31 protein-coding genes, 3 pseudogenes and 2 riboswitches (1 of these 36 running past the window's edge) are annotated in these 40,591 nt (G+C 49.3%); of the genes and pseudogenes, 8 read left to right on the top strand and 26 right to left on the bottom strand.

The features are described from left to right. Positions 1 to 672: 672 nt before the first annotated feature. From ACQSGY_RS24810 to gcvH, 5 genes are all read right to left on the bottom strand, one after another. Complete coding sequence (locus tag ACQSGY_RS24810; protein WP_427181343.1) at positions 673 to 1,818, bottom strand: mannitol-1-phosphate 5-dehydrogenase; 1,146 nt, start codon at positions 1,816 to 1,818, stop codon at positions 673 to 675. Beyond that, complete coding sequence (locus ACQSGY_RS24805; protein ID WP_145406106.1) at positions 1,815 to 2,249, bottom strand: PTS sugar transporter subunit IIA; 435 nt, start codon at positions 2,247 to 2,249, stop codon at positions 1,815 to 1,817. Before ACQSGY_RS24805 ends, ACQSGY_RS24810 begins: the two co-directional genes overlap by 4 nt. Position 2,250: 1 nt before the next feature. After that, positions 2,251 to 4,362, bottom strand: a complete 2,112-nt coding sequence (locus tag ACQSGY_RS24800; RefSeq protein WP_427181342.1) for a BglG family transcription antiterminator — start codon at positions 4,360 to 4,362, stop codon at positions 2,251 to 2,253. A gap of 65 nt (positions 4,363 to 4,427) precedes the next feature. Beyond that, positions 4,428 to 5,891, bottom strand: a complete 1,464-nt coding sequence (locus ACQSGY_RS24795) for a PTS mannitol transporter subunit IICB (protein ID WP_427181341.1) — start codon at positions 5,889 to 5,891, stop codon at positions 4,428 to 4,430. 441 nt (positions 5,892 to 6,332) lie between these two features. Further along, positions 6,333 to 6,722 carry a glycine cleavage system protein GcvH gene (gene gcvH / locus ACQSGY_RS24790; RefSeq protein ID WP_427181340.1) on the bottom strand — a complete coding sequence of 130 codons (390 nt, stop codon included), beginning with the start codon at positions 6,720 to 6,722 and terminating at the stop codon, positions 6,333 to 6,335. 345 nt (positions 6,723 to 7,067) lie between these two features. Continuing rightward, positions 7,068 to 7,191, top strand: a riboswitch (glycine riboswitch). Positions 7,192 to 7,194: 3 nt separating this feature from the next. After that, positions 7,195 to 7,295, top strand: a riboswitch (glycine riboswitch). A 239-nt stretch (positions 7,296 to 7,534) separates the two neighbouring features. Here gcvH and gcvT point away from each other — a divergent pair. From gcvT to gcvPB, 3 genes are read left to right on the top strand one after another with little or no spacing between them, the layout of a single operon-like run. After that, positions 7,535 to 8,677 carry a glycine cleavage system aminomethyltransferase GcvT gene (gcvT, locus tag ACQSGY_RS24785; RefSeq protein ID WP_427181339.1) on the top strand — a complete coding sequence of 381 codons (1,143 nt, stop codon included), beginning with the start codon at positions 7,535 to 7,537 and terminating at the stop codon, positions 8,675 to 8,677. Beyond that, positions 8,674 to 10,032 (top strand): aminomethyl-transferring glycine dehydrogenase subunit GcvPA, encoded by a 1,359-nt coding sequence (gene gcvPA / locus ACQSGY_RS24780; RefSeq protein WP_427181338.1) that lies wholly within the window; start codon positions 8,674 to 8,676, stop codon positions 10,030 to 10,032. The genes gcvT and gcvPA overlap by 4 nt, the downstream gene beginning before the upstream one ends. After that, positions 10,029 to 11,639, top strand: coding sequence for an aminomethyl-transferring glycine dehydrogenase subunit GcvPB (gene gcvPB / locus ACQSGY_RS24775; RefSeq protein WP_427181337.1), 1,611 nt, complete (start codon positions 10,029 to 10,031; stop codon positions 11,637 to 11,639). Before gcvPA ends, gcvPB begins: the two co-directional genes overlap by 4 nt. 258 nt (positions 11,640 to 11,897) lie before the next feature. Here gcvPB and ptsP read toward each other — a convergent pair whose 3' ends face one another. The 11 genes from ptsP to ACQSGY_RS24720 form a co-directional block, all read right to left on the bottom strand. Next, positions 11,898 to 13,610, bottom strand: a complete 1,713-nt coding sequence (gene ptsP, locus ACQSGY_RS24770; RefSeq protein ID WP_188591581.1) for a phosphoenolpyruvate--protein phosphotransferase — start codon at positions 13,608 to 13,610, stop codon at positions 11,898 to 11,900. After that, positions 13,603 to 13,878, bottom strand: a complete 276-nt coding sequence (locus tag ACQSGY_RS24765) for an HPr family phosphocarrier protein (protein WP_036617010.1) — start codon at positions 13,876 to 13,878, stop codon at positions 13,603 to 13,605. The genes ptsP and ACQSGY_RS24765 overlap by 8 nt, the downstream gene beginning before the upstream one ends. A gap of 77 nt (positions 13,879 to 13,955) precedes the next feature. Continuing rightward, a complete protein-coding gene (ptsG, locus tag ACQSGY_RS24760; protein ID WP_216519198.1) occupies positions 13,956 to 16,013 on the bottom strand; it encodes a glucose-specific PTS transporter subunit IIBC in 2,058 nt (685 codons plus the stop codon). Positions 16,014 to 16,300: 287 nt separating this feature from the next. Further along, the gene (gene glcT / locus ACQSGY_RS24755; protein WP_111270117.1) at positions 16,301 to 17,155 is read right to left on the bottom strand and encodes a glucose PTS transporter transcription antiterminator GlcT; all 855 of its coding nucleotides are present in this window, start codon (positions 17,153 to 17,155) and stop codon (positions 16,301 to 16,303) included. A 163-nt stretch (positions 17,156 to 17,318) separates the two neighbouring features. After that, positions 17,319 to 18,875 carry a flotillin family protein gene (locus tag ACQSGY_RS24750; protein ID WP_188591584.1) on the bottom strand — a complete coding sequence of 519 codons (1,557 nt, stop codon included), beginning with the start codon at positions 18,873 to 18,875 and terminating at the stop codon, positions 17,319 to 17,321. Between the two features lie 82 nt (positions 18,876 to 18,957). Further along, the gene (locus tag ACQSGY_RS24745) at positions 18,958 to 19,494 is read right to left on the bottom strand and encodes a protease (RefSeq protein ID WP_111270119.1); all 537 of its coding nucleotides are present in this window, start codon (positions 19,492 to 19,494) and stop codon (positions 18,958 to 18,960) included. Between the two features lie 288 nt (positions 19,495 to 19,782). Next, positions 19,783 to 20,946 carry an iron-containing alcohol dehydrogenase gene (locus ACQSGY_RS24740; protein ID WP_427181336.1) on the bottom strand — a complete coding sequence of 388 codons (1,164 nt, stop codon included), beginning with the start codon at positions 20,944 to 20,946 and terminating at the stop codon, positions 19,783 to 19,785. 92 nt (positions 20,947 to 21,038) lie between these two features. Next, entirely contained in the window at positions 21,039 to 21,626 is a 588-nt protein-coding gene (locus tag ACQSGY_RS24735) for an MSMEG_1061 family FMN-dependent PPOX-type flavoprotein (protein ID WP_427181335.1), read from the bottom strand. A 182-nt stretch (positions 21,627 to 21,808) separates the two neighbouring features. After that, the gene (locus tag ACQSGY_RS24730) at positions 21,809 to 23,407 is read right to left on the bottom strand and encodes a UDP-glucose--hexose-1-phosphate uridylyltransferase (RefSeq protein WP_427181334.1); all 1,599 of its coding nucleotides are present in this window, start codon (positions 23,405 to 23,407) and stop codon (positions 21,809 to 21,811) included. A gap of 14 nt (positions 23,408 to 23,421) precedes the next feature. Next, complete coding sequence (gene galE / locus ACQSGY_RS24725) at positions 23,422 to 24,411, bottom strand: UDP-glucose 4-epimerase GalE (protein WP_110896284.1); 990 nt, start codon at positions 24,409 to 24,411, stop codon at positions 23,422 to 23,424. A gap of 1 nt (position 24,412) precedes the next feature. Next, positions 24,413 to 25,594 carry a galactokinase gene (locus tag ACQSGY_RS24720; RefSeq protein ID WP_427181333.1) on the bottom strand — a complete coding sequence of 394 codons (1,182 nt, stop codon included), beginning with the start codon at positions 25,592 to 25,594 and terminating at the stop codon, positions 24,413 to 24,415. Between the two features lie 166 nt (positions 25,595 to 25,760). Between ACQSGY_RS24720 and ACQSGY_RS24715 the strand changes: the two genes are divergently transcribed. Beyond that, positions 25,761 to 26,741 (top strand): AraC family transcriptional regulator, encoded by a 981-nt coding sequence (locus ACQSGY_RS24715; protein WP_427181332.1) that lies wholly within the window; start codon positions 25,761 to 25,763, stop codon positions 26,739 to 26,741. A gap of 170 nt (positions 26,742 to 26,911) precedes the next feature. Here ACQSGY_RS24715 and mgrA read toward each other — a convergent pair whose 3' ends face one another. The 6 genes from mgrA to ACQSGY_RS24685 all read right to left on the bottom strand — a co-directional run bounded on the left by mgrA (position 26,912) and on the right by ACQSGY_RS24685 (position 32,084). Beyond that, the gene (gene mgrA, locus ACQSGY_RS24710; protein WP_216519326.1) at positions 26,912 to 27,928 is read right to left on the bottom strand and encodes an L-glyceraldehyde 3-phosphate reductase; all 1,017 of its coding nucleotides are present in this window, start codon (positions 27,926 to 27,928) and stop codon (positions 26,912 to 26,914) included. A gap of 35 nt (positions 27,929 to 27,963) precedes the next feature. Further along, entirely contained in the window at positions 27,964 to 28,704 is a 741-nt protein-coding gene (locus ACQSGY_RS24705; RefSeq protein WP_427181331.1) for an NAD-dependent protein deacylase, read from the bottom strand. Then, on the bottom strand, positions 28,701 to 29,483 hold the full coding sequence (locus ACQSGY_RS24700) for an HAD family hydrolase (protein WP_427181330.1): 783 nt from the start codon (positions 29,481 to 29,483) through the stop codon (positions 28,701 to 28,703). Before ACQSGY_RS24700 ends, ACQSGY_RS24705 begins: the two co-directional genes overlap by 4 nt. Before the next feature lie 27 nt (positions 29,484 to 29,510). After that, positions 29,511 to 30,275, bottom strand: coding sequence for an alpha/beta fold hydrolase (locus tag ACQSGY_RS24695; protein ID WP_184185780.1), 765 nt, complete (start codon positions 30,273 to 30,275; stop codon positions 29,511 to 29,513). Between the two features lie 88 nt (positions 30,276 to 30,363). Next, the gene (locus ACQSGY_RS24690; protein WP_111270128.1) at positions 30,364 to 31,029 is read right to left on the bottom strand and encodes a bifunctional 2-keto-4-hydroxyglutarate aldolase/2-keto-3-deoxy-6-phosphogluconate aldolase; all 666 of its coding nucleotides are present in this window, start codon (positions 31,027 to 31,029) and stop codon (positions 30,364 to 30,366) included. A gap of 89 nt (positions 31,030 to 31,118) precedes the next feature. Further along, a complete protein-coding gene (locus ACQSGY_RS24685) occupies positions 31,119 to 32,084 on the bottom strand; it encodes a sugar kinase (protein ID WP_427181329.1) in 966 nt (321 codons plus the stop codon). A 218-nt stretch (positions 32,085 to 32,302) separates the two neighbouring features. Between ACQSGY_RS24685 and ACQSGY_RS24680 the strand changes: the two genes are divergently transcribed. From ACQSGY_RS24680 to ilvD, 3 genes and pseudogenes are all read left to right on the top strand, one after another. Continuing rightward, on the top strand, positions 32,303 to 33,343 hold the full coding sequence (locus ACQSGY_RS24680) for an acyltransferase family protein (protein WP_427181328.1): 1,041 nt from the start codon (positions 32,303 to 32,305) through the stop codon (positions 33,341 to 33,343). Between the two features lie 145 nt (positions 33,344 to 33,488). After that, positions 33,489 to 33,737: pseudogene (locus tag ACQSGY_RS24675) on the top strand (KGG domain-containing protein); the annotation flags it as partial. Positions 33,738 to 34,056: 319 nt separating this feature from the next. After that, on the top strand, positions 34,057 to 35,742 hold the full coding sequence (gene ilvD / locus ACQSGY_RS24670; RefSeq protein WP_111270131.1) for a dihydroxy-acid dehydratase: 1,686 nt from the start codon (positions 34,057 to 34,059) through the stop codon (positions 35,740 to 35,742). Between the two features lie 157 nt (positions 35,743 to 35,899). On the opposite strand, the pseudogene ACQSGY_RS24665 reads toward ilvD, so the two are convergent. Together ACQSGY_RS24665 and ACQSGY_RS24660 are read right to left on the bottom strand one after the other, a co-directional pair. Then, a pseudogene (locus ACQSGY_RS24665) lies at positions 35,900 to 36,526 on the bottom strand (YkoP family protein); the annotation flags it as partial. Positions 36,527 to 36,880: 354 nt separating this feature from the next. Continuing rightward, positions 36,881 to 37,294, bottom strand: a pseudogene (locus tag ACQSGY_RS24660) (polysaccharide deacetylase family protein); the annotation flags it as partial. 181 nt (positions 37,295 to 37,475) lie between these two features. On the opposite strand from ACQSGY_RS24660, the gene ACQSGY_RS24655 reads away from it, so the two are divergent. Continuing rightward, a complete protein-coding gene (locus ACQSGY_RS24655) occupies positions 37,476 to 38,624 on the top strand; it encodes an AI-2E family transporter (RefSeq protein WP_427181327.1) in 1,149 nt (382 codons plus the stop codon). Between the two features lie 23 nt (positions 38,625 to 38,647). Here the strand turns inward: ACQSGY_RS24655 and ACQSGY_RS24650 are convergent, their stop codons facing one another. Continuing rightward, on the bottom strand, positions 38,648 to 40,420 hold the full coding sequence (locus ACQSGY_RS24650) for a peptidoglycan D,D-transpeptidase FtsI family protein (RefSeq protein ID WP_427181326.1): 1,773 nt from the start codon (positions 40,418 to 40,420) through the stop codon (positions 38,648 to 38,650). Between the two features lie 161 nt (positions 40,421 to 40,581). After that, positions 40,582 to 40,591 carry the 3' portion of a methyl-accepting chemotaxis protein gene (locus tag ACQSGY_RS24645; protein ID WP_427181325.1) on the bottom strand. 2,279 nt of this gene lie beyond the right edge of the window, so the window shows 10 of its 2,289 coding nt (coding positions 2,280–2,289); its start codon lies off the right edge, out of view — the gene reads right to left on this strand; it ends in the stop codon at positions 40,582 to 40,584.

Genomic DNA, 40,591 nt, shown 5'->3' with positions numbered 1-40,591 from the left:
AACCGCAAGCGAATGCATGGTGCGCTAGGTTATCTTTCCCCTGCTCGTTTTGCGAAGAAATTTACGGACAAATCCGTCGCGTAAGTGTCTACTTTCTTGACATAGGTCCATGAGAAACTCTATTTGCCGATTTGAGGCTGCAAATCACCACTTTTTGCTCATTTTGAGGCAAATAGCGTCATTAGGATTCGTTAGATGTGCAAATTCATTAAAATCACCCAAATAGCGTTCGTACGATTCGTTAGAACTCGATTTACCCAATAACGAAAGAAACCCCTCCCGTAGCAATGATGTGCACTTCAGTGCAACAACCATTACAGAGGAGGGTTTCTTTATTTCTATATAATGAAGATGATCGGCTGTACGAAAAACCTTTCAGTACACTCTCTAACTTTCTTATCATATCTATAATTCCGTATAAATAGATGATAAGTGTTTAGCACTAGCTAAACTTATAGCGTTATCCCCATTTTTCTACCTTAACCGTTTTTCTACCTTAGAATGAATTGAACTATCTTGTTCCTTCTCCTTTTTCGCCCACCATATGCTCAATACACCAGCTACCGACCTGCAGACTGTGACACTGGCATTGCCATTGACCAGGGCAGCTCCCAGCACGCAGTGCCCTGCTTCATGACGAGGGTGGTCAGCCACAAGCAAGAGCATCCCCCATCACATCTGATGGAACTGTTTCACCGCTTCCACCAGCACCGGATGTCCTTCTTCCATACCGGTATAGTGTGACAAAGCAGTCGCCACACCCTTTTCGCGAATCAGGCTTTGCAACTCAACTGCTTCGGGGTCATCGGATACATCGAACTTGCAGGCCGCTGCCATGCCCGTAGCCAGATGAGCCACAGAAATTCCTTCAGCATAAGCCAGCAGCGCCGGGCGAACGAGACGATCATTCGGGGAAAGCTTGCGCAGCGGCGAGCGTCCCACACGGGTCACCTCATCGGTCAGATAAGGATTAACGAACCGGCCCAATATTTTTACTATATACTGTTCATGCTCCTCCGGGTTGAATCCAAAGCGTTTCACCAGCACCTGCCCCGTTTCCTGCAAAGCCCCGTATACAACAGATTTTACTTTTTCGTCGGCAATGGCCTGCTGAATCGTATCATATCCGTGCACATAGCCGATATATGCGGCAACGCAGTGCCCGGTATTGACAGTAAACAATTTGCGCTCAATGTACGGCTCCAGATCATGCACATAAACGACACCATCCATTGGTTTGAAGGCAGGCGCCATCTGGGAGCGATCCACCACCCATTCGTAAAAAGGTTCTACCTGAACATGCAGCGGGTCTGCATGATTCTGAATCGGTACAATCCGGTCAACCGCCGAATTCGGAAAGTAAACATATTCATCAGCAAACGCGCGAGCCTGCTCATCCAGCAAAGCATATACATGCTCTTTCAGCTGGGTGCTTCCACCGATCGCATTTTCACATGCGATAATATGCAGCGGCTTGTGCACAGTACCGGCTTGCCTTCTTTGCTCCAAACCTTTCGCAATGCCTGGCGCAATATGCTTCAGTACCCCCACACCAACTGCGGTTGTCACCAGGTCCGTTTCAGCCACGGCCTCTGCGACCCTCTGCAGATCGCGACCGTCAATAGCTGTTACTCCGCTCACCGTCTCCTCATCCTTGCTCTCGTTGGCAAGCTCGACAGTGTATTCCCTCCGCTCCTGAAGAGCATGCACCAGCTCCTGATTCACATCCGAGAACGTTACCTCGTATCCCGCCCGAGAGAGAAGCAAGCCGATAAATCCACGTCCAATGTTGCCTGCGCCAAAGTGGAGAGCCTTCATAGCTCCATTTCACTTTCGAGAATAGTGATAACTTCCTCTGCTGTTTTCGCCTGACGCAGTGCTTCCATATTTTCTTCCTCGGCACAGATGACCGCAATGCTGGTTAGAATCTCCATATGCTCTCCGCCTTGTGCAGCGATGCCGATGACCATGTAGGCTTTTTCCTCTCCAAAATCAACCCCCTGCGGGAATTGAATAACCGAAATGCCTGTAGACAGGATGGCCGATTTGGACTCCTTCGTACCGTGCGGAATGGCAAGCCCGTTGCCGACATACGTGGAGACGATCTCTTCACGCTCCAGCATTTTGTCAATATAATCCGCCGTAATATGCCCTGCGTCCTTCAAGATCTGTCCTGCCATACGAATGGCCTCATATTTATCCTGAGCCGTTGCGTTCATGATGACTTTGTCTGTTGTTAACATACTCATGTTAATGCCCTCCAATTTCGTTTTTGCTGCGATAAAATCCAACCAGCTCCCGGGACAGATAATGAATAATTTCATCTCTGCTCCCTTTACCCAGCAACATAATCATCTCTTCCTGTAACAGTAATGCACTAATTTCACTGAGAACCTCCAGGCTTTCCTTGGACAATTCCTTCGGACCCAGCATCAATAACACATGACTGACGCCCTCGGGATCATCCATCGTCTGAAGCAGCGGTTCCTCAAGCTGGAACAGACTAATGGAAGGCCTGTAGATGCTCTCACTTCTTGTATGGAACAGAGCCAGCCTGGTGCCGGGAATCTTCTGACTTCCCATCGACTCACGAACCTCCAGCAGCTTCGCAACCTCTCCCGGGTCCTTCAGTACACCTGCTCGATGAGCAACCTTACACATGGCAAGCACACTTTGAGCAAAATCAAGATGAGCATTATCCAGGGCATGCACCTGAAACTTGCCAATGATACGTACAATCTCAAGCAGTGTTGCCTCCATCGCATCCGGGTCGGAATAACGATTCCGGGTCTCGTTCCCCATTTCGCGAGGTTTGCGGTGCTGCCGCTGTAACGTTGTTGTTTTGATAAAATGGCGCAGCCGCTCACTTTCTTCTGCGGTTAACAGCGGGCTGACTTTGTAATACTGATCTTCCTCCATCGGCAGATCAACGGTGGATAACACAAGATCATATTCCTCAGCCGGAACTCGGGTGGCCTCGTACCAGGATACGCTGTCTATAATCTGTATTTCCGGGAACTCCTTGGACAGCCGACTGGACAGCATGCGGGACGAGCCTATGCCGCTGTTACATACCACAATTGCGCGAATCTCCTGCTTTAACGCACGCAGCCGCTCAATGGATGCCCCAAAATGCATAACCAGAAAACCGATCTCCTCATCGGGTACCTCTGCTCCCGGCCATGCTTGTAACACCGACGTTCTTACCTGCTCAAAAAGGATGTCATAATCCTTGCGAATCTGCTGTAATAGCGGATTGCGTATGACCTGATGCCCTTCAAGACGTTCCATCACCGGAATCATGTGAGCAATCAGGCCTTCCCGAAGCAAACGATCCTCATGAAAGGCATACCCTGTTCTTTCCTGCATCTGATCCGTAAGCGAATGCACCCGATCCATCAGAATCAGATCATCGATCGGGAGCAGACCGGAGGAGTGAAGCTGCTGCTCGGTCTCGATTAGCAATTGGTGAAAATAGTGCTGCTCCTCCTCAGAAAAGCTCATGTCAAGCTGTGAGGATAATACACTGCATAGACGGGAGGCCATAAATGCGGGTACTCGTGCTTCATGCGCCTCTGCCATAGCCCTGGCAGCTACAGCCGATTCTGCCCCTGATCGTGCACGTTCTATATGGAAACCTTTGCGTATACGAACAACTGCCGCTGATAATTGAATAAGCAGCTTCATATACTGCCGTTCAGGAATTTTTTCGAGCCATTCGATATCCGGCTGCCATAATGCATTTTCAATCGTAAGCACATCGCTATGCCCGATCATACGAAGCAGCTTTTGATTTACGATAGAACCGCCCTGCTCTGGCTGTCTGCCGAAAAGGTCCGACTCATCCAGCACTTCCAGAGCCAGCGCGGCAATCGATCTGCGGTGAACCGCCTCACTGCCGGTAATTTTGACCCCGTATCCTCGCCTTCGTACCAGCTTCAGCCCCGCCTGACGAATGCGGGATTCCAGATCATCCAGGTCGGTCGTGACGGTAGACACCGTCACCTTCAGATCAGAAGCAAGAGCAAGCAGCTTGACTGGTTCTGCCTCATCGAGCAGGATGCAAAGCATGAAGAGCTTACGCTCTTCCGGCGTAAACTCTACATATTCATGACCTTCCAGCTTCTGGCGTAATGCACTGAGGTCATCTGAACCGGAACCGGAATCAATCCGAATGCCGGTCCCCGATTTTTTTTCCAATCGCATCCCGAGCGGCTCAAGCCATTGTTCGATCATCAGCAGCTCACGATGCACAGTACGGGTACTCACTTTTACTTCAACGGCGATTTCGCCGGCCGTGACTTCATGAGGATGATCCAGCAGGAACTCCACAATTTCACGTTGTCTTTTGGTAATACTCATATCTCAGCCTCCGGCTCTTGGAAAACGGCCGCCTAGTTTGAAGCTGTATCGCAGTGATTCACTGCTTACTTCAAACGTTCAACAAGCGCATCGTATTCCGGGCTTTTTAGGAAGTTGTCAATGGATATATGCTCCGCGTTCGGTGCGACTGCACGCGCTCGATCCGTTAATGTTTTTTGCGTAATTACAACGTCAGCATCCTGCGGAATTTCACTAATCGCCGTGTTGGTTACGGCAACATCAATTCCCTCGGATTTCATCTTCTTGCGAAGAATGGAAGCACCCATGGCACTTGAACCCATACCTGCATCACAGGAGAATACAATCTTTTTCACATCTGCTTTTGCTTTGGCAGCTGCAGCAATGCCGATATTTGCTGCTCTGTCTGCATCACGGTGATCTGCCGTAATGGCTGCATTTCCCGTATTGCCTTGACTCTTCATGTCCTTCATTCGGCTGGAGGCCGATTCCAGATCTTCATCCTTCTGTTTACCCGTTTTGAGCAGCAGAGAGGCCACCAGGAAGGAAACAACCGCAGCAACGATAACCCCTGCAAGCATCGGGATGTATCCACCTTTCGGCGTCAGCAGGAAATAAGCAATGATACTGCCCGGTGACGGTGCCGACACCAGTCCTGCTCCTGTCAGCATGAACGTCAATGTCCCTGTTACACCACCAGCGATAGCGGCCAGAATCAGAATAGGTCTCATCAGAATGTAAGGGAAATAAATTTCGTGAATCCCGCCGAAGAAATGAATAATGACTGCACCCGGTGCAGATGATCTCGCCGTTCCCCGTCCAAAGAAGCAGTATGCCAGCAAAATCCCCAGACCCGGCCCGGGGTTGGATTCCAGCATATAAAGCACGGACTGACCCAGTTCTCTTGCCTGATCTGTAGCAATCGGTGTTAATATCCCGTGGTTAATTGCATTATTCAGGAATAATACTTTACCTGGTTCAATGATCAGGTTGACCAGCGGCAGCAAGCCCAGGTTCATCAAACCCTGTACGCCTGCAGACAGCACCTTGCTGATGGCCTCTACGGCAGGTCCGATCCCCAATAAGGCAATGATGCCCAAAATACCGCCGATAATTCCGGCCGAGAAATTGTTGACCAGCATTTCAAAACCGGCTCTGATCTTGCCCTCTACCGATTTATCAAACTTTTTGATCACCCATGCCCCGAACGGTCCCGCAATCATGGCTCCAAGGAACATCGGAATGTCACTGCCTACAATGACACCTATCGTCATAATCGCCCCGACGACCCCGCCGCGTGTTCCATGCACCATCGTACCCCCGGTATAACCGATCAGCAGCGGCAGTAAATATTTAATCATCGGATCAACGAGCTGTGACAGCGTTTCATTCGGGAACCAGCCTGTTTTGATAAACATCGCGGTGATTAATCCCCAAGCAATAAACGCGCCCATATTAGGCATAACCATACCGCTCAGGAATCGTCCAAAGCGCTGCACACCGACACGTAACCCACCCTTGGAATTGGACGTTTGGTCCAAATTACTCATTGGTTTATCCTCCTTGAATCAAGTCATTATAAATTTGAAAGGGGTGTCATGCATCCCTGCTGTAATCCTAAGCGAGAAACCGCTGCTGTTCAATCAAATGAAAGCGTACTTTCGTCATGAACAATGATGACAACATTAGATTATGTAATCGCTTTTTTGTAGTCATATTCATTAAAACCCTTGATACACAAGGACTTTTCAGGCTATGATTCAGATCATATACAGTACAGGAAGCAGTATCATAGCTTGGTCCGCACTCCCCATTTTTATCCTGAATTCATATGGTTATAGCTCAAAAACCGTTCAACTACTCCTGCAAAAACATCAAAAAACCTGCATGAGCTGGCAGCCCACACAGGTTCAAAGAACATCTTTTTTGAATGTTATATGATAATATATATGTCAGTAAGTACAAATCAATCCGATCATGCAGTGCATCATCTACTCGATATGCTTCCGATAAGCGTCCGCATTCAGAAGTGCGGATAGAGCCGCCTGTAAATCTCCCTCAACACGGATTTCAATCATCCAGCCTTGTTCATAAGGAGAGCTGTTCACCAGCTCCGGCGAGTCCTGCAGCGCTTCATTGACTGCAACAATCGTACCGCTAACAGGCGAAAATAAGTCCGACACCGTTTTCACCGATTCAATGGTTCCGATGCTCTCGGCCGCAGCGACACTTGCTTCAAGGTCAGGCAGTTCTACAAACACAATGTCACCCAGCTGATGCTGTGCGAACTCGGTAATGCCGATCCGAACGGTATCCTCTCCAACGGTTTGCACCCACTCATGCTCTTCACTGTACAGGAAATCACTTCTCAATTCGCTCATCCATATCCGCCTCGCTTCTTCAATAATGAGTGCATGCGTTCTTTGACCTTTACCTCTTCCCCAAACAACAGCGTAAATATTTCGCATTCAAATGTCAAGATAGCTTACAATTTATTCGAAATTCATGCCGGTGGTCCCATCACCAAAAAGCACTCTTTCTACATATACTGGATAATAATAGAATAGTAAACGCACTCATTTTAAATATACGAACGTTATATTCAATAAATAGTATAATATTCGTCTTTTATACAAGTTTAATGATATTGTTCTTGACATCATGATTGGATTCACGTTTTAATGAGAGTAGCAACTGAATTGAATTGCATTACGTATGAACCGCGGATGAATGTAAAGGGAGAGACTGCCCGTGACACCCGTTCTGGGGATGTACTTAAGGCGGCGCCGAAGGAGTAAACCACCGACAAGCGGAGGTGAATCTCTCAGGCAAAAGGACTTTTACAGGACGCAACTCTGGAGAGCATCTAATCGTCCTTAACGGACGTTATGATCACCCAAGGGGAAACCTGTCTGCACTAGCGGCGGGGTAACTCTCAGGTACAAGGGACAGAGCCTAAGAATACAGCGTGCTATATGGCATGCCGGTTCTTTGGCCTGTCCTTTTCCTTTTCCTTTTCCTTTTCCCCAAAAAAGAATGCAGGATATCGAATCGTCGGCCTTTGGCAGCGTGTCTTTCATAAACGACTTCATCCAATACTTATGAATGTGCTTGTTGTTTAGCATCTTTACCTGATTCACAGATTTCGCGTTTCTATACTTGGCCCGATAACGGCCCTTGACGAGGTGATTGGATGTCCGACTTATTAAGAACACCACTCTTCCCCCTATATGCTCAATATGAAGGTGTACGCTGCATCGATTTTGGAGGCTGGGAGCTTCCGGTGCAGTTCAGCGGTATTCAAAAGGAGCATGAAGCGGTGCGTGAGCGTGCCGGGCTGTTTGATGTGTCCCATATGGGTGAATTCACCGTAACGGGAGAGCAGGCGGAAGCCTTTTTACAACGCATGACCACCAATGATGTAACCACAATCGTACCGGGCCAGGCCCAATATACCCTGATGTGTTATCCTGATGGCGGCGTGGTGGATGATCTGCTGATCTACAAGTTGGCGGAGCAGCACTATATGCTCGTTGTGAATGCCTCCAATATCGACAAGGATTGGGCTTGGCTGCAAGAACACATGACTCCTGGCGTGAACATGACCAATGTTTCGGAGCAGACGGCTTTGCTTGCACTGCAGGGTCCTCTGGCAGTCGAAATTCTCGGCAAAGTTACAGGCACGGGCACGGATGCAGCTTCGATCGAACCTTTCCGCTTTGTACAGGATGCCAGCGTATGCGGGGTCAGCCTGCTGTTATCGCGTACCGGATATACGGGAGAGGATGGCTTTGAACTGTACGTTTCAGCAGAACAGGCTGCTCTGGTATGGAACGGATTGATGGAAGCCGGTGCTGATCTGGGTCTGGTTCCGGCAGGACTTGGCGCTCGTGATACACTTCGATTTGAAGCGAAGCTGCCTTTGTATGGCCAGGAGCTGTCTCCTACCATCTCTCCACTGGAGGCAGGTCTTGGCATGTTTGTGAAGCTGAATGCCGGACCTTTTATCGGACACGAAGCTCTGCTGAAGCAGAAAAATGACGGTCCTGCCCGCAAGCTCGTTGGCATTGAAGTGCTGGAGCGCGGCATTCCGCGTCCGCATTATCCGATCTATACAGGTGACGTGCAGATTGGAGAAGTGACAACAGGTACCCAATCACCAACCTTGAAGCGTAATCTGGGCCTTGCCCTGATTGATGCCAGACATGCCGCACTGGGCACACCGCTGGAGATTGAGATTCGCGGCAAAAAGCTGAAAGCCGAGGTCGTCAGAACCCCTTTTCATAAACGGACACGTACGTCAAACACCCCTACCCAAGGAGCTGAGCAAGCATGACGAGCAAGCACCGCTATATCCCCATGACTGAACAGGACCAGAGCTCTATGCTCGCCACGATTGGTGTGGATACGATCGAAGATCTGTTCAAAGACATCCCGCAGGAGATTCGTTATCAGGGCGAGCTGCCCGTATCCTCCAAACTGGATGAATATGCCTTAACCCGTCACATGTCCAAACAAGCCGGTAAAAATGCCAACTTCGAGACACACGCCAGTTTTCTCGGCGCAGGCATCTACGATCATCACATCCCTTCTGTCATTAACCATGTTATTTCCCGTTCGGAGTTCTATACCGCCTACACCCCTTATCAGCCTGAGATCAGCCAAGGGGAGCTGCAAGCGATCTTCGAATTTCAATCCTATATCTGTGAACTGACGGGCATGGCGGTAGCCAACGCGAGCATGTATGATGGTGCAACCGCATTTGCCGAAGCAGGTAATCTCGCCGCAGCTGCCACACGCCGCAAACAGCTTATCGTATCCCGTACCGTTCACCCGGAAGCCCGCCAAGTGTTACAGGCTTATGCACATGGCTTGAGTCTGGAGATCGTGGAGATTGGTTACAAGGATGGTGTGACGGACTGGGATGCCCTGCAAGCAGCCATTTCGGACGACACTGCAGCAGTTATGATTCAAAGCCCCAACTTCTTCGGTGCTGTGGAAAATGTAAAACAGGCTGCCGACCTTGTGCATGCACACAAAGGCCTGCTCGTTGTGAGCGCCAACCCGCTGTCGCTCGGTCTGCTGGAAGCCCCAGGCAAGCTGGGTGCCGACATCGTAGTAGGCGATGCGCAGCCCCTTGGAATCGCCGCTTCGCTTGGCGGACCCACTTGCGGATACTTCGCCGTGTCCCAGGCTCACATGCGCCGGATTCCCGGTCGCATCGTCGGTCAGACCACCGACCGCAACGGCAAACGTGGCTTTGTGCTGACGCTGCAAGCGCGCGAGCAGCACATCCGCCGCGAAAAAGCGACGTCCAACATCTGCTCGAATCAGGCCTTGCTCGCGTTAAGTGCTTCCGTTTACATGTCCACTATGGGAAGACAGGGTATGATCGATGTCGCTGACCTGAATTTACAGAAAAGCCACTATGCGCTCCAGAAGTTCAAAGCGATGCCGGGGGTAAGCCTGACTTTCTCAGCTCCTACCTTTAACGAGTTTGTGATCCAGCTTCCGGAAGGAACCGATGTGGATGCCCTCCAGCTGAAGCTGCTGGATGCAGGCTTCATCGGTGGTTATGAGCTTGGGAAGAACTATCCAGAGCTTGCAGGACATATGCTCATCGCGGTTACCGAACGTCGCAGCAAAGAAGAGATTGACGAATTCGCACGTGTATTGGAGGGATCACTGTGACTCAGGAAATGACAACAAAAGCGGCCGGAGCCTCATCGGAAGGCCAAACAAATTCACATGCTGATACAACCAGTGCAGTTCAACCTACGAATCAGCAGCCCGAGACTGGTCTGCAATCCGCAGCTGTCAACCTGCAAACTGCCTCATCGGCTGCTCCCGAGCAAACATTGATCTTTGAATTGAGCAGTCCGGGCCGCGTAGCTTATTCCCTGCCGGAGTGTGATGTGCCCCGTCTGGACGCCGACACGTTGATTCCCCGGGAAATGCTACGCTCAGAAGCTGCAGCCTTGCCGGAAGTATTTGAAGTGGATGTCATTCGCCACTACACTGCATTATCCCGCCGCAACTTCGGGGTAGATAACGGATTTTACCCGCTTGGCTCCTGTACGATGAAATACAACCCGAAGATTAACGAGGATGTTGCCCGGTATAACGGCTTTGCCAAAATCCATCCTTACCAGCATGAATCGAGCCTTCAAGGTGCGCTGGAACTGCTGTATACGTTACAGCAGGATCTGGCCGGGCTGACTGGCATGGATGCCGTGACCCTGCAGCCGGCTGCAGGTGCACATGGCGAATGGACCGGACTGATGATGATTCGCGCTTATCACGAAAGTCGCGGTGAGCTTCGTACCAAAGTTATCGTGCCCGACTCCTCTCACGGCACGAACCCGGCCAGCGCAACGGTGGCGGGATTCGAAACCGTCACGATTCCTTCCCGTACAGACGGTCTTGTTGATCTGGAGGCGCTGCGTGCGGCGGTTGGAACGGATACCGCTGCCTTGATGCTGACAAATCCGAATACACTCGGCTTGTTTGAGAAGGACATTCAAGAGATTGCGGCGATCGTACACGAGGCTGGTGGCCTCCTTTATTACGACGGAGCCAATTCCAATGCCATCATGGGTATTACACGGCCAGGGGATATGGGCTTTGATGTGGTGCATCTGAACTTGCACAAAACGATGAGCACCCCGCATGGCGGCGGCGGCCCGGGTGCAGGTCCGGTCGGTGTGAAAAGCCGTCTGATCCCGTTCCTGCCCAAACCGATGGTTGTTCAGAATGATCAGGGTGTTTATTCACTGGATTATGAAGGAGATCAATCCATCGGCCGGGTAAAAGCCTACTATGGCAACTTTGGCATCCTAGTTCGTGCCTATGCTTACATTCGTACCTATGGCCCGGAAGGCCTGCGCCGTGTATCCGAATGTGCCGTGCTGAACGCCAACTATATGATGGCTCGTCTCGCACCTCACTATGAGATTCCTTATCCGGGTGTATGCAAGCATGAATTTGTGATGTCAGGACGCGGACTGAAGCAGTACGGTGTACGCACACTGGATGTGGCGAAGCGTCTGCTGGACTTTGGCTATCATCCGCCAACGATCTACTTCCCGCTTAATGTTGAGGAATGTATCATGATTGAGCCAACCGAGACCGAAAGCAAAGAAACGCTCGACGGATTTATTGATACGATGATTCGCATCGCCAAGGAAGCGGAAGAAACACCTGAAGTGGTGCTGAACGCACCCTATGGCACACCCGTCACACGATTGGATGAAACGACCGCGGCACGTAAACCTGTATTGAATTGTGCCTGCAGCTGAGCATCGATTTATAACCGTTAATTTACTTGCTGCTGATTGACTGCATGTCATCCCCTTGTGCGGGTGGAGGTATTCCCTCGACTGTGCAAGGGGATTTTTTGGATTTATTTGTAGCGTGCATTGCGACTAATATTTCCAACGTGAAAACAAAAAAAGCCGGCACCCACTTGATTCGTGGACACCGGCGATATTGCTGCCCAGGGCAGCCCTTTAATTCGGAAAAAGAAAACCTCAAATCCGGAGGAAACTCCGGCAAAATTACGCTTGAATGCTTTGAACGAGTTCAACCACTTGTTCAGCGGTTTGCATTTCCAACGCTTTGGCTGCCAGTTCCTGCATATCCGCACGGGACAGCTTGGTGATCTGGCTGCGAGCTGGCAGAATGGAAGTTGCGCTCATGCTGAACTCATCCAGTCCGAGACCCAGCAGCAATGGAATTGCTGTTTCGTCTCCTGCCATCTCACCGCACATGCCAGCCCATTTGCCTTCACGATGCGCTGCATCGATAACCATTTTAACCAAACGCAAAATGGCCGGGTTGTAAGGCTGGTACAGATAAGATACACGCTCGTTCATCCGGTCAGCAGCCATCGTGTACTGAATCAGATCGTTTGTACCGATACTGAAGAAGTCCACTTCTTTGGCGAATTGATCCGCCATTACAGCTGTTGATGGAATTTCGACCATGATACCGAGTTGAATGCTGTCGGAAACAGCAATCCCTTCAGCGACCAGCTTTTCCTTCTCTTCGAGCAGAACAGCTTTTGCTTCACGGAATTCACCCAGTGTTGCGATCATCGGGAACATGATACGCAGGTTTCCGTGTACACTTGCACGCAGCAACGCACGCAATTGTGTACGGAAGATATCCAGACGGTCCAGACACAGACGAACTGCGCGGAAGCCGAGGAATGGATTCATTTCTTTTGGCAGATCCAGATAAGGAAGCTCTTTGTCCCCACCGATGTCGAGTGTACGCACAACGACCGGTTTACCTTCCATTTTTTCAAGTACCGCTTTGTAAGCATTGTACTGAATGTCTTCAGAAGGAAGCTTGTCTCTGCCCATGTACAAGAACTCGGTACGGTACAAACCTACGGCTTCGCCACCGTTCTCCAATACACCTGTTACATCATTCGGTGTACCGATGTTTGCAGCAAGCTCCACATGAACGTTGTCCACGGTAACTGTCGGTTCGTCACGCAGTTTTCTCCACTCCGCACGCTGTGCATCATACTGTTCCTGTTTGGCACGGTATTCAGCAACTACGTCGTCTGTAGGGTTAACCAGAACGTGGCCGTCCAGACCGTCAACAATGATCAGGTCGCCTTGTTTCGCTTGAGACAAAATGTCCTTCGTTCCGACTACAGCCGGAATTTCGAGCGAACGAGCCATGATTGCAGAGTGAGAAGTCCGTCCACCGATGTTCGTCGCAAAACCTTTAACATACTGGCGGTTCAATTGAGCTGTATCGGAAGGGGTCAAGTCCTCCGCTAGCACAATCACTTCTTCACTGATCTCAGCCGGGCTCATGAAGTCGATGCCAAGCAAGTGATTTAGCACACGCTTTGTCACGTCACGCATATCTGCTGCACGTTCCTGCAGGTATGCACTCTTCATATTTTCAAACATGGAGATGAACTGGGAAGCTGTTTCATTCAGTGCAAATTCAGCATTCACCATTTCATCCGCAATTTTGGCTTTTACCGGATCAATCAGTTCCGGGTCATCCAGAATGAGCAAATGCGATGCGAAAATTTCAGCTTTTTTCTCGCCAAGCTCTTGTAAAGTACGCTCTTTGATCGCTTCGAGCTCAGCCCGGGACTTGCCCAGAGCCGAGTCGAGTTTAGCGATCTCTGCGTCAACGTCGTTAATTTGGCGTTTTTCTACAGAGTAGTCAGGATGCTCCAAGATAAACGCCTTGGCGATAGCGATACCCGCCGAAGCCGCGATCCCGGAAACATTAAGCATTAATTTCGCCCAACCCTTCGTTAACCATAACGTCAGTCAAAGCTTGCAGAGCTTCTGCTTCGCCTTCACCTTCAACGATAATGCTGATGGTGTCCCCTTGCTCCAGACCGAGAGAAAGAACGCCCAGAATGGATTTCAATGTTACTTTTTTGCCGTTAGCTTCTGCAAAAGATTCTGCACCTTTGAATTTGTTTGCTGTATTAACCAGGGCAGTTGCCGGACGTGCGTGGATACCATCTTCGTCTGTAATTCTGAATGTTTGTTGCATTACAATCATCTCGCTTTCGGTAGTTTAGTTTAGGCATTGCGTATATTTACACTTGCTTGCCATCGTTGGAACAGTTCTTATTTTATCTCAATGATCGGCTGATCGCCAACTTTGAGCACGCCACTCTTCTTCAGTGTGACGGTGGAGCCTTCTGGCAGGTTGGTGAAAATCACCGGAGAGATGATGGACGGAGCATTTGCTTTTACATACTCCAGATCCACTTCCATAATCGGCTGACCCGCAGATACCAGGTCACCTTCCTGAACCAGTACGTTGAAACCTTGACCTTTCAGTTTCACCGTATTGACACCTATGTGAACAAGCACTTCCTTGCCGCCATCGGACATAATACCTACGGCATGTTTGCTTGGAAATACATTAAATACTTTACCATACACAGGGGAGGTAATCGTGCCATCATGTGGCAAAATAGCGAACCCGTCACCTGTCATCTTTTCAGCAAAGACCGGATCAGGTACGTTGGTTATATCAAGCAGCTCACCATTAACCGGCATAACGATATCCTCTGGTACAATGCGTTCGCCCTGCTCTCCTTGCGCCTTCTCCTCTTCAGGAGTTGGTTTAACCTCTGCAGCGGGAGCTGGTGCAGGCGTACGTCCTGCAATGATATCCTGCATTTGGGATTTAATCGTATCGGAACGTGTTCCGAAGATGGCTTGAACATTATTACCCACTTCAAGCACACCAGATGCACCCAACTGCTTCAAACGATCTTTTTGCACATTCGATTTCTCATTAACTTCAATCCGCAAACGAGTGATACATGCATCCAGATGTTTGATATTTTCCTTACCGCCAAACGCTTCGAGAATATTATGCGGCAGATCATCAGCAGAGCCTGAAGCACCACTGCTCGATGCAGCCTCAGCAGAAGCTTCCTCGCGTCCCGGCGTTTTGAGGTTGAACTTGCGAATAATGAATCGGAAACCGAAATAATAGATTACCGCAAGAATCAGACCAACGATAATAACGTCCCACCATGGCGTACGGTTTGGAATGATACCAAAGATCAGGAAGTCAATGAAACCACCTGAGAAGGTCATCCCGATTTTGACGTTAAGCAGTTGCATCGTCATGAAGGACAAACCTGCAAAGATACAGTGTACAGCAAACAGAATCGGTGCTACAAACAGGAACGAGAACTCAAGCGGCTCTGTAATACCTGTCAGGAACGATGTCAGTGCAGCAGAACCCATGATACCTGCAACATATTTTTTATGCTCAGGTCTTGCTTCATGGTACATCGCAAGTGCGGCAGCTGGCAAACCGAACATCATGAACGGGAATTTACCAACCTGGAACGTTCCCGCTGTCAGCGCAACACCATCACGCAGCTGGCTGAAGAAAATCTTCTGGTCTCCGCGAATGACATCGCCGGCTTTGTTCACATACTCACCGAACTCAAACCAGAATGGAGAGTAGAAAATATGATGCAGACCGAACGGAATCAGTGAGCGCTCCACAACACCGAAGATGAAAGCCGACAAGGTCGGACTGGTATCCACCATGAAGTGAGAAATCGCATTTAATCCGTTCTGAATCGGAGGCCAGATTACTACGAGCAGCAACCCGAGAATCAGGGAAACGACTGAAGTAACGATAGGAACAAAACGTTTACCTGCGAAGAATCCCAGGTAAGACGGCAGCTCTATTTTAAAGAACCGATTATAACACAGTGCTGCGGCGATACCGATAATGATACCTCCAAATACCCCTGTGCTTAATGTAGGAATCCCCAGGATACTTGCATAACCCGGCACCTTGCCAATCATGGCAGGGGTAACCCCTACAGCAGAACCTAAAGTTACATTCATGACCAGATAACCGATGATGGCTGCAAGTCCTGCAACACCTTCACCGCCAGCCAGTCCGACCGCTACACCGACCGCAAATAGCAATGCCAGATTATCAAATACGATCTGACCTGCGTTCATCATGATCGTTGCAATCGAGTTTACCCAAGGGGTATCGAGCGCAGTAACGTACTGCAAGAAATCAGGATTGACCAGCATGTTACCAATTCCGAGCAGCAAACCGGCCGCTGGCAGAATCGCTACTGGCAGCATGAGCGCCTTACCTACTCTTTGCAATACTCCAAAAAGCTTTTTAAACATCGCGTCGTATTCTTCCTTTCATGTGAGTGTATATGTCGTGATGCAAGCAAGGGAACACAAAAAAGGCATGAACTAATAAAAGTGAACTGTGCCTACCTTGGGGTATAGCATACCCTTAAAAAGGTAGAACAATCACACTCAAATTAACTCATGCCTGATCGAGTCAGTAACACGTCGCTTATGTTTATTCAGTTGCTTGATTACGGTCACCATTGTAGCATCACTCTGCACGTATTGCAAGCCTTTACAGAAAAAAACGTTATTCCTGTTTTATTTCGGAGCACACTTTACTGATTTTCTTCCTCTTTCCGCTGATTCAGTCGCTGCAGATGTATGGTTAAGTATCCAACTTCTGCCGGATAAACGGGCAGCTTGAGTCGTTTTTCCATCACCTTGGTCAGCTTCCATGCAAGCGAGTACATTTCGGGATACTCCAATTTTAACAACGAATCCAGCTTGTGAAGCTCCTCCACCTTATCTCCGCGGCGTATACGCTCAAGAGCAAACCGCAGATGTGTTAACAGACGGGAATAATCCAATGATTGCGTTTCAAACGAATAATCCAGCTGATCGGCAACCAGATTCACCAGATCCGTAATTAACTGCGAATGCTCCCGCACCTGGGAGATATTCTGGTTTGTCATCGCACTATAAATATGCAAAGCAACAAACCCGATCTCATCCTGGCCCAAGTCCACACCCATTTTTTCCTTGATCAAACGAATCGCATACTCTCCCATTCGATATTCATCGGGATATATCTCCCGTGTTTCGTATAAGAAAGGGTTCTGAATGACGATGCCCTGCTCTTTGCGCTTCAAGGCAAAAGAAATATGATCCGTTAAGGCAATATGAATATGTTCATTGAGCGGAACGTCCGTACGCTCTGCAATATACGTAATGACTTCATTAATAATCTCGATCAACGCTTCATCTACCTGTGGGAGAAGCTGCTTGTACTGCTCCTGCTCCTGCTGGTTTTTCAAAATAAACATTTTCTCCACAGCCGTCAGTGGAATGTCATCACTCGGCTTCCGATTAAAGCCGATGCCTTTGCCGATGACCACGACTTCACCATGCTCTGGATGCTGTGCAATAATTACATTATTATTTAGCGCTTTATTTACATGCAGGCTGCTCATTTTTGCACCTCTTTTTTCACACCATCTTGGATGTGCCGCACACATCTTGTTACAGACAAAAAAACGACCGGAGCGGGCAAACCGCGCCGGACGTCTCGCTTAAAAAGTAACAAAAATTCGCCTTAAGGTCAATAGACAAGCCTTGTAATGCCGCTGCCAGTTCTTACTCCTTGCTCTCGCTTCTTTCCACAAGGCTCTCGATCACTGGTGAGGTCGCCTTCACAGGCTCACTCGATTGCACAGCGGTGGGTACAGCTGCTTTTGTTTTCGTCAAACCTTTAATCAGCTGCTCTACGTCGATGCCAGACACACTTTTCAACATTTCGGGTGCTGTAGCCATCAGTTCGGTTACATAATTGCTGACACGCGCAGCCCCTTCACCTTTGCCTGTATCTACGACTGTCAGCTTATCAATGGATGAGATCGGCTCAGCAATTTTACCAGCTAGCTCAGGCAGCATTTTGACAATGATATCGAGTACCGCTGCTTCGCCAAACTTCTGGAACGCCTCCGCCAGCTTCTCTTTCGCTTCCGCTTCGGCAAGACCGCGAAGACGAATAACCTCTGCATCCGCTGTACCTTTAGCGCGCTCTGCATCCGCAATCGCCTGACCTTCAAGCCGCTTTTGCTCGGCTGTTGCTTTGGCCTGCGTTTCGATCGAGTATTGTACCGCATCGGCTTCGCGCATGCGTTTTGCTTTGTCCGCTTCCGCAGCCTGCTCTACCGCGTAACGATCCGCTTCGGCTTTCTTTTTCACTTCGGCATCATACTGCTTCTCACGAACGGTAATTTCTTTTTCTTGCAAGTCAATCTCACGCTCTTTACGTACGAGTTCAACCTTCATCTGCTCTTCAACAACCGTCTGTCTGGCACGGGCTTCCTGAATGTGATACGCCTGATCAGCTTCCGCTTTGGCGGTATCCTGATCGCGTTTAAATGCCGCTACTTTCAGTTCCTTCTCCTTGGCTGCCTCTGCAATGTTGGTATCACGAAGCAACTCGGCTTTTTGTCCCTGCTCTTCCGCATTTGCCTTCTGAATCCGTGCATCACGCATCGCTTCTGCTTCGGCAATCTCGGCATCACGCTTCACGGCTGCGATTCTTGGTTTACCAAGCGCATCAAGATATCCTTGTTTGTCACGAACATCCTTGATTGTAAAGGAAACGATCTGCAGACCCATCTTTTTCAAATCCCGAGCTGCCACGCCCTGTACCTCTTGAGCGAAACGGTCCCGGTTCCGATACACTTCTTCTACCGTCATCGTACCGAGAATGGCCCGTAAATGGCCCTCCAGCACTTCCTGTGCTTCGCCTCTAAGAGAGTCCACCGGTTTGCCGATAAACTGCTCTGCCGCCGTTGCAACGTCCTCTACAGCGCTTCCAACCTTGATGATCGCCACCCCGTCAGCAATAACCGGAACACCCTGTTCTGTGTACACTTCAGGTGTGGAGACGTCGAGCTTGTGTGAAAGCAATGAGATAAATTCAGACTGCTGGAATACAGGAAGAATAAACGCACCGCCGCCGCGAACAATTTTAATTTTGCGCCCGGAATCATCCTCGGATATATTTTTGCTGCCCAGGAATGAACCTGTCACAATCATCGCTTCATCCGGCCCGACCGTCTTGTATCTTGCCCAGAAGGCCAGACCCAGAATCAAAATAACCCCTATAACCACAACAGGAATCAATAACACATCCCAATCCAGATTAGCTGTCATTCACATCTCTCCCCTTATCTCGTAAGTAATTAAAATGACTTCGTGCTTGTGAGCGCTACCCTTATTCGGATCACTCACTACCTCACATTTCTTTAAGTACATCCTCATCCCACTCGGATACCCTCAGCACGCCATCCACCACATCAATAACAACTACTCGCGCTCCCGCCGCAATGGGAAGCTGCTCGAAGCTGGATGCCGTCTGAATCGTACTTCCGGATGCAAAACGAATCATGACTTCACCGAATCCGTTTGCCGGTATCGGAATTGTAATCTCCCCGATTTTGCCCGCCAATTCTTTCATCGAAAAAGCAATTGAAACGTCACTGTTGCGCATCGGCTTGATATATGCGAAGAATACCAGCATGGCTGCAGCAATACCGATCAGCAGGGATAAGATCAGACTTGACATCACACTGAGCGAGCTGTACCTTGTCAGCAGGATGCCCGCTCCACCAAAAGCAGTAATGGACCCTGCCAGTACAACAGGTTTAAAAAAATCAACACCAGGCATTTCGAAGGCCCCATCCAGCAAGCCGTCAATCAAGTCACCCAGCACCAGGCTCACTATAGCAAAAACAGCGCCTCCGATAAGACATCCCCAATAAAGTGCTTCCATCCCCTCTTCCTCCTCTCTCTGCTGCAAATTCTCCCAACTGTGCATTCCACATGTAAATAAATACGTACATCCAGGCAAAATGTTTCAAAATCTTTCCTGAGATGTATTCAGGAGCCGCTAATGGGGATTACCATCACAATCTTCACGAATGCTCCAGTTCACTCGGATATTGCGGTTCCAAAGCAGCACAGCAAAGAACGCAAGCCTGTTGAGGCTTGCGTTCCGGGTTATTTATCTTTCATATATATGTCGTTATGTCTATATTCGGTTTGTATTCGTATGGCTTAATTACAAGGAAGCCTTGTAAATGGATACTACATCTTCACGCTGCAGTTTTTTGAAGTTACCAAACGGTCCAAACAGCATCGCTTTATCCGCCATAACTTCGATCTGACTGTCATCAATATCATAATCCGCCAGACGGTTTGGAGCTCCAATCGACGTCCAGAATTGGCTGAGTGCATCAATGCCTTCTTCAGCAATCTGTCTATCCGATTTGCCCTCAGGATTCACATCAAATACATTGATCGCGAGACGTTTGAAACGCTCCACCTTTACATCGATATTATGTCTCATCCAGTGCGGGAACAAGATAGCGAGTCCCCCACCATGCGGAATATCATAAACGGCAGATACCGCGTGTTCAATGTTATGGGTTGCCCAGTCTCCTGCAAGTCCCATGTTCAGTACACCATTCAGTGCCATCGTGCCGCAATACAGAATCGTTTCACGCAGCTCGTAGTTCTCCAGATCTTCGACCAGACGAGGGGCCGCTTCCATTACGGTACGCAGAATCGTTTCGCAGAAGCCAAGTTGAACCGGTGTGTTCGGGTCCAGATGGAAGTAATGCTCCAGGACGTGAGACATCATATCCACCATACCGTATACCGTTTGATCCTTCGGTACCGTGTATGTATTCACTGGATCGAGAATGGAGAATGCAGGGAAAGTATAGGCACTGCCCCAGCCCAGCTTCTCTTGTGTTTCCTGATTCGTAATAACAGAGCCGGAGTTCATCTCTGAACCGGTAGCTGCCATCGTCAGCACTGTGCCGAGTGGGAGAGCGTCCTGTGCAACAGCTTTACGCTGCGCGAAGTCCCACATGTCTCCATCGTACTTCGCACCAACAGCAATGGCTTTGGCACAGTCAAGCACGCTGCCGCCGCCAACCGCCAAAATCAACTCAATATCGTTCGTTTTGCAAAGGTCTACACCTTTGTGCACAGTCGATAGACGCGGGTTAGGCTCTACGCCTGCAAGTTCAGTGACTTCTGCTCCGATTTCCTTGAGCAAGCCAAGCACCTGATCATACAGCCCCCTGCGTTTAATGCTTCCACCGCCATATACAAGCAGAACCCGTTTGCCGTATTTCGGCACTTCAGTTTTCAGCGCTTCAAGCTGTCCTTTACCGAAGATCAGACGAGTCGGGTTATAAAATTGAAAAGATCTCATGATCTATAATCGCCTCCAATGGAGTTAAGTTTTTAGTGCAACCTCAATTATAGTACCCTGTTTATAGAAAAACAAATCCATAGTCACTCACTTTAGTTCAATCCGTTGATCTGCAGATGGGCACGAATCATTTCACTCATGGACGGCAGATGTTCTGACTTTGCCCATGTCGCTGTATCCCATAGCCCCGCCTGATCAAAGGCCCTAGGACAATGCATAAAGCATTCCTCAACCTCCACAATGACGGCTGCTCCAATCGTTTTACCGCTCCAGTTCATGCCTGTAATGAACTCTTCATCCTTTGTGATTTTTGCTGTTCCATTGATGCGAAGCACCTCATTTAATCCCGGTATCACAAACAGCATTCCCACACCCGGGTCTGATAAAATGTTTAACAAAGAATCAATCCGGCGATTGCCGGGTCGTTCCGGGTAAACCAGTCTATGAGGGTCCAGGACATGAACAAAGCCAGGGCTGTCTCCACGCGGAGATACATCACTTTTTCCATCACGATTCGAGGTTGACAAAAAAAACAAAGGTGACATCGCTATAAACTGCTTCACATGGGCATCTACATACGGAATCACTTTGTGGCGCGCGCGCTCACTTGATTCGCCTACCATGCTTTTAAGTTCCTTCTCATCAGAAATGAACGGAATATGAAGCGGCGTTTTTTCCATGAACTCGTCCCCATTTCGATATATTTTTTGTTGATTACTGGGCTCTGCCTGGATGCTCCCTCCATTATACATAATCATGAACCATTCATACTTTGATTCATGCCAAAAAAGCACCCGTTCACGGTTGAACGGATGCCTCTTGATATCTTTAAGCTTTTAACACAATTGCTATCGCGGCCTTCTTACTCCGTATACCCCATGCTGCTTACGAAGCGGCGGAAGGCCTGCCGCCCAGCCTCATCATGTTTGTACACACCTGCGTGCTCCAGAATTTCAGAGAATTTCAGGCCCACCTGCTGCTGCACAAGGGAAATTGCCTCTTCCTTCGTCAAACTGGAGCCATGGTTCTGTTTCAATTCTTCTGTCCACGGTAAATGTTTGTTCAGCTCGTGATCTGCTGCCTGGGCAGCTGCTTCAAGCTCGGTATTGCCTGCCAGAATATCGGCAATGCCGTCCAGCTCTTGCTTCAGACGTCCCGGTAGAATAGCCAGTCCCATGACTTCAATCAGACCGATGTTTTCTTTTTTCAGATGATGCATCTCGCGGTGCGGGTGGAAAATGCCTTCCGGATGCTCATCATTTGTACGGTTGTTACGCAGAACGAGATCCATCTCATAACCACCATCCGCACTGCGGCGAACGATTGGTGTTACCGTATTATGAGGCACTTTCTCCTCGTCTACTTCACTGAATGCTTCGATCTCTACTGCGGAGTCGCTGTACACTTTCCATGCTTCGTAAACGGCATTACCCGCTTCCAGCAGTTCCGCAGGATCATGTGAATGCAGACGCATCACGGACATCGGCCATTTGACAAGGCTAAGTGTCAGCCCTGGTGCATCCGCGTGACGGAAGACTGCATCTGGCTGTGCGTTTTGAATCGCAAATGTATGACGTCCACCCTGGAAATGGTCATGTGTCAGAATGGAACCGCCCACGATCGGCAGATCCGCGTTAGACCCGATAAAGTAATGTGGATATTCCTGAACAAAGGCAAGCAGTCTGCGCAGGGTATCCTTCGTCAGCTTCATCGGCACATGATCATGATGGAAAATAATACAGTGCTCATTGTAATACACGTACGGCGAGTATTGGAACAACCACTTCTCATTGTTCAGCTGCAATGGAATGACGCGCAGATTCTGGCGAGCCGGATGGTTGACCCGACCCGCATAACCTACATTTTCACGGCACAGCTGGCACTTTGGATATACCGGCGGTGGCAGGAGCTTTGCCATGGCAATTTCTTTCGGACTTTTCTCCGGCTTGGACAGATTGATCGTGATCTCCATCTCGCCATAAGCGGTATCCTGCGTCCAATACACATTTTTTGAAACGCGGTCCATCCGAATATAGTTGGAGTTAATAGACAAGTCGTAAAATTGCGATGTTGCCGCCTCAATGCCTTCAGTCTGTTCCGTATGGCGGAAAGCACGTACAACTTCTGATGGGCGCGCCATCAGATGACCCATAATTTTCGCATCCAACAGGTCACGGAATGTGTCGCTGTTCTCGGGAATGAGCCCAATGGTATACCCGTAATCAATCAATGTATCCAGCATGGATTGTGGCCCGTCAGGTATCGTTGTATCCAGTTCACCGGCATACGGCTCTGAGAATCCGAACTGCTCCATCAGCAGATTGCGACTGTAATCATAGTCTGCTTCCTCAATCAGTTTTTTTTGTAAGGCAAATGCGACCAGACGCTCAATGGCATGCAGTGCTTCCTGCTGCTCGGATGTACGCTCTGTGGCTTCTGCTCCAGGTTGAGTCTGTGACATAAGATGTTCGCCTCCTAGTTTTTTCCGTAGCCTTCTGGACGTGATTGATGCCAGTTCCAGGCACTTTGAATGACATCTTCAAGGTTAGTCCATTTCGGATTCCAGCCCAGAACCGATCTGGCTTTGGCAGAAGAAGCCACCAATACAGCCGGGTCACCCGCACGACGTGGTTCCTGAACAACCGGGATGTCGAGACCTGTTACCTTTTTCGCTGTTTCAATCACTTGTTTTACCGAGAAGCCTGTTCCGTTACCCAGATTAAACACGTTGCTGCTCTCACCCTTGCGCAAGTAATCTACAGCACGCAGATGGGCATCAGCCAGATCGCTGACATGGATGTAGTCACGAATACATGTGCCATCTTCTGTTGCGTAGTCATCACCGAATACGGCGATATGTGAACGCTGCTTCAGCGCTGTTTGCAATACGAGTGGAATCAGGTGGCTTTCCGGCTGGTGGTCTTCACCGATTTTGCCGCTTTCATGTGCTCCGGCTGCATTGAAGTAACGCAGAGACACGTATTTGATATCCTGTACTTTATCGAACCAGGACATCATGCGCTCCATCATCAGTTTGGTTTCACCATATACGTTGGTTGGTTCAGTACGGTCGCTTTCTTCGATTGGCACCTTCTCAGGCTCACCGTAGGTTGCTGCTGTAGAAGAGAAGACGATGCGGCGTACGTTCGCTGCATTCATCGCTTCCAGCAGGCACAATGTACCGAATACGTTGTTGTCGTAGTACTTCGCTGGCTCCTTCATGCTCTCGCCGACCAGTGAGTTCGCAGCAAAGTGAATGACGGCATCAATTGAATTTTCCGCAAACAGCTTTGTCAAAATCTCCTTGTCACGCAGGTCCCCTTCATACAGCTTGCCACCAAGCAGCGCCTCGCGATGTCCTGTTTGCAAGTTATCCAGTACAACAACCTCTTCGCCGCGCTCAAGCAACGCTGCCACCGTATGAGAACCAATATATCCTGCTCCACCTGTCACCAAAATTGCCATTTTACTTCGCCTCCTTGAGTTCGTTAACGCCTTCGCCTACACCACATACGTAGAAATCACCTTGGAGACCGGTGCGCGCCTCATACGCTGCACCCACTTCACTCACAAAGCGTTCAACATCATTTTCATGCACCAGAGATACTGTACATCCACCAAAGCCTGCACCTGTCATGCGCGCACCTAATGTGCCCGGTATACGCCGTGCTTCTTCTACTATAACATCCAGCTCAGTGCAGCTGACTTCATACAGATCACGCAGCGAATCATGAGAAGCATTCATCAACTGGCCAAACGCTTCCAGATCATTGTTTCGCAGCGCTTCTACAGAAGCAAGCACCCGTGCGTTCTCTTCTACAACGTGCTCGGCACGCTGTCTGACTTTCTCGTCCTTGATCTGATCCTGTAAAGTTACGAATTGCTCCGGCTTAATTTGAGCCAGGTAATTCAGTGCAGGCAGCTGTTCCTTTAAAATGGCAAGTGCCTGCTCGCATTGAGAGCGCCGCTCATTATAAGCCGAATCGACCAGACCGCGGCGTTTGTTTGTGTTACCAATGATCAGCTTGTACGCACCGGTACGGAAGGGAACCTTCTCGTATTCCAGCGTATCACACATCAGCAAGATGGCATGATCCTTAGCACCATTCGCTACGGCAAATTGATCCATGATACCGCAGTTGACACCAACAAACTCATTTTCTGCTTTCTGGGACAAAAGCGCAAGCTCAACTGTATCAATCTCTGATACTCCTTCCATCGCCTGAACCGCATAACCGGTGAGTACCTCCAGAGATGCAGACGAGGAAAGTCCTGCCCCGTTCGGAATCTCCCCGTGGTACAGAAAATCATATCCTTTGGTCACCTTCACGCCTTTGCCTTCCAGCTCTACCATGACGCCAACCGGATAATCTGTCCATTCTCCTGTTTTCTCCTGACCGATGGAGGCAGTGTCCAGTGTTTCCTCGTAAGTCATGTTCGTAGAAGCCAGATTCAGCTTGTGATCTGTACGTTCGCGAATGAGCAAGGTCGTTCCGAATTCAAGTGCGGCCGGAAGTACGTAACCACCGTTATAGTCGATATGCTCACCGATCAGATTCACACGTCCAGGGGCATGAAAAACACGGATGTCCGCTCCACTTTCTCCGTACCTCTCAATAAACTTTTGTTGCAATTCAGTTGCCTTCAAAGCTGATGCACCTCGCCTCTGTGTTGTGGTTTTCTTAATGTTATTATACAAGGCAGCGATCTCACTTGAAATGAAACCATGTGTGATTCATATGGATAAATGTGACCTTTCGTCTTATAATGATGGTAACAAGCGAACACGGAAACATAGGAAAGAAGGAACAGCTATGAAGGATTCAAACACAAATTCGACAGAAACATCTCCTAACACTGCAGAGGTACCCACTCCCCGGTCCATACAGGAATCCACCTCCGGCAAAAGTGGCGCGCTCAGTTATTCGGTTGCATCCAATCCGGTCTATTATGACGAGGGGGCTCTGCATGTCCTCTTTGCCGGAGCCAGTCAGACGCTGCCCGGACATGCGCTGGGGCCGAAGCTGTATGATTATTATCTGTTGCATTATGTAGAAAAGGGCGCGGGTACGTTTCGTACCGAGCTGCACACCTACGATCTCTACGCAGGTGACTGTTTTCTGATACATCCGGGCCAGCTGGTCAGCTATCAATCGCATCCCCGCAATCCATGGCAGTATCGCTGGATCGCCTTTACTGGCAGTCAGGCAGCCCAGCATGCGGAAGAAGCTGGCTTCCGCCCGGAAAAGTCTGTTTTTCATGCCGGAACCTCCTGTGACATCTCGAACTGGCTGGCGGTCATGCAGGATGCTTTTGCCGAGCGTAAAGAGAGCGCCCACTTCACTTCCCTTGGCACGTTATACATGATTTTGGCCGAAGCCCAGAATCACCTGTCCGAGGGACCCACGTTGACTGCAGGGGAATCCTCCATCCGGCGAACGGTCAAACAGATGATTCAATATATGTCTACCCAGTACGCTTACCCTGTGTCCATCGAGCAAATGTCTGCAAGTTTAGGATATAACCGGGCTTATCTTTCCCGTATTTTCAAGCAAGAGACTGGCCTCACCCCGGTTACCTATTTGCTGAAGCTGCGGATTGACAAGTCGCGTCAGCTGCTGCGCGAGCGTCCTGATCTCTCCATTGAGCAGGTATCAGCCTCGGTGGGCATGCCGGACGCATTATATTTCTCGAAACAGTTCAAACGCTTCCACGGAGAGGCCCCCAGTCTTTATCGGGAGAAACTTCTCACGCGTCCGTTAAAAGCAAAAGGCAAGGCCGATCCACTCCGCTAAAAAAGATGAATAACATCGGCTAATTAGAACGATTCGGCATCAGTTCAAGCATATCCGGACATAGATCAAAATGCCAAACCCAAAAAAAGTGCACCTCGGCCTTTATGGCTAAGATGCACTTTTTGGGCATGATTTATTTGTGATGCTTGCTCTCGGCAAAGGGTCCGATGTTACTCCTTGTTTTTGTTCGCAGGCTCGGGATGTAGAATGGATTCAATGCGCTCCAGTTCCTCGGAGGAGAACTCAAGCTGGCTCAGCGCAGCTACATTCTCTTCTATCTGGGAAGGGCGACTTGCGCCAATCAGTGCAGACGTCACTCGTCCATTGCGCAGTACCCATGCCAGTGCAAACTGGGCCAGACTTTGACCGCGTGCTGCAGCCATCTGATTCAGTGCACGTACCTTGCGAAGTGTTTCTGGCGATATATTGTTTTCATTCAGAAATACGGAAGGACCCTTGGCGCGTGAATCCTCGGGAATGCCATTCAGGTATTTGTTCGTGAGCACTCCCTGCTCCAGCGGGCAGAATGCAATGCTGCCTGCACCATACTCATCCAGCACGTCCTGAAGCCCGTCTTCAATCCAGCGATCCAGCATGGAATATCTTGGCTGATGAATCAGGAGCGGTGTACCCAGGCTTTTCAAAATTTCGGCAGCCTGTTTTGTTTGCTCTGCAGGGTAATTGGAGATACCCACATAAAGTGCTTTGCCGGAACGCACAATCTGGTCGAGTGCCATCATGGTTTCTTCCAGTGGTGTGTCCGGATCATAGCGGTGGGAATAGAAGATATCAACATAATCCAGCCCCATTCGGTTCAAGCTCTGATTCAGACTGGAGATCAGATATTTGCGAGATCCCCACTCGCCATAAGGCCCCGGCCACATGTGATATCCCGCTTTGGTGGAGATAATCAATTCGTCACGATAAGGCTTCAGATCCTGAGCAAGCACCTGCCCAAACAGCTGCTCTGCGGAACCTGGCGGCGGGCCATAATTATTGGCCAGATCAAAATGTGTAATCCCGAGATCAAACGCACGGGTAATCATGCTGCGCCCATTTTCCAAACTGTTTATCCCGCCAAAATTATGCCACAATCCAAGTGAAATGGCGGGCAGCTTGAGCCCCGAACGTCCAACACGGTTATACTTCATCGTTTCATAACGCGCTTCAGCAGCTACATAGACCATCATGAATCCCTTCTTTCCACAGAATTAACCAGGAATTAACCCAGGAGCCTATCCACTTCCTGCATGACCGCTCCGATCGGCTCGGTGATCAATACATCTGCCCGGTGGTCATACGCAGTTGGTGTGGCGTTGAGCAGCACGGTATGTTTCCCTTGAAAATACGTAATCAACTGAGCTGCCGGATACACCGTCAGTGAGGTTCCACCCACAAGCAGCAGATCAGCTGATGACAAGGCATCAATGGAATGATACAGCGTTGCCTGATCCAGCTCTTCTTCATAGAGCACCACATCGGGTTTGACTACCCCTCCGCAAGACGCACAGCGAGGTACGATGTCCTTTGAATCTATAACGTATTGCAAGGAATAGAACTGCTTGCAGTCCATGCAGGCATTGCGATGAACCGAGCCGTGAAGCTCCAGCACGTTGCTGCTGCCTGCCTTTTGATGAAGACCATCAATATTCTGTGTAACGACAGCGTGCAGCTTTCCCTCCTGCTCCAGTCTTGCAAGCAAACGATGGCAGCCGTTAGGCTCCGCATCAGGATGAAGCATTTTTCCCCGGTAGAAGTCATAAAAAATATCCGCATGCTGATCAAAAAAATGGCGACTCAATAGTTCTTCTGGCGGATAAGGAGAGTGCTGCTCTGTCTGATATAATCCTGCAGCCGAGCGGAAGTCGGGAATACCGCTTTCCGTAGACGTACCGGCTCCTCCAAAAAAAACAATGCGCGAACTTTCCTTAATCCAGGCAGCCAGCTGCTCTGTCGCGTTCATTCTCTCTCCTCCTTTAACCCGATGCCCAGTTCATCATAGTGACGAATGACGGCATCTGCCTCATGCAGATAGGAACTCTGATCCAGATGCGGACAATATCCCAGCGTAAAGGCTGCTCCCGCATGACGTCCCATCTGCATATCACCGTTGCTGTCTCCAATGACCACAGCCTCATGTGCTTCAACGGATAACTCCCGGCAAGCCAGCAGGAACGATTCAGCATCAGGTTTGCCGCGCGTTACCCGGTCACAGCCGACGATGGAAGTGAAAAAAGAACGAATCCCCATCCACTCCAGATGTGTTTCAGCCGCGGCTGTACTGTCCGATGTGACCACTGCAAGTGAAAGCCCGGCTTCCTTGCAGCGCTCCAGCAAGCCAAGCAGGCCAGGCAACGGTTCAGCAGATTTTCGCTCCCGCACAGACTTCATTGCAGCACTGGAAAACCCGCGGATTATCGTAATCGCTTCATTCCAGGGTGTCCCGGCAGCATAGAGCTGACCGGCAAGCCATCCGTTACACTCATCTACTGTTGCAATCGCCAGCGGTCCCTGAACATCGTATCCGTTAATACGACCTTGTGAATCGTGAAGAGTACCCAGCACATGCTCCAGCTCTACGGTGAAGGAGGCCCCTCGTTCCTGCATCCAGACCTGCAGCTGTGAGAGCATACTTTCAGCCCACGGGCCCCATAATTGCAGAAAATCCAGCAAGGTTCCATCTTTATCAAATAAAATGGCCTTGCAGGCAATACTTTTTCCCTGAATCTCCAGCACAGCCACTTGGGATCACCTCCACTGCGAATGTGACTACTTAATGGTATTTAACCAGGACAGTACTGTTTTGACCGTCTGCTTTAGCTGATCCTCTGCACTGACTGTCGGCTCACCGTCCCCCTTCTGATGACCATAGTCACCAAACTGGGAATGGTTCCCGCCTTCAATCGTGTAATACACCGTATCTGGCGGCAAGTACATACGTCCGTTCTGATACTTGCTCATATTAACGACTCCATCGTTGGTGCCGAGAATGGACAAAGCAGGAATGTCCAGCTTCTGCACACTTCCTTTTTCATCCGGATAGGATGCGAGGAAAAAGATACCTTTGAGCGCCTCGGGATGTGCCGCTATATACCGTGAAGCCATGGAGCCACCCAGAGAGTGACCGCCCATAACAAACTGCTCATCCGGGTATGCGGCTAAAATATCGTCCGCGAGATTCGGCTTGATCACAGCCAGATTCACCGGCATCTTGGCAATAATTGTATGATGGCCAGCCGCTGCAAGCTCATGAGCAAGAGGGGCATAACTTTCCGGTTTAACCAAACCGCCAGGATAAAACAGCACACTTTTGCCAGCTGGCTTATCAGGCTTGAAATCAATCCAGTTCTCCTGCTCACTGACCGTCACCCCGCCGGATGTTTCCATTGCCGCTTGAGCTGCCTCCTGAGGTCCATAAGGCGTGAACAGCTTCCATGCCACATATCCACATCCAATAACAATGAGCGCCAGAAGTACGAGCAGAAACTTGCCAATGCCCCTCTTCTTGCGCCCGGTATTATAACGATTTCTCAATATCAATCACCTTTCTGTGCTTCCGCAACTGCCGCAGCTTATGGAAGCGGGAGCCTGCTTGCCGCAGGCTCCCTTCCATGTTGACGTTCTATTCAGCCTTGGCTTTACGATAAGCTTCCATATATTGTTCCGCTTTGCGGCGAACATGACTCAGATCTCCTGTTTTCACAGCCTCTGATGTCAGATCAGAACCGATTCCAACAGCTACTGCTCCACCCTTGATCCATTCACCTAGATTGGACAGGGACACTCCGCCTGTCGGCATAAAATTAGCCTGCGGCATAGGGCCTTTCATTGTTTTAATGATGGACGGATCGTACAGATTGCCAGGGAACAGCTTGATAATATCCACGCCAAGCTCAAGTGCACGCTGCACATCAGCAATCGTCATGACACCTGGCAGAATGGGCACACGATACAGGTTACATATTTGCACGGTTTCAGGATTAAGAGAAGGCCCGACAACAAACTCGGCACCTGACATAATCGCCGCTCTCGCCGTTTGCGCCTCAAGCACGGTTCCTGCTCCGATAATTGCAAACTTCTCCGGGTCCTGCGTATTCCAGTGATATACACGGCTCAGCTTTTCAATCGCTTTAAGCGCACCCGGTACGGTCATCGTAATTTCGATAACCTTGATTCCGCCCGCAATTGCCTGCTCGGCCATCGCAATGACCTGGTCAGCAGAATCTGCGCGCAGAACCGCCACCACACCACTTTCCGTCATTTTTTGCAACAGTTGAAGCTTCTTCATTTCATTCTCTCCCTTGTCAATGTGGTGGTTGTGAATACAAGCTTTACATTTGGAAAACGAAGATGAGTCATCCTGATTTTAACGGAAATTTAACGCTCGACGTGAGCAACGTTATTCAGCTTGGCCTCGACCTGTGCCCAGGTCGGAAGTGCTTCCCAGTCACCAACGGCCTGTATAACCATCGAACCGGTCAGATTACCAAGACGAGTCGCTTCCTGCGGGGTGTATCCTTTCAACAAACCAGCCAGGAAGCCGGCACAGAAGCCGTCCCCGGCTCCTACGGTGTCGAGAACCTGATCTGCTTTGAAGTACGGAACTTCCGTTAGGGTACCATCCGCGAGTACATAGGTCAAATCAGGGCCGCCTTTAACGATACACACGGCGTCCATGGCTGCCAATCGTTCAAGCACCTTCTGATCACTATCTTCGTTATATAAAAGTTTCATCTCATCCAGGCCCGGTAAAAAGTAGTCAGCCTGCTCAGCCAAACGCAGCAGTACAGGGCGAGCCTGATCCGCTGACCACAGCTTGAGGCGCAGGTTCGGATCAAAGCTCACCTTCACACCTGCCTGCTTGGCGATATGTATAGCGGCTTCAACCGTGGCGAGTCCCGATTCGCTGATGGCTGCGGTTATACCTGTGACATGCAAAATCTTCGCACCGGCGATATATTCAGGGTCCAGATCATCCGGCGTTATTGCACTTGCTGCAGACAACTTCCTATAATAATGCACCGAGGCTTTCCCGGAAGCGTTCTCACGAATCATTAGCCCAGTAGGCTCCTGATCACTTAATCTCGCTCGGGAGACATCTACGCCTTCGCCGCGAATGGCTTTCAGAATCATGTTTCCAATCGGATCATTACCGAGACGTCCAAACCAGCCGCTGGTATGTCCGAGTCGTGCTACGCCAATGGCCAGATTGCTCTCTGCTCCTCCAAACGTCTTGTCCAGTGTAGCTGCATATTCAAGCCCTCTCGTATCTCTGGCCGTCAGCAACCCCATACTTTCCCCGAATGTAATAATATCAGGGCTTGGAAAGGGACTCGTTGACATGTTGCCTTCCTCCTTAATATTGACTACCTCATCTTCTTCCTCCATTGTCATGCCGCACGCAAGCGTTGTCAATCCCGAAGCCTTCTTTTTGTTGTCACATGTTTGAGAAAAGATAACGCTTACTAATGTGAATTAAATCACAATCATTCCATGGAATTCATATTACCCTTGATACAGATATATAACTTTTGAATGAAGTTTTATTAGGGGGCAGCATCATGAGAAACCGGGTACTGATTCAGGATGATCAGGAATCTTTCTTTTACAATCTTCGCTTCATGCTCATCGTCTGTGTACTGGCTGCAAACGCACTAGAGCCGCTCATTACACGCTTCGCAGGGGCAGAGGCTTTGTTTATGTGGATCTATACCTTCCATATGCCGCTTTTTGTCTGGGTTACGGGGTACTTCGCCAGATCCTCCATTCAAGGGACTGCCGCACGCAATGTGCTGAAACAGATCGCCATTCAATATGTTCTGTTCCAAACGCTGTACGCCCTGATGGATGCAACTGTGTTCCATACGCCCCATATGCGGCTTTCCTTTTTTGCACCTTATCTGCTGTTATGGTTCCTCGCCAGCCATTTCTGCTGGAGACTGCTCGTTTGGTTAACGATGAACTGGAAGCCGCATCAACGATTAATCGCCTCCATTGCTCTAGGGGTTATCGTCGGTTATATGCCTGTTGACGGATTCTGGCTAAGCTTTAGCCGCACCCTTGTTTTCCTGCCATTTTTTGTACTTGGTTACGATTACGGTGCCGTGATTCGCTCATACCTTGTTCCAGGCTGGGGCCGGAGAGTTGCTGCTGTTCTCTCTGCTGCCCTGCTGATCTACATCGCTTGCGGCGGCTTGAATATTTCAGCAGGCTGGCTGCTCGGGAGCAAAACGTTTGCCGAACTGGGTCATCATGAATGGTATGCCGGAGTGCTTCGTCTCGGGGTGTATTTGCTGGAGATTCTCTCCGCATTGCTTTTCCTGGCCTGGGTGCCTAACCTGACTTCCAAAATAACCGATCTGGGCAAGCGTACTCTATACGTTTTCCTGCTGCACGGCTTCCTTGTACGACTGGCGATCTGGTCAGGAATCTACAGTTATATGGGAAGTGCTCTGTTTGTTCCAATCATCCTTGTCGTTGCTGTGCTGTTTGCCATTACGCTGGCTCATCCGCTTGTGCGCCGTACCTTCAAGGCACTGATTGAACCGGACATTACGCGAATTTCCTTGCATCGGCCTGGTGCTTTCAAACGTTCAGCTTGATACCTTGAGATTCTCTTCCTTCTAACTCGGACCAGAGCCCTAATATCCATAAAAACCCATCCTTTTTGTTTCAGGCTGGAAACGATGTGGTAATTCAGGATACACACTGCAAAAAACAACTTATAATCATAAGGAGTGATTTGTAATGGCACGAGGGCATACATCAGATCGCAAGATGAGCAGAGAGGAAGCCGGAAGGCTTGGCGGCAGAGCCACTTCAAGAAACCATGACCGAAGCTTCTACCAGATGATTGGTAAAAAAGGTGGTGAAGCCACCTCTGATGCTCATGATGCAGATTTCTATAAGGAAATCGGACGCAAGGGTGGCGAAGCGACTTCCGAGAACCACAATACGGAATTCTATCGTGAAATCGGTCGTAAAGGCGGAAGCAGCTGACTGTACCTTGAAGCGGACTGCTTTTAAAATAAACATCACTTTCCCCACCATTTCAGAAGCCAAACCCATGAAAATGGAATCTGGCTTCTTTTCTATTGTCTATTGATTGTAGAAATATGACGAGGGTTGTGATAGACTCTATAGAAAAACCGGGTGTTCACGGGTTTAAAGCAACAGAGAATGCACAAACTACGGAAAGCCTGGAACCGGAATAACCGGTCTGTTTTAGAGTACGGATGAAATTAAACGACAGATGCACTGCCATTTATTTTTCCATTCATGCTGCTCAATAATATATATTTGGGGGGAATACACCATGTCAGCCAATAAGATGCGATCCGATATGATCAAAAAAGGTTTTGACCGCGCACCACACCGGAGTTTGCTCCGTGCAGCGGGCGTTAAAGAAGAGGATTTCGGCAAGCCGTTTATTGCGGTATGTAACTCTTACATTGATATTGTGCCTGGTCACGTGCACCTGCAGGAATTCGGTAAAATTGTTAAAGATGCCATTCGTGAAGCCGGCGGCGTTCCGTTTGAGTTCAACACCATCGGGGTAGATGACGGAATTGCGATGGGCCACATCGGTATGCGTTACTCCCTGCCAAGCCGTGATATCATCGCGGATTCGGTAGAAACGGTTGTGTCTGCACACTGGTTCGACGGCATGGTTTGTATCCCGAACTGTGACAAAATCACTCCTGGTATGATGATGGGTGCACTGCGCTGCAACATCCCTACCGTATTTGTAAGTGGTGGCCCGATGAAGGCAGGCCGTGACAGCAACGGTAAAGCCCTCTCCCTCACGTCCGTATTCGAAGGCGTAGGTGCATTCCAAGCTGGTAAAATTGATGATAAAAGCTTGCTTGAGCTTGAGCAATTTGGTTGTCCGACTTGCGGCTCCTGCTCCGGTATGTTTACAGCTAACTCCATGAACTGCCTCGCAGAAGCGATGGGCCTGGCGCTGCCGGGTAACGGAACAATCCTGGCTGTTGCTCCAGAGCGCCGTGATTTTGTTAGACAATCCGCTAAGCAATTAATGGAATTGATCAAGCTGGATCTGAAACCACGTGATATCGTAACTGTAGAAGCGATCGACAATGCGTTTGCACTGGATATGGCGATGGGCGGTTCTACAAATACTGTACTGCACACGCTGGCTCTTGCTCATGAAGCCGGCATCGAATATCCAATCGAGCGGATCAATGAAGTCGCTAACCGTGTTCCGCATCTGGCAAAACTTGCTCCTGCTTCCGACCTGCACATCGAGGACGTTCACAATGCAGGTGGCGTAAGCGCAGTACTCAACGAGTTGCTCAAGAAACCAGGTGCAATTCATGCAGACTGTATTACGGTTACAGGTAAAACCATCCGTGAGAACGTGGAAGGCCAGGAAATCAAAGACACCAACGTAATCCACAAACTGGACAACCCTCACTCCGAAAAAGGCGGGCTGGCTGTACTGTTCGGTAACCTTGCACCAGAAGGCGCGATCATCAAGGTAGGTGCGGTTGATCCTTCCGTTGGCGGATACCACAAAGGTCCTGCGATCTGCTTTGACTCCCAGGAGCAAGCACTTGAGGGCATTGCTAACGGCAAAGTAAAAGAAGGACATGTTGTCGTCATTCGTTATGAAGGGCCAAAAGGCGGTCCGGGTATGCCTGAGATGCTCGCCCCGACTTCACAGATCGTAGGAATGGGTCTCGGTGCAAAAGTAGGTCTGATCACTGATGGACGTTTCTCCGGCGCATCCCGCGGCATCAGTATCGGTCATATCTCTCCCGAAGCTGCGGAAGGCGGTCCGATTGCCTTTGTTGAAGAAGGAGATATCATCGAGCTGGATCTCAACAATCGAATCATCGAGCTGCACGTCAGCGATGAGGAGTTTGAACGTCGCCGCGCGAACTGGAAAGGCTTCGAGCCAAAAGTAAAAACCGGCTTGCTTGCTCGCTACTCCAAGCTTGTAACCAACGCAAGCAACGGTGGCGTACTGAAAATTTAATCTGCAATCATACAAGCACTAAATATAACTTGAAATACAAAAAGGATGCGCTCAGCCAGTGTGGCAGAGCGCATCCTTTTTGTATCACAGCATAATAAGTCCTTGGCCTGTATTTTGAAATAATTTCGTGTGATTTCATTTCATTTCAGTTCGTTGCCTAGTTTCGTTCTGGCAAAATTTCATTTTCGAGCAGAATGGACTCGTCTCGCCTATCCTCAGTCGAAGCAGCAGCAAGTTTATGGTGCTGTCCGTAGCGCCTCAGCAGTTCCTCCACCGGCATAACAATCATTTTAGGCACCAATTGATCTGTACGCTGCTTCAAGCGCTCTGTGCCTGCCGGATGAATAACACTAAGCAGCAGCTTCAGATATAACCTGGAGGCCATGCTGAATGGCCCTGGGGGCAGTTCCTGAATCGTAAATCCAAACTTCTCGGGTCCACGATTAATCATACTCACACCGTAGATGGCTTTCGCTGAGCGCAGCTCAGGATCGGCTGCAACAAGCTCAGCCAGATCAGGCAGCTGCTGTTCCATCGTACGAATCATACGAATCGCCAGATGCATGCTTGAACGCGAGGTTACTCCGAGCTCATATAATTTCTGATTATCAAAATGCAGCTCAATCATCGGATCTCCGTTCTGCATAACATATCCTTGCCCCATCTCTACCCTTGCACCGTGGTATACCCTGGAACGGAAATGCAGCATTGGATCTTCCGGGGAAGCCGTTCTCAGATGGTATACCCAGTGAAACAGCTTCTCCCAACCTAACCATAAAGCAACCACAGCACGTTTCCACAGCTTCAGTTTGATTTGTGTCTCGTTTTGACTTACAAGGGCAGCTGCTCGGTCACCATACATCAGCGTATCCACTCGAACACTGGTTAACCCACGGCGCTTCGCTTCCTGAAGCACGGTTGCCAGCGCTCCAAGCATCTGCTCTGGCGCTTCTGCATCTGCTCCCAATGTTGTGCCCCGATCATGCAGCAGAAATACCTCTCCGCCCTTCAACTTCCGAAGCATGCGTTCCGTCAACCGCTCAGCACCTACGCTGCATTTCCAGTCCTCAAACATGGCGGACCACAAAATGATTTTACGATCCTTTTTGCTGAAAAAGTCAAACAGGTTCATAATGCCCCATGGCGGACGATAATAGCAGGTTCTCTCACCTGTAATCTCTTCAATAATCTGACCCGTTCTTTCGATCTGATCCCGTACCGTTCGCGGACGCATCAACCAGTTGGTTTTATGAATATAATTATGAATACCGATGAGATGACCTTCTGCATGTATACGTCTGATCAATTCCGGGTGACTCTCCGCATGCTCTCCCACAACAAAAAAGGTGGCCTTGACGTCATGCTCTCGCAGCAGATCAAGCAAGCGAGGCGTATATTGCGGATCAGGACCGTCATCAAATGTTAAAGCATACGCCGTATCACTATTTCCCCTTCTGAATACACGAAAACCAAAAAGTCTGCTAATCAGACTTGGAATAAAAGCGTAAAAAGAGGACAGATACAATAACCACAGTAAAATACTCTGAAGCATCGTTGTCATGATGTTGATTCCCCACTTCTCCTGCTATTTTACGGCCCATAGGCACTATCTAAAATAAACCGCCTTTAATTTTATCATAATTATCAAATTACATAAATGCTGTTTCCCCAAAACAGCGCTATCATGTACAATAAACACAATCTAATTTCTACCTGTAAAGGAGTCTATGTCCATGCTGCCGCTGTATAAAAAATACGGGCGTACCGTTTTTGATATCGCTCTGCTCGTGTTAACCGTGTACGTTATCATGTTCACTTTTAGTAAATTGTATCACATCGCTGCACCCGTTTTCCTTTCATTTATTGTATTCTGGATGATTGAACCATTAGCCCGTTTTTTGCATCGCAAAGGGCTGCCCAAAGTGCTGGGCACGACTATTTCTCTCTTGTTATTTCTCGGACTGATCACTGCCGGCTTCTTTGGCGTTGGTTTCTTCATCGTCTCGCAAATTTCCGATCTTCAGGTCAACTTCCCGGGATATGTTGAGTTAATTCAGCGTGAATTCACCAATCTGGTACTGCTTATACAGGACAAGTCAGATGCCCTTCCCGAGGGCATACTGGATAAAGTCAATGAATATTTCGCTACCCTGTCCGGTTTTCTGTCCAAATGGGTTACGAGCGGAGCACAATTTATCATCGGTTTTCTCAGCTCATTCTCTTCCTTTATAACCAACTTCGGGATTGCGATCATTCTCGCCTTTTTCCTCAGCATCGAGATTGAATCCTGGCGTAAGTTCGCTCGTGCCAAAATGCCAAAGACATTAAAAACGGCTAACGATTTTATGCGCACCCATGTGTTCAAGACCATTCGTTCCTACATCAAAGCACAGATCATTATGATGCTTATTACATTCGTATTGATATATGCAGGACTGCTGATCATGGGAACTTCCAACGCTTTTACAATCGCAGCCGTCTGTGCCATCTTTGATCTGGTACCGCTGCTCGGCGTGCCTGTCATATTCATCCCATGGATTATTTATTTACTTATTGTGGGAGACAGCGTGCTTGCCATCGGTCTGATTGTCATTCTGGCCGTAACGATGCTGACTCGCCAATTGCTTGAACCTAAAATTTCGGGCAATTCGATTGGCGTCTCTTCTGCTTATTTGATGCTTTCCTTTATGCTGATTTCTCTCTCGATCTTTGGACTGGCAGGGGTTGTACTTTCTCCTGTGCTTCTGATTCTATTAAAAGAACTGCTTCAGCAAGGTTATCTGCAAAAATGGATTCATCTGCCGCAGGACGAATTCGACTCCTCACCTCTCGTGATGGACTCGCCTGATCCCGGTTCTTCCAGAAAAACGGGTGAAGAGTAAACTGTAGTTCAGGATCAAACAGCTCACTTCGAGCTTGCCAAGTAGTCCATCACCTTCCCGAATAAAGCTGTAGCCTGATGAGAACTGCTTGGAGAGACGTTTTGCACGAGCACAGCCACAGCATACTTAGGTTCTTCAATGGGGCCATATCCGATAAACCATTGATGGTTTTTAGGTGTACCCTTCTGCATAACCTGAGCCGTACCTGACTTCCCTGCAACATGCCATCTTGCATGCTGCAGGGATTTTCCTGTACCTTCACGGACAACGGTATGCATCCAGCTTACTAATTGATGTGCGGTAGCCGGAGATATTTTTCCCGCTGCCGATGGAGATACATGTAATGGCATCTCCAGCATTGTGCCTCCGTCCGCATACCGGATACGTTGTACAAGTCGGGGAGCAGTCACTTGACCCTCATGCAGCAGTGTTACCACCAGGTTTGCCGCCTGCAATGGAGTAACCAGAACGTCCCGCTGTCCAATGGCTGTCTGAATTCTGGCTCCTTCATCGTCAGACTTGACAGCAGGTGTTCGAATACGCCCTGACTCTTCGTGATCAAAATGTTTTAACACAGGCATGCCCGCAACATGCTGCTCTTGCCAACCTACAGCACGTGCAAGACCCAGACGATCCGCAGTCTGTTCCAACTGCTCCATTTGCAGTCTGCGGGCCGTTTCAGCAAAAACCATGTTGCAGGACTCGGCAAAGCCCTGCTCCAGATTCAGATCCCCATGTCCATGCTGCTTCCAGCAGGAAAGACCATATTTTCCGTAATTGCCTTCACAGTGGAACTGCTCATTCCGGGAAACGACCCGATTCTCCAGTGCGGCGGCTGCGGTCACAATTTTGAAAATAGAGCCCGGCACCGCTGCCTGGATAGCCCGATTTCCCCAGGAGGAGGATTTCCCGGGGTCCACATGCTGTGGATCGTAAAAAGGGCGTGAGACCATGGCACGTACATCTGCATTCATGGCATCCAGCACAACGACCGCGCCTTCCTGCATCCCGGAAGATTGCGTAAGGTCCTCAATGGCTTGCTGTATCCCGGCATCAATTGTCGTTTCCACCATTAAAGGATAGTGTTTATTTGCAGGTGCAATAACTCGTGGCTGCATCTCCGAAATAACCTGTCCATTTCCCTCTACCATCCGGGATACCAAGGTCGGACCGATTCCCCTTAATAAAGGCTCCAGTGTTCTCTCCAGCCCGGCTGCTCCAGATTTCATTGCATATGGCTGCTTCACCTCATCCTGGTAGCTATCTGACCGCCCGGATACGGCTGGTTGTTCGTTCAGGTATCCCAGCCATTGACTGCCGCTTGCTTTGTGAGGGTACCTCACCATAACGGGATAGACTTCGATCCCCTCGATCTGCAGCTCATGTATGCGTTGACGCTGCATTTCATTTAGCCGAATGGGCTCTGACCCGCCTCCAGTCCAGAAATGAGGAGTCTGCTCCCGCTGCCACTCCGCTTTGAGCAAATCTGTCCGGCTATCTAATATTGACGCCAATTGTTCGAGCTTGAACTGCCTCTTATGTTTGTCCGCCTTCGAATTCGAGCCCAATTTGTGCTTTCCTGGAAAAAAAACAAGCCCCCATTCAAGTCTGCCGGTTAATAAACGTCCATGATGATCCGTAAACTGCCCTCGGCCCGAATCAAGCATCACACCTCGTTCACGCTGCACCACAGACATCTCACGCAGCGTTCGTTGATATCCTGGCATCACCCGGTTCACCTGCACCATCTGAATCCACCCAAGTCTTAGTGCGAGCATTGTAAAAATGAGTGTCAAGCCCGCGCAAAGTATCGCTATGCGGCGCTTCCATCCAAGCTGCAATTGCACGTTTATATTCCACCCTTGCCGTTTTCAACTATTATCCGTTAACGTGGTTGGAATTATCCGGAAAAATAAAAGAAAACCTGCCCCGATCAGGGACAGGTCCGATAAACGTTTTATATGGTG

The organism is Paenibacillus sp. TC-CSREp1 (assembly GCF_050171015.1).
GTDB lineage: Bacteria > Bacillota > Bacilli > Paenibacillales > Paenibacillaceae > Paenibacillus > Paenibacillus silvae.
The sequence above is the reverse complement of the archived record's forward strand: the minus strand, read 5'-3'. Positions and strand labels throughout refer to the sequence as shown.

Bases quoted from the DNA above. Each gene is read 5' to 3' on its own strand.
- ACQSGY_RS24810 (WP_427181343.1), bottom strand. From the start codon at position 1,818: ATGAAGGCTCTCCACTTTGGCGCAGGCAACATTGGACGTGGATTTATC.
- ACQSGY_RS24805 (WP_145406106.1), bottom strand. From the start codon at position 2,249: ATGAGTATGTTAACAACAGACAAAGTCATCATGAACGCAACGGCTCAG.
- ACQSGY_RS24800 (WP_427181342.1), bottom strand. From the start codon at position 4,362: ATGAGTATTACCAAAAGACAACGTGAAATTGTGGAGTTCCTGCTGGAT.
- ACQSGY_RS24795 (WP_427181341.1), bottom strand. From the start codon at position 5,891: ATGAGTAATTTGGACCAAACGTCCAATTCCAAGGGTGGGTTACGTGTC.
- gcvH (WP_427181340.1), bottom strand. From the start codon at position 6,722: ATGAGCGAATTGAGAAGTGATTTCCTGTACAGTGAAGAGCATGAGTGG.
- gcvT (WP_427181339.1), top strand. From the start codon at position 7,535: ATGTCCGACTTATTAAGAACACCACTCTTCCCCCTATATGCTCAATAT.
- gcvPA (WP_427181338.1), top strand. From the start codon at position 8,674: ATGACGAGCAAGCACCGCTATATCCCCATGACTGAACAGGACCAGAGC.
- ptsP (WP_188591581.1), bottom strand. From the start codon at position 13,610: ATGCTTAATGTTTCCGGGATCGCGGCTTCGGCGGGTATCGCTATCGCC.
- ACQSGY_RS24765 (WP_036617010.1), bottom strand. From the start codon at position 13,878: ATGCAACAAACATTCAGAATTACAGACGAAGATGGTATCCACGCACGT.
- ptsG (WP_216519198.1), bottom strand. From the start codon at position 16,013: ATGTTTAAAAAGCTTTTTGGAGTATTGCAAAGAGTAGGTAAGGCGCTC.
- glcT (WP_111270117.1), bottom strand. From the start codon at position 17,155: ATGAGCAGCCTGCATGTAAATAAAGCGCTAAATAATAATGTAATTATT.
- ACQSGY_RS24750 (WP_188591584.1), bottom strand. From the start codon at position 18,875: ATGACAGCTAATCTGGATTGGGATGTGTTATTGATTCCTGTTGTGGTT.
- ACQSGY_RS24745 (WP_111270119.1), bottom strand. From the start codon at position 19,494: ATGGAAGCACTTTATTGGGGATGTCTTATCGGAGGCGCTGTTTTTGCT.
- ACQSGY_RS24740 (WP_427181336.1), bottom strand. From the start codon at position 20,946: ATGAGATCTTTTCAATTTTATAACCCGACTCGTCTGATCTTCGGTAAA.
- ACQSGY_RS24735 (WP_427181335.1), bottom strand. From the start codon at position 21,626: ATGGAAAAAACGCCGCTTCATATTCCGTTCATTTCTGATGAGAAGGAA.
- ACQSGY_RS24730 (WP_427181334.1), bottom strand. From the start codon at position 23,407: ATGTCACAGACTCAACCTGGAGCAGAAGCCACAGAGCGTACATCCGAG.
- galE (WP_110896284.1), bottom strand. From the start codon at position 24,411: ATGGCAATTTTGGTGACAGGTGGAGCAGGATATATTGGTTCTCATACG.
- ACQSGY_RS24715 (WP_427181332.1), top strand. From the start codon at position 25,761: ATGAAGGATTCAAACACAAATTCGACAGAAACATCTCCTAACACTGCA.
- mgrA (WP_216519326.1), bottom strand. From the start codon at position 27,928: ATGGTCTATGTAGCTGCTGAAGCGCGTTATGAAACGATGAAGTATAAC.
- ACQSGY_RS24705 (WP_427181331.1), bottom strand. From the start codon at position 28,704: ATGAACGCGACAGAGCAGCTGGCTGCCTGGATTAAGGAAAGTTCGCGC.
- ACQSGY_RS24690 (WP_111270128.1), bottom strand. From the start codon at position 31,029: ATGAAGAAGCTTCAACTGTTGCAAAAAATGACGGAAAGTGGTGTGGTG.
- ACQSGY_RS24685 (WP_427181329.1), bottom strand. From the start codon at position 32,084: ATGTCAACGAGTCCCTTTCCAAGCCCTGATATTATTACATTCGGGGAA.
- ACQSGY_RS24680 (WP_427181328.1), top strand. From the start codon at position 32,303: ATGAGAAACCGGGTACTGATTCAGGATGATCAGGAATCTTTCTTTTAC.
- ilvD (WP_111270131.1), top strand. From the start codon at position 34,057: ATGTCAGCCAATAAGATGCGATCCGATATGATCAAAAAAGGTTTTGAC.
- ACQSGY_RS24655 (WP_427181327.1), top strand. From the start codon at position 37,476: ATGCTGCCGCTGTATAAAAAATACGGGCGTACCGTTTTTGATATCGCT.